The sequence below is a fragment of the Lyngbya aestuarii BL J genome (assembly GCF_000478195.2).
GTDB lineage: Bacteria > Cyanobacteriota > Cyanobacteriia > Cyanobacteriales > Microcoleaceae > Capilliphycus > Capilliphycus aestuarii.
Genome location: NZ_AUZM01000047.1, coordinates 1 through 48589, shown reverse-complemented (window position 1 = coordinate 48589; position 48589 = coordinate 1). Strand labels below are relative to the sequence as shown.

At 41.0% G+C, this 48589-nt stretch carries 42 protein-coding genes; 19 read left to right on the top strand and 23 right to left on the bottom strand.

Annotated features, from left to right (window positions below):
* On the top strand, positions 1–426 hold a 426-nt coding region (locus M595_RS18515; RefSeq protein WP_023067910.1), incomplete at its 5' end, for a photosynthetic reaction center family protein.
* Between the two features lie 96 nt (positions 427–522).
* Here the strand turns inward: M595_RS18515 and M595_RS18510 are convergent.
* The 3 genes from M595_RS18510 to M595_RS18500 all read right to left on the bottom strand — a co-directional run bounded on the left by M595_RS18510 (position 523) and on the right by M595_RS18500 (position 3953).
* Complete coding sequence (locus M595_RS18510; RefSeq protein ID WP_023067875.1) at positions 523–948, bottom strand: GNAT family N-acetyltransferase; 426 nt, start codon at positions 946–948, stop codon at positions 523–525.
* A gap of 18 nt (positions 949–966) precedes the next feature.
* Positions 967–2292: an APC family permease gene (locus M595_RS18505; protein ID WP_023067874.1), complete on the bottom strand. Its 1326-nt coding sequence runs from the start codon at positions 2290–2292 to the stop codon at positions 967–969.
* Between the two features lie 83 nt (positions 2293–2375).
* On the bottom strand, positions 2376–3953 hold the full coding sequence (locus tag M595_RS18500) for an NAD(P)H-quinone oxidoreductase subunit N (protein ID WP_023067895.1): 1578 nt from the start codon (positions 3951–3953) through the stop codon (positions 2376–2378).
* A gap of 259 nt (positions 3954–4212) precedes the next feature.
* On the opposite strand from M595_RS18500, the gene psb32 reads away from it, so the two are divergent.
* Together psb32 and obgE are read left to right on the top strand one after the other, a co-directional pair.
* Positions 4213–4932 (top strand): photosystem II repair protein Psb32, encoded by a 720-nt coding sequence (gene psb32, locus M595_RS18495; protein WP_023067873.1) that lies wholly within the window; start codon positions 4213–4215, stop codon positions 4930–4932.
* Positions 4933–5036: 104 nt separating this feature from the next.
* Positions 5037–6065, top strand: a complete 1029-nt coding sequence (gene obgE / locus M595_RS18490) for a GTPase ObgE (RefSeq protein WP_023067901.1) — start codon at positions 5037–5039, stop codon at positions 6063–6065.
* 75 nt (positions 6066–6140) lie between these two features.
* Here the strand turns inward: obgE and M595_RS18485 are convergent, their stop codons facing one another.
* The 5 genes from M595_RS18485 to M595_RS18465 are packed head-to-tail and all read right to left on the bottom strand — an operon-like array spanning position 6141 to position 11118.
* Positions 6141–6890 carry a Uma2 family endonuclease gene (locus tag M595_RS18485; protein WP_023067913.1) on the bottom strand — a complete coding sequence of 250 codons (750 nt, stop codon included), beginning with the start codon at positions 6888–6890 and terminating at the stop codon, positions 6141–6143.
* Positions 6891–6935: 45 nt separating this feature from the next.
* Positions 6936–8348, bottom strand: coding sequence for a lactate utilization protein B (locus M595_RS18480; protein ID WP_023067906.1), 1413 nt, complete (start codon positions 8346–8348; stop codon positions 6936–6938).
* The gene (locus M595_RS18475) at positions 8345–9088 is read right to left on the bottom strand and encodes a (Fe-S)-binding protein (protein WP_023067880.1); all 744 of its coding nucleotides are present in this window, start codon (positions 9086–9088) and stop codon (positions 8345–8347) included. Before M595_RS18475 ends, M595_RS18480 begins: the two co-directional genes overlap by 4 nt.
* A gap of 19 nt (positions 9089–9107) precedes the next feature.
* Positions 9108–9689: a LutC/YkgG family protein gene (locus tag M595_RS18470; RefSeq protein ID WP_023067911.1), complete on the bottom strand. Its 582-nt coding sequence runs from the start codon at positions 9687–9689 to the stop codon at positions 9108–9110.
* A gap of 49 nt (positions 9690–9738) precedes the next feature.
* The gene (locus tag M595_RS18465) at positions 9739–11118 is read right to left on the bottom strand and encodes an aldehyde dehydrogenase (RefSeq protein ID WP_023067898.1); all 1380 of its coding nucleotides are present in this window, start codon (positions 11116–11118) and stop codon (positions 9739–9741) included.
* A gap of 143 nt (positions 11119–11261) precedes the next feature.
* Between M595_RS18465 and M595_RS18460 the strand changes: the two genes are divergently transcribed.
* On the top strand, positions 11262–13313 hold the full coding sequence (locus M595_RS18460; protein ID WP_023067905.1) for an FAD-dependent oxidoreductase: 2052 nt from the start codon (positions 11262–11264) through the stop codon (positions 13311–13313).
* Between the two features lie 143 nt (positions 13314–13456).
* Here M595_RS18460 and M595_RS18455 read toward each other — a convergent pair whose 3' ends face one another.
* Positions 13457–13795 carry a thioredoxin family protein gene (locus M595_RS18455; protein WP_023067903.1) on the bottom strand — a complete coding sequence of 113 codons (339 nt, stop codon included), beginning with the start codon at positions 13793–13795 and terminating at the stop codon, positions 13457–13459.
* A 460-nt stretch (positions 13796–14255) separates the two neighbouring features.
* Here M595_RS18455 and M595_RS18450 point away from each other — a divergent pair, with 460 nt between their 5' ends.
* Positions 14256–14645: a recombinase family protein gene (locus tag M595_RS18450; RefSeq protein ID WP_040484331.1), complete on the top strand. Its 390-nt coding sequence runs from the start codon at positions 14256–14258 to the stop codon at positions 14643–14645.
* Positions 14646–14993: 348 nt separating this feature from the next.
* On the opposite strand, the gene M595_RS18445 is transcribed toward M595_RS18450, so the two are convergent.
* Positions 14994–15248 (bottom strand): NUDIX hydrolase N-terminal domain-containing protein, encoded by a 255-nt coding sequence (locus tag M595_RS18445; RefSeq protein WP_023067904.1) that lies wholly within the window; start codon positions 15246–15248, stop codon positions 14994–14996.
* On the bottom strand, positions 15241–15318 hold the full coding sequence (locus tag M595_RS33025) for an NUDIX hydrolase N-terminal domain-containing protein (protein WP_375339246.1): 78 nt from the start codon (positions 15316–15318) through the stop codon (positions 15241–15243). Before M595_RS33025 ends, M595_RS18445 begins: the two co-directional genes overlap by 8 nt.
* A gap of 122 nt (positions 15319–15440) precedes the next feature.
* On the opposite strand from M595_RS33025, the gene M595_RS18440 reads away from it, so the two are divergent.
* From M595_RS18440 to rbp, 4 genes are all read left to right on the top strand, one after another.
* Positions 15441–16625 (top strand): 1-deoxy-D-xylulose-5-phosphate reductoisomerase, encoded by a 1185-nt coding sequence (locus M595_RS18440; protein WP_023067885.1) that lies wholly within the window; start codon positions 15441–15443, stop codon positions 16623–16625.
* A gap of 128 nt (positions 16626–16753) precedes the next feature.
* Positions 16754–16963 carry an RNA-binding S4 domain-containing protein gene (locus M595_RS18435; RefSeq protein ID WP_023067890.1) on the top strand — a complete coding sequence of 70 codons (210 nt, stop codon included), beginning with the start codon at positions 16754–16756 and terminating at the stop codon, positions 16961–16963.
* 192 nt (positions 16964–17155) lie between these two features.
* Positions 17156–18736: a glycosyltransferase family 39 protein gene (locus M595_RS18430; RefSeq protein ID WP_040484330.1), complete on the top strand. Its 1581-nt coding sequence runs from the start codon at positions 17156–17158 to the stop codon at positions 18734–18736.
* A gap of 389 nt (positions 18737–19125) precedes the next feature.
* Positions 19126–19428 carry an RNA-binding regulator gene (rbp, locus tag M595_RS18425; protein WP_023067914.1) on the top strand — a complete coding sequence of 101 codons (303 nt, stop codon included), beginning with the start codon at positions 19126–19128 and terminating at the stop codon, positions 19426–19428.
* Positions 19429–19650: 222 nt separating this feature from the next.
* On the opposite strand, the gene M595_RS18420 is transcribed toward rbp, so the two are convergent.
* A complete protein-coding gene (locus tag M595_RS18420) occupies positions 19651–20472 on the bottom strand; it encodes a calcium-binding protein (RefSeq protein ID WP_023067889.1) in 822 nt (273 codons plus the stop codon).
* A 338-nt stretch (positions 20473–20810) separates the two neighbouring features.
* Between M595_RS18420 and M595_RS18415 the strand changes: the two genes are divergently transcribed.
* Positions 20811–24662 (top strand): hypothetical protein, encoded by a 3852-nt coding sequence (locus M595_RS18415; RefSeq protein WP_023067915.1) that lies wholly within the window; start codon positions 20811–20813, stop codon positions 24660–24662.
* Between the two features lie 15 nt (positions 24663–24677).
* Here M595_RS18415 and M595_RS18410 read toward each other — a convergent pair whose 3' ends face one another.
* On the bottom strand, positions 24678–25118 hold the full coding sequence (locus M595_RS18410; RefSeq protein WP_238987099.1) for a VOC family protein: 441 nt from the start codon (positions 25116–25118) through the stop codon (positions 24678–24680).
* 106 nt (positions 25119–25224) lie between these two features.
* Positions 25225–26409 carry a DNA-processing protein DprA gene (gene dprA, locus M595_RS18405; protein ID WP_023067902.1) on the bottom strand — a complete coding sequence of 395 codons (1185 nt, stop codon included), beginning with the start codon at positions 26407–26409 and terminating at the stop codon, positions 25225–25227.
* Between the two features lie 117 nt (positions 26410–26526).
* Between dprA and M595_RS18400 the strand changes: the two genes are divergently transcribed.
* Positions 26527–27639: a patatin-like phospholipase family protein gene (locus M595_RS18400; protein ID WP_023067897.1), complete on the top strand. Its 1113-nt coding sequence runs from the start codon at positions 26527–26529 to the stop codon at positions 27637–27639.
* 89 nt (positions 27640–27728) lie between these two features.
* Here M595_RS18400 and M595_RS18395 read toward each other — a convergent pair whose 3' ends face one another.
* The 4 genes from M595_RS18395 to sir form a co-directional block, all read right to left on the bottom strand.
* The gene (locus M595_RS18395; protein WP_023067909.1) at positions 27729–28592 is read right to left on the bottom strand and encodes an NAD(P)-dependent oxidoreductase; all 864 of its coding nucleotides are present in this window, start codon (positions 28590–28592) and stop codon (positions 27729–27731) included.
* A 62-nt stretch (positions 28593–28654) separates the two neighbouring features.
* On the bottom strand, positions 28655–29164 hold the full coding sequence (locus tag M595_RS31580) for a hypothetical protein (protein WP_023067878.1): 510 nt from the start codon (positions 29162–29164) through the stop codon (positions 28655–28657).
* 248 nt (positions 29165–29412) lie between these two features.
* Entirely contained in the window at positions 29413–30192 is a 780-nt protein-coding gene (locus tag M595_RS18385) for a 16S rRNA (uracil(1498)-N(3))-methyltransferase (RefSeq protein WP_023067886.1), read from the bottom strand.
* 73 nt (positions 30193–30265) lie between these two features.
* Positions 30266–32320, bottom strand: coding sequence for a sulfite reductase, ferredoxin dependent (gene sir, locus M595_RS18380; protein ID WP_023067876.1), 2055 nt, complete (start codon positions 32318–32320; stop codon positions 30266–30268).
* A gap of 230 nt (positions 32321–32550) precedes the next feature.
* On the opposite strand from sir, the gene M595_RS18375 reads away from it, so the two are divergent.
* Entirely contained in the window at positions 32551–32808 is a 258-nt protein-coding gene (locus M595_RS18375) for a CRR7 family NDH-1 assembly protein (RefSeq protein ID WP_023067893.1), read from the top strand.
* A 60-nt stretch (positions 32809–32868) separates the two neighbouring features.
* Here the strand turns inward: M595_RS18375 and M595_RS18370 are convergent, their stop codons facing one another.
* Positions 32869–33438 carry a DUF2854 domain-containing protein gene (locus M595_RS18370; protein ID WP_023067881.1) on the bottom strand — a complete coding sequence of 190 codons (570 nt, stop codon included), beginning with the start codon at positions 33436–33438 and terminating at the stop codon, positions 32869–32871.
* A gap of 179 nt (positions 33439–33617) precedes the next feature.
* On the opposite strand from M595_RS18370, the gene M595_RS18365 reads away from it, so the two are divergent.
* The 5 genes from M595_RS18365 to M595_RS18345 all read left to right on the top strand — a co-directional run bounded on the left by M595_RS18365 (position 33618) and on the right by M595_RS18345 (position 40311).
* The gene (locus tag M595_RS18365) at positions 33618–33878 is read left to right on the top strand and encodes a hypothetical protein (RefSeq protein WP_009787082.1); all 261 of its coding nucleotides are present in this window, start codon (positions 33618–33620) and stop codon (positions 33876–33878) included.
* A 148-nt stretch (positions 33879–34026) separates the two neighbouring features.
* On the top strand, positions 34027–34209 hold the full coding sequence (locus M595_RS18360; RefSeq protein ID WP_023067887.1) for a hypothetical protein: 183 nt from the start codon (positions 34027–34029) through the stop codon (positions 34207–34209).
* Positions 34210–34434: 225 nt separating this feature from the next.
* Positions 34435–34716 carry a DUF3288 family protein gene (locus M595_RS18355; RefSeq protein ID WP_023067891.1) on the top strand — a complete coding sequence of 94 codons (282 nt, stop codon included), beginning with the start codon at positions 34435–34437 and terminating at the stop codon, positions 34714–34716.
* 80 nt (positions 34717–34796) lie between these two features.
* Positions 34797–38549: a cobaltochelatase subunit CobN gene (cobN, locus tag M595_RS18350; protein WP_023067912.1), complete on the top strand. Its 3753-nt coding sequence runs from the start codon at positions 34797–34799 to the stop codon at positions 38547–38549.
* Between the two features lie 223 nt (positions 38550–38772).
* Positions 38773–40311 (top strand): SGNH/GDSL hydrolase family protein, encoded by a 1539-nt coding sequence (locus tag M595_RS18345; protein WP_023067884.1) that lies wholly within the window; start codon positions 38773–38775, stop codon positions 40309–40311.
* Between the two features lie 98 nt (positions 40312–40409).
* On the opposite strand, the gene M595_RS18340 is transcribed toward M595_RS18345, so the two are convergent.
* Positions 40410–41099 (bottom strand): alpha/beta hydrolase, encoded by a 690-nt coding sequence (locus M595_RS18340; RefSeq protein ID WP_040484326.1) that lies wholly within the window; start codon positions 41097–41099, stop codon positions 40410–40412.
* Positions 41100–42146: 1047 nt separating this feature from the next.
* On the opposite strand from M595_RS18340, the gene M595_RS18335 reads away from it, so the two are divergent.
* Positions 42147–42365 carry a DUF2811 domain-containing protein gene (locus M595_RS18335; RefSeq protein ID WP_023067917.1) on the top strand — a complete coding sequence of 73 codons (219 nt, stop codon included), beginning with the start codon at positions 42147–42149 and terminating at the stop codon, positions 42363–42365.
* Between the two features lie 94 nt (positions 42366–42459).
* Entirely contained in the window at positions 42460–43899 is a 1440-nt protein-coding gene (hemG, locus tag M595_RS18330; RefSeq protein ID WP_023067908.1) for a protoporphyrinogen oxidase, read from the top strand.
* A gap of 36 nt (positions 43900–43935) precedes the next feature.
* On the opposite strand, the gene M595_RS18325 is transcribed toward hemG, so the two are convergent.
* From M595_RS18325 to M595_RS18315, 3 genes are all read right to left on the bottom strand, one after another.
* Positions 43936–44637, bottom strand: a complete 702-nt coding sequence (locus M595_RS18325) for a response regulator transcription factor (protein ID WP_023067900.1) — start codon at positions 44635–44637, stop codon at positions 43936–43938.
* Positions 44638–44744: 107 nt separating this feature from the next.
* A complete protein-coding gene (locus M595_RS18320) occupies positions 44745–46913 on the bottom strand; it encodes a tetratricopeptide repeat protein (protein WP_023067882.1) in 2169 nt (722 codons plus the stop codon).
* A 365-nt stretch (positions 46914–47278) separates the two neighbouring features.
* A partial coding sequence (locus M595_RS18315; protein WP_023067907.1) for a CHAT domain-containing protein occupies positions 47279–48589 on the bottom strand: 1311 nt, incomplete at its 5' end.

Below are 48589 nucleotides of genomic sequence, written 5' to 3'. Positions count from 1 at the left end.
ATGCACGGTTCTTTGGTAACTTCTTCTTTGGTACGTGAAACTACCGAAACTGAATCTTTAAACTACGGTTACAAGTTCGGTCAAGAAGAAGAAACTTACAACATCGTTGCAGCACACGGCTACTTCGGTCGTTTGATCTTCCAATACGCTAGCTTCAACAACTCTCGCGCACTGCACTTCTTGTTAGGTGCATGGCCGGTAATCGGAATCTGGTTTACTGCTTTAGGTGTATCCACCATGGCATTCAACCTCAACGGTTTCAACTTCAACCAATCCGTAATTGATTCTAGCGGACGTGTGATCAATACTTGGGCTGACGTGATCAACCGCGCTAACCTGGGTATGGAAGTTATGCACGAGCGCAACGCTCACAACTTCCCCTTAGACTTAGCTTCTGTTGAGTCTGCTCCCGTTATCAAAGGCTAATTTCTAGCTTGAATAACCAAGAAACGCTCTCCAAAAGGGGGGCGTTTTTTGTTGCTTATTTTTGTTCGGCTAGATGATATGTTTCGGATGAATCCGTTAATATTTTAGTCTTAAACGTAATAACAGATAGCCTGTTTCTAGATGAAGATGTTCATCAATCAGGGTAAAACCATATTGTTCATAAAAAGCTCGTCCTACTTTATTTTCTTTAAAAACTTCTACAAAAAGTTGACTTCGTATTGTTCGCGCCCAATTGATTAAAGCCCCTCCAATACCCTGACGCTGAAATTGGGGTTCTACAAAAATCGCCCCAACTTCTTCATCTAATAGCGAAATAAATCCCACAACACGGTTATCCTGTTCAAAAACCCAGGTTTCGGCAGCAGGTAAATAAATATTCGGTATATTTTGACGTTCTGTTTCCAAAAATGCTTCATCCAAAAATGAATGAGCGATCTTTGAGGCGGAATACCAAACCTCTAACAAACGGTTGATATCCTGTTCTTGGTAAGGGCGAATCATGGGTTTAAATTTATTCAGTTAATCACTACTCGTTTGGGGTAAATCAACTCTTTCATTCAGTTTAAATGCAACAAAATGCCACCCTAACCCAACACCAATTAATCCTACACCAATCAACCAAACTTGCCATTCTATCCAGAAGGCTAAAAATAAGCCGGATAAAAATGCAAACCAACTCATCCAAACGGGATATAATCGTTGTTCATCACTCAGACGCAATGCGGCTAAACCGACAATTCCACAGCGCCAGAGAGAACCAAACGCACTTAATGACCAAGTGGTTTTTACATCCCCAGTCAAGACTAAAAGTCCGATCGCAATACTAATAAAAATAACCGCCCAATAGGGTGTGGTTCCGTCAGTATTTAACTGGGCAACTAATTTCGGCATATCGCCCCGTCTTCCCATCGCTAACAGCAACCGAGATAATCCCAAAATAACACTCAATAACACACTTAAAGTTGCGGTAATTGCCCCAATTGCTAATAGGGTTTTTGCACCGGGAATGCCTAAACTTTGGGCGACTACTTCTAAGGGTGCTGCTTGTTCGGAAGCAATTCCTAATGCTTTTGCTCCAATTGTTCCTAAACTAACAAGGGCAACACCGACATAAATAACAGTAGTAATTGCGAGAGTAATTAGAACCGCTTTGGGGATATTTTTACGAGGTTCTGTAATTTCTTCTCCTAACATCGTAATCCGGGCTGGGCCGTTATAAGCAACAAATAATAAAGCGACAGATTCGAGGAAGTTTTTTAATCCGGTTTTGAGATCAATTTCTGCAAAAGTGACGGTCAAAAAACCACGCTGAGATAATACAAATCCTCCGGCAATAATTAAAAAGAATAAAGAAAATAGAGTGACAGAAAGAATCACGGTGGTTGCAGCTTTAGAACGTCGCATTCCACCTAAGACAACAATAGTTAAACCCAAAACAGCAATTTCAGCAATAGGAACTAAAAAAGACTCTGAAATGCCAATTGTATTAATCAGATAACTGGAAAAACCCAAAGCCGCCGTCGCAGCAACAGCCGTTTTTCCGAGCAGATACATCCACCCTCCGGTAAAACCAAACCAACGGTTAAGATACTTGTAACCGTATTCATAAATTCCCCCACTCACGGGATGACTAGCGGCGAGTTGAGCGAGATTCAAACTATTTGCAACTTGTAAGATTCCTGCTACAACTAATGCCCCAATGACTGCATAACCAGACAAAGCGGCAGCTAAACCTAAACTAACAAAAATTCCGACACCAATGACTGATCCTAACCCCATAGTGGTGGCACCAAACCAACCTAATTCGCGTTTAAGTTGTTGGGGAGAATGATTGGATGCAGACATACTTTTTTTTCCTAGATTGGGCAACTTTCAAAAAATAGGGGCATGATTACACACCCCTTGAAGTCAATTTAGAAAAGCTAAAATCAGTTCTGTTGTACAGGAGATAAAGTAGATTTAGAGCTAACAGCAGCCATTTGTTTAGTTTGAACAATTGAGGCTTGTAGCATGGGAGTCCGACTCACAGAACTATTCGCTAAGTTAAACAAAGGACTTGATAAAATTCCGGCTAAGGATGTCGCCACCAATGTCATCACTAATCCCACTTGTAAGAGCCGCATTCCTGGTAAATCCCAGCGAATTTGAGGATAGTTTTTAACCGCGTCTGACATTTCTTGAGGTTCTTTGACCACCATCATTTTAACAACGCGAATGTAGTAGTAAATTGAGACTACACTGGTGACTAATCCTAACAAAACTAAGGCATATAATCCGGCTTGCCAACCTGCCCAAAACAGGTAAATTTTACCAAAAAATCCAGCTAGAGGTGGAATTCCTCCTAAGGAGAGTAAGCAAATACTTAAACCCAAAGTCAGTAGGGGATCTTTCTGATATAACCCACTGTATTCACTAATTTGATCTGTTCCGGTTCGCAGTGAGAACAGAATCACGCAGGTAAAACCGCCCAGGTTCATAAACAAATACACCAACAGATAAAATATCATGCTGGAGTAACCCGCTTCGGTTCCGGCGATTAACCCAATCATCACAAATCCGGCTTGGGCGATGGAGGAATAAGCCAACATCCGCTTCATGCTGGTTTGGGCGAGGGCGACAACATTTCCTAAGACTAAGCTGAGAATCGCGAGGGCTGTAAAGACTAACCGCCACTGATCGCTGACAATGGGGAAAGCATTCACTAATAACCGAATGGCGAGGGCAAACCCGGCTGCTTTGGAACCGACAGACAAGAAAGCGACAACCGGAGTGGGTGAACCTTCATAAACGTCGGGTGTCCATTGGTGGAAGGGAACAGCAGAAATTTTGAAGGAAATCCCCGCAATTACAAAAACAAGGGCAATCACCATCGCTAAGGATTCACCCGCCCCAGATGTAGCTAGGACTTTGGCGATCTCAGTCAGGTTCGTTTCTCCACCAGAGAGTCCATAGAGGAGGGATAATCCGTAGAGGAACACGGCTGAACTCGATGCCCCAATTAAGAGGTATTTCAACGCGGCTTCGTTGGAACGGGGATCGCGTTTGGTGTAGCCGGTCAGCAGGTATGATGAGATACTCAGCGTTTCTAGGGAGACAAAAATCATCACTAATTCCGTCGCCCCGGAGAGGAACATTCCCCCCAGACAGGCTGTGAGTAAAATACCGATAAATTCAGCCAAGGAGGTACCGGTTTGTTCGACATAGCGAACCGACATCAAAATAGTTACCAGAGCAGATAGGGCGATAATACCGCGAAAAACCACACTGAGGGCGTCGCTGTTGAAACTGCCTAAAAATCCGATGGTATCGGTACTATTCCACTGATAGTATAAGGCGAACATCGCCCCAAAAAGACCTGCGATCGCAATGTAGGGTGTCAGGCGAGAAGAAGCCGTTCGTCCAACGATCAGATCGGTAATTAAAACCGTTAGGAGGGTGATAATGACAATTCCCTCGGGCAGAATTGTTCCAGCGTTTAACTGGGCTGCAACACTCGAAAAATCCATAAGCTTCGATATTCGATATATACCCCATGACTGGTTTTTGATCGCCAGTCTGAGCGAAACACTTCCGACACTATAAACGTTCTGTCTGTCTTGATTCAAGAGGACAGGCTGATCACCAATCAGGATATCACTGGCATTCTAATCAAAACAGATAGCTCAAACTGTAGACTCTATTTTTGCAGATGGATGAAGCGGACAGCTTAAATTGTATAGTAGTAGGATGGGTTGAAAAGACGATCATACGGGTCAACTAAATCTAATGATACAGCTATTTAACAAAATCTTAAATTGGAAAAAACGCTTTGTTCCGTTGCTTTTACCGACTGTCCTTGCGGTTTTGATGGCTCAACTCTGGGCTACACCTGCGGCGGCGACTGGGGTTTATCAAATGCCGAACTTAACTTCTGGTGATCCAACCTGGATCGTCGATGATGGGGATGTTTTGAGTTTAAGCTCTGAACGTCAGATTAACCAAAAGTTATCGGAACTCGCCGAGCAAACGGGTTATGAAGTGCGTTTGGTGACGCTACGTCGCTTTGACTATGGGGAAACAGCCGATAGTTTTACTGAGGATTTGTTTAATAAGTGGTTTCCGACTCCGGAAGCGGCGACTAATGAAACGCTGTTAGTTTTGGATACTCTGACTAATAATAGTGCGATTGTAACTGGAGAGGGAGTTCAGTCGCTCCTTACCAATGAAATTGCCGAAAGTGTCGCCACCGAAACGTTACAAGTTCCGTTGCGGGATGGTAATAAGTATAATGAAGCTTTCCGAGCTGCCAGCGATCGTTTGGTTACGGTCTTGTCGGGAAATCCTGATCCTGGCCCACCCAGCGAAAAGGAACAGGTTCAAGTCGAAGGTACTTTTAAGACGGCCGAAGAAACTGATGACCAAACCGCTACAATTATTGTTGTAATTGTTTTGGTTGTGGCAACTGTTGCACCGATGGCAACTTACTTCTATTTCCAACGGTCTTAAGCTTTCGAGGATATAGGGGCAGGGATCGCACCAGGAGAATCTTTTTAATCTCAAGTTCCAAGTCAAATGTCCAATATCCCAAGTCCCGATTATCAGTCCTAGAGATGCAATTTATTGATCAAGTTGAAGTTTTAGTCGAAGCGGGTAAAGGTGGCGATGGGATCGTCGCCTTCCGTCGAGAAAAATATGTTCCAGCCGGAGGGCCTTCGGGTGGGAATGGTGGAAAAGGGGGTTCAGTGATTTTAGTCGCGGTTGAACACCTACAAACTTTACTCGATTTGAAGTACAATCACCGTTTTCGTGCTGAAGATGGCCGACGAGGTGGCCCTAAAAATATGACGGGCGCAACCGGAAACGATCGCATTATTGAAGTTCCTTGTGGGACTACGGTTTATGATGTAGAAACTGAAGAAATTTTAGTAGATTTGATTCACCCTCATCAAGAATTTTGTGTTGCGAAAGGGGGTAAAGGCGGTTTAGGAAATGCTCACTTTCTGAGTAACCAAAATCGCGCTCCTGATTATGCTTTACCGGGGTTAATGGGTGAACAACGACAGCTTAGATTGGAGTTGAAACTGTTAGCAGAAGTCGGCATTATGGGCTTACCGAATGCGGGGAAATCTACGTTAATTTCGTCATTATCTGCCGCTAAACCCAAAATTGCGGATTATCCCTTTACCACGCTGATTCCCAATTTAGGGGTTGTTCGTAAACCGACAGGAGATGGTACTGTTTTTGCAGATATTCCGGGTTTAATTGAAGGCGCTCATACGGGTTTAGGTTTGGGACATGAATTTTTACGCCACATTGAACGCACTCGGGTTTTATTGCATTTAATTGATATTACTGATCCGACTCCTGTTGAAAATTATCATACGATTCAGCAAGAATTAGAAGCTTATGGTCGGGGTTTAATGGATCATCCGCAAATTGTGGCGTTAAATAAAGTTGATGCGGTAGATACTGACAGCGAAGAAGTGCAAGAAATCATTACTCAAATTCAGCACGTTAGCCAATCAAAAGTCTTTCTCATTTCGGCGGTTGCTCAAATTGGACTCAATGATTTAATGCAGGAAGTTTGGCTCAAGCTTGATGAGTTATCTCTATCAGAAAATCCAACTTCTACTCGCTAAACTGTTAGGTGGAGATAGAGAATTTTGATTTTCTGTCTCCTCTCGCCCGAAATTAGACTATCTTTCTTGAAAACCCTATTCTTCGAGTTCAATTCCCTCAGCCTTGAGTCGTTCCATGAGTTGTTGGAGGTGAAGTTCGGCTTGTTCTGCACGTTGACGTTCAACTTCTGTACGTTGACGTTCTTGTTGGACTAACTCAGAACCCCATAACAATAAGCTTCCCGCCTCATCCCACCACCGCAACCAATAGCCTGTGCGTCTGTCGTGGGTTCCTTGCCAAACGCCCAAAAATAACTGCATTTCAGCGATCCAATATCGCCCATTTTCATCAGGTTTTTGTACCTTATATCGGCTAGAATCATCCAATTGATACAATTCTAAAACACCATTTTGGGGTGCAAAAATCGCATAGTTTGGAACTTGCAATACCTGTTCATAAAAAAACCATTTTCCAGGCGGATAAGTTGGTTTAATCGAATATTCACCCCCTTCTGTTTCAGAGATAAATTCCATCACAATCAGAGGAATATCCCCTTCCAAACGCGGCGTATAACTGCGTTCAACTTCTAAGCGTTCAACTCGAATTTCCGGAATAAATGCCCAGTCAGGGGCTTTAACAACAATTTTATCATTTACTGTGGCACAGATGCCATAATTAGTAGGAGTTAGGGAATTTTCAGGTAATTTTCCCGCCACACTTAACGCATCTGTTAATGCCATTGCCAATAGGGGCTGAGTAATATTATCCACCGGATCATCGGGTAAAATATAGTCTTCGGGTAACTTTTCCCAAGTTACTTTGAGACTCGTGGTTGTGACAGCCATAGCTTGAGATAACATTGCGGCTTAATGATTATATCATATCATAAATTACAAATTTTTTTGAGTTTTTTTTTGAGTGTTTTGAGGTTGACGGTTTTTGATATACCACTGTTTAAAGGTTTGTTCGGGAACCGTTGGTAACGCCCGATGTCGCACCCAAGGATTTAAGATTTTACTCGAAAATAACAAGGGGAAATATTTCATTACTTTCTGTAAAATTACATTCTCAGCAAAACGATAAAGCTGAGGATTTCCCAACACCATCCCCGCAGCTTTCATGCTTTCTCGACGAGGTAAAGAGAGTAACTTTTTTTCCGCCATCACCCGACGCCATTTATAAATTTGTTCGGGGAGATCAATTTTCACTGGACAAACATCACCACAGGAACCACAAAGGGTTGAAGCATAGGGTAAATTGCTGTATTTTTTAGCATCAAAAGTAGGGTCTAAAACCATTCCAATTGGCCCCGAATAAACCGCCCCATAACTTAACCCTCCACTGCGACGATACACCGGACAAGTGTTCAAACAAGCCCCGCAGCGAATACATTTTAAAGATGACCAAAAATCTGCCATTCCTAACCGTTCACTTCTGCCATTATCAACAATCACTAAATGGATTTCTCCACCCTTTTTAGGTTGGGTAAAATGGGAGGTATATTGAGTAATGGGAGAACCTAAAGCACTCCGAGACAGCAAACGAATAAAAACCGCTAAATGTTCAACTTTTGGGATTAATTTTTCAATCCCCATACTGGCAATATGTAGCCGGGGAACATTCGCCCCAATATCTGCGTTTCCTTCGTTCGTACAGACGACAAAACTACCCGTTTCTGCGATCGCAAAATTAACCCCAGTCATCCCCGCATCGGCTTTTAAAAAGCGAGGTCTAGTATTTTGTCGCATCATTTCATTGAGATAATGCGGATCATCATTATTGGGATCGGTTTCTATTTTTTCGGCAAATAATTTAGAAACATCTTGACGGTTTTTGTGAATAGCAGGCATAACAATATGACTCGGAGGTTCTTGATCGAGTTGTTGAATTCTTTCTCCAAAATCTGATTCTGTAATGGTAATTCCTTGATTTTCTAAAAATGGAACCATGCCACATTCTTCTTGCAGCATAGATTTACTTTTAACTAGAGTTTGAACCTGATGAGTGTTGAGAATATCGTAAACAATTTGATTATGTTCTACCCCATCTTTCGCCCAGTGAACCTGTATTCCATTTTGTTTTGCGTTGGCTTCAAACTGTTCTAAATAGTCAGCAAGATGAGTGAGAGTATATTCTTTAATTTGTGAGGCAATTTCGCGTAATTGTTCCCATTCAGGAATAGATGCTGCTGCTTGATCTCGTCGGAGTCGTGCATTCCAAAGAATTTGATCATATTGTTGGGCGCGTTGTGGATCTTGTAAAAATTGTTCGGCTGCGGCGGCTTGGTTAATGGGTTTAGTCATCGTGAAGTTCCGTTGAGAATTTGAGCAATATGAATTGTTTTTAGGTTCATTTTATAATAGTCGATGATACCTTTTTGGTGCAATAAACAACTCATGTCACCCGATACAATATATTCGGCACCATTGCGGAAATGATCGTTAACTTTATCATACCCCATTTGAGCAGAAACCGCTTCTTCAAAAACACAAAAGGTTCCGCCAAACCCACAACATTCGTCGGGACGATCTAAAGTTACAAATTCTATCCCTTTGACTTTTTCTAAGAGGGTTTGACTTTTAGAAAAAGAGGCGATCATTAATTCTGAGGGTCGAGATGTTCCCAGTTTACGAATGGCACTACAACTGTTATGTAAGCCAACTTTATGGGGAAATTCTGCCCCAGGAAAGTGATTAATTTTTAGGATATCATGCAAAAATTCGACTAATTCATAGATGTTTTGACGAACATTCTGTACCTCTGAAGTTTGAGGAATTGCATCTAAATTTGCCCTAACATGATCAACACAACTGGCGGAAGGACTGACAATATATTGATAGTCTTTAAAACAGTCTACAAATAGTTGTTCAGTTGCGGATGCTTGTTGTTGGGTGCCGTTAGTTCCCATGGGTTGGCCGCAACAGGTTTGATCAAGAGGATATTCGACTTCTACGCCGAGTTTTTCTAATAATTCTAGCGTTGCTATTCCCACTTCTGGGAAGAACGCATCGATATAACAGGGAATAAAAAGACCGACTTTCATGGTTTTAAATCAGTTAATTTTACAGCAAAAAAACGGTTAGACTCCGAACCCCTTGGGCGCCCCGAATAATTACCGCTTCTACATCTCCTGTTGCCGAGGGGCCAGCCATAAAGACACCGTAGGAGGTTTGAGTTAATTCTATTCGTTGATAGGCTTGGTGCATATCTCTAACAAGCTGTTTTGAGTCAAGTAAAATGATTAAATGTTGAGACAGAAAACCCAACGCATTCACAACTAAATCTTCGTGGGTTAGCCAAATTGCCCCATTTTCTGCAACTCCAAACTTTCCCCGAATAATGGCAACATCAACATCGGCTAATTCATGGGGAGGAGTATCAGAATGAATGGGTTTATTTCCGGATATTTCGGGAAGGGTTGAACAGATGATTTTTACATCGGGATAAAGTTCGGTTATTTTTGCTTTTATCTCCTCAATATTTGAGAGTTCAAAAGATTGTCCTCCCATGCGTTCGAGTTGGGTTTTGAAGTTTTTAATTAAGGGTTCTGAGTTGGTATTAAATACTGGAATTTTAGGAGGTGAAACTTCGGAAGTGGGTTGATTTTTACGAACTGAACTTAAAATAAAATCACGACTGTTCATAATATTTTACGGGTATTGTACAGATTAATTATATATTTTTTTCAAGATTTTAAAGTCCGGTTAAAATCTTTTTGATCAAATAAACTTTTCCCTTATATGGCGCGTAGCGCAACTGTAAATCTATCCAAAACGTATTTTTCAACACGCTTTTATAATGAGAAAAAGTATCAAAGCTTGCTTTTCCGTGATAACTTCCCATCCCGCTTTCTCCTACACCTCCAAAGGGTAGATAAGTTCCTGAAAATTGCATAACAGTATCATTCAAACAAACCCCACCGGAAGACGTATTTTGAAGAACTTGTTGCTGTTTGGCTTTATCTTTGGAAAAGAAATAGAGAGCTAAGGGTTTAGGACGAGCGTTAATTTGAGAGATTGCTTCTCCTAAATCATTATATTCTAAAACAGGTAAAATCGGCCCAAAAATTTCTTCTTGCATGACTGGATCATCCCAAGAGACTTGATCTAAAACTGTCGGTGCAATATATTGATCTTCAGGGTTTGTTTGTCCGCCTATAATCACTTTACCATTTTGCAAAAAATCGGCTAACCGATCAAACTGTCTTGGGCTAATAATTCGGCAATAGTCGGGGCTTTTTTCTGGGTTTTCTCCATAAAAAGCTTGAATATTTTCTTTGATTTTCTCTAATAGATCATTTTTTATTTCACGCTTCACCAACAAGTAATCTGGTGCAATACACGTTTGTCCGGCATTGATAAATTTCCCCCAAGCAATTCGTTTTGCGGTATAATCTAGCTGAACATCACTCTCGACAACACAAGGACTTTTTCCCCCTAATTCTAAAGTGACTGGAGTTAAATTTTTAGCCGCAGCTTCCATGACAATTTGACCAATTTTTGTTCCTCCGGTAAAGAAGATATGATCAAACTTTTGAGCGAGTAAAGCTTGACTGGTTTCGACTCCACCTTCTACCGCAGCAATATAAGCCGGATCGAAGGTTTCTCGAATCATATTAGCAACAACTTTAGAGGTATTAGCCGCAATTTCTGAGGGTTTAAGAATGGCACAATTTCCCGCAGCAATTGCCCCAACTAAAGGCGAAATCATCAATTGAAAGGGATAATTCCAAGGCCCAATAATCAGAACAATACCTAAAGGTTCGGGACAAATTTGGGCAGAGGCGGGAAATTGATCAAGAGAAGTCCGAACTTTTTTCGGTTTCGTCCAAGATTTGAGGTGTTTAATCGCATAATTAACCTCGGATACCGAAGCAATTTCAAAATAAGCTTCAAATTCGGGTCGGTTCAAATCAGCTTTGACCCCTGCAATAATGTCACCTTGATGGTCTATAATTACTTGTTTCAGACGTTGAAGTTGTTCCCGACGGAAGTTGACATTCTTTGTTTGACCTGTAGCAAAGAATTGTCGTTGCTGTTGGATCAACTTTTCAACTTGAAGTGACTCTGGCATGATATCTTGATCCTAAACGTTCATCAATAAATATTACACCTTTAGCGTCAGACTCTTTCCTAAGATGCCTTTTTTAGCCTACCCTATTGATATGGATGAATCACTTGATTCGTAACTGAGGTACAAATTGATCACAAATGAACATGAAGGAAATTCTCTATCTGGAAATCCCCACACCCAATACCCAAAGCGTTTGTACCTGGTTGCAGGAGGAGTTTAAACCCCGAACCGGAGAAAAACACATCACCCCAGATGGTTTTCGTCTCAAGTTTCCTTTCACTGACGCGACAAAGACTGAACCTAACGAACTTTCAGCTTTTCTTTGGTCACTTCAACGAACGACTTATCTAAAAGTTTTTCGAGTAGGAAATCCTCCGAAAACTGATCAACAGCAATTTATTCAACAGCTAGAAACTGAACTTAGACAACAATTTCCTCATCAATATCCTGAACCTCCAGAAATTGACCTCTCTCAACAATCGATTTTTGAAGCCTTAGCTGATAATTATCCTTTGACGGTCAAATACTTTCAAAAAATGCCCAATGGAGACTCTGATCTTCAGCGAGTGTATTGGTGGGAAAAACGGTGGCGGGAAGGCGTACTTAATCCTAAAAAACCCAAACAAATTATCTTTTCAGTACCCGATTCTTCCACTAATTCTACACCTCAATATGATTTGATTTATGTGGGTGGAGCGTTGGGGGTGATTCATGCGGCTGTGATGGCACGGTTAGGCTATCGAGTCTTATTAATGGAACGGTTGCCTTTTGGACGAATGAACCGTGAGTGGAATATTTCTCGCAGTGAAATTCAAAGTTTAATTGATTTAGGATTATTCTCAAAAGCTGAGGTTGAAAGTTTAATTGCCAGAGAATATAAAGATGGATTTCATAAGTTTTTTGATGCTAATAATCCCCCGGTTGCTAAAGCCCCAGTTCTGCATACTCCGACGGTCTTAAATGTTGCTTTGGATGCCGAAAAATTACTACGTTCTTGTGGGGAAAAATTACGACAGGCGGGCGGTGATATTTGGGATGAAACCGAATTTATTCGAGCTGATATTGCATCGAGTCAAGTTCTGCTTAAATCCCTTCATTTACCGACCCAATCAGAACGAATTGCGACAGGACGTTTACTGGTAGATGCGATGGGAACGGCTTCTCCTATTGCTTGGCAATTGAACGGAGGACGGGCTTTTGATAGTGTTTGTCCGACGGTTGGGGCGGTGATTGATGGAGGTTTTGAACCAGATGTCTGGGACTCTAAATATGGTGATGTTCTTAATAGTCATGGTGATATTTCTCGGGGACGTCAACTGATTTGGGAGTTATTTCCCGGTGCAGGAAATGAGTTAACTTTTTATCTTTTTCATTATCATCAAGTTAACCCCAAAAATCCAGGTTCGTTGTTAGAAATGTATGAAGATTTTTTTACGATTTTACCTGAATACCGTCGGTGTGATTTAGATCAATTAGTTTGGAAAAAACCAACTTTTGGTTATATTCCTGGACATTTTAGTGCGAGAAGTCGCGATCGCAAAGTCGCTTATGATCGGTTAATTGCGATTGGAGATGCTGCTTCACTTCAGTCTCCTTTAGTGTTTACTGGATTTGGTTCTTTAGTGCGGAATTTATCTCGTTTAACGGATTTACTGAATACCGCTTTAAAACATGACCTTTTGCAAGTCAAACACCTCAATCAAATTCGAGCTTATCAAAGCAATATTTCAGTCACATGGCTTTTTTCTAAAGGAATGATGGTGCCTACAGATCGACATTTACCGCCTCAAAAAATTAACTCTATTTTAAATACATTTTTTGGATTATTAGCCTCAGAACCAACAGCCGTTGCAGACACTTTTATTAAAGATCGAGCCGACTGGTGGACGTTTACTCGATTAGCTTTAAAAGCGGCTCGAACCAATCCTAAACTGTTAGTTTGGATTTTGGATTTCATTACTTTCAATGAAATTATACGTTGGATGTTTAATTATTTGAATTTCACAGTTTTAGCCTTAGTGAGTGGTTTATTAAGTTGGGTTCCTCGCTTTTCTCGATGGATTCAGCCTTGGTTAGAACCTCGTTATCCAGGAATATGGATGAGGTTACTGACGGTTAGTTATGCGTTAACTGATGGTTTAGGACAACCCCAAACACCTGGAAATAAACTGGTTCAGGTGAAGTCACCTGTTTGATTTGATGTTGATGTGATCAAATGCTGAAGTTCTATCTACGATTGAAATCTTGATTTGAAATATTTTATTTTTTATCTTTTTAATTGTAGAAGGGTTCAGCATCACTTTACTGATCTTCTGAAAATATTGATCAACGGATTGAACTATAAAAGTTCTTCAAGTTTATCTCGAATGACTTCATAGGGCAATAAACCCACTAAATTGTTAACTCGTTTTCCGTGTTTAAAATAAAAAATATTAGGAAGACAAGCAATTTCAAATTTTTGGGTAATTTGTTGATTTTTTTTAATATCTATTTTGACAACTTTCACACGCGAAAAATACTCATTCGCGAGTTTGTTAATAATCGGTCTAATCCGGTCACTTAAATCGCATCCAGATATGACAAAAACCACGACGACTAAAGGATATTCTTCAAGAATTTGATCAAAGTCTTCTTCCCGAATGAATATCGCTTTTTTATTAAAAGAGTTTGGTTTCAACTGTTAACTCCTGTGTGAACTAAAAGAGTGGTATAATCATTAGTTTATTTTTAGATTGAAAAAAAATCAAAGGAGTTTAAGGGGGATTAATCATCTGTAGTATTTTTTCTATTTTTAATTTAAACATCAATTTTTTTTGAAATAAGCTTATCGAGAAATACTAACTTTGTTGTTTTAGATCTCTTTTTTTGTTTTTAAGTATTATTTCTTTGAAATTTTGTTAATTTATATTACAAGTTGTTTTGTATTTTGATTGCATCTTTGAGAGTGATTAACAACCTTTTCAACGAACGGATAGACTTGCTTTTTACTGCTGGGATTCATATATTTAGAGAAATAATTGACATTTTAATTAAGATTCATATCGACAATTGTTGCACTTTTGATGTTGCAGTTGATGTTGCAATTGTTGTCTAATAGTATAAAATCAGAATAGTGGACTATGCTTGATCACAAAGTTATGACTGCCGAGAAATTAGATTCCCTCTCAAGCTGGCAACGACTTGAGGAAGGACGCAAAGCCAAAGCTGCTCAGGGGGGCTATGCAGGGTATGGTTCTCCTGCATTTGGCTTATGTTCTATTAATGGCGAACTGGTAGAAGATCCGCGTGAACAACAAGTCATTGAGTTAATTCGTCGTCATCATAAGTCCGGAAAATCACTACAACAAATCGCGAATTGGCTGAATGAAAAAGGCTATAAAACAAAACGGGGCCAGCAATGGAGGCGAATTTCAGTCAAGCGTGTTTTAGACCGACTTTATAATAAAACCTCGGGTTCTGAAAGTCGAAATATAAGCTCCAGTGAGATCTCGTCTGAGTTAAAATCTCCTCACTCTCAGGAAGATTGAGTCTTCAACCTAAAAGTCGCTGTGTTGCTTATACCATGAACTTCCTATACGCTATTCTGTTTCGTTTTTTGATAATAAACCTAAATCCGGGAAATGTAAAGAGCCAGTTTGCTATTTAGAGGGTTTTGTTGTAACATCCCTTTCTAGGCATTTTTTTCTAGGGTTGAAAACGTTCAAAATCTGTAAAAACTCTCATTGTGTTTTCATTCCCGTCAATCTCTGATTCTACTGAGTTCAGAAGATTCGCCCTGGAAAGCACATCAAAAGATAAAAAAACGTCATATTTGACGGTTAGTTGTATCTTGGAATTGAGAAAGAGGATTAGGTTTAATCACCCAAACTCACACTTTAAAAATATTTAATCCGATAGAAATTAATACTATCCGGTAATGTCCAACGATAATGATCTAAAACCTCACGAACCAGCAATATTTTAGACTCTTGAAACGCCACACCCCGGACATCAACTTTCGGCGTTGCATAACCGTATTCTTGAGAAAAGAGATCCCCAATTACCTCTTTTTTCGTGTTAGTATGATGAGCGAAGATATCAGCCGCAATCTCTTGAATTTGGCGATAACGTTCGGCATCATACTCACGCACGAACAAAATGTAATCCGGTTTGTGCGATCGCCTGTAATGCTTTTGCCCACTCGATCCATTGGGGTTCCATACACATCTCTCCCGTTGATATTCTTCTTTCGCCTACAACGGTTCGACTGAAAATTTCCCATTTTTACGACAAGGGGATCAAGCATCGTACTATGGTAATAATTGACAACTTATTAAAAAAATATGAAAGCCATCACTCTTTTAGGTTCAACAGGTTCTATCGGGACTCAAACCCTCGATATTGTCAACGATCATCCCGACAAATTTAGAATCGTTGGACTAGCGGCGCGTCGTAATGTTACCCTTCTCGCCGAACAAATTCGCACCTTTCGCCCTCAAATTGCGGCGATTTGTGATGAAACCAAATTACCTGAATTAAAAGCCGCGATCGCGAATCTCGATCCTCAACCCATTCTACTCGCCGGAGAGTCAGGAGTGGTTGAAGTTGCCCGCTACGGAGACTCAGAAACCGTCGTTACTGGAATTGTCGGTTGTGCGGGTTTGCTGCCGACTTTAGCGGCGATTAAAGCAGGAAAAGATATCGCCCTCGCCAATAAAGAAACTTTAATTGCAGGCGGCCCCGTTGTCAATCCTTTAATTCAAGAATATGGTGTAAAATTACTTCCGGCTGACTCCGAACATTCGGCAATTTTTCAATGTTTACAAGGGGTTCCAGAAAAGGGATTACGACGGATTATTTTAACCGCTTCTGGGGGGGCATTTCGCGATTGGCCGGTTGAGAAATTAGCGGAAGTAAAAGTAGCGGATGCGATTAAACATCCGAACTGGTCAATGGGTCGTAAAATCACTGTTGATTCGGCCACAATGATGAACAAAGGTTTAGAAGTGATTGAAGCTCATTTTCTATTTGGATTGGATTACGATAATATTGATATTGTCATTCATCCCCAGAGTATTATTCACTCATTAATTGAGTTGCAAGATACCTCTGTTTTAGCTCAATTGGGTTGGCCGGATATGCGTTTACCCCTACTTTATGCGATGTCTTGGCCGGAACGAATTTATACCGATTGGGAACAATTAGATTTAGTTAAAGCCGGAAATTTAACCTTCAAAGCACCCGATAATCATAAATATCCTTGTATGTCTCTCGCCTATGCTGCTGGACGTGCAGGGGGAACAATGCCAGCCGTATTAAATGCTGCAAATGAACAGGCTGTGGCGTTGTTTTTAGACGAAAAAATTGGGTTTTTAGACATTCCAAAAGTGATAGAATCTGTTTGCGATCGCCATCAAACTGATAATAGCCAAAATCCTTCCTTAGATGATATTATTGCCGTCGATCAATGGGCAAGACAAGAAGTATTAGCCGTTAAAACAAAACTCAATCAAACCGTTACTGTTTAAAGCATTAACTTAAAATGAAGTAGGGACGCAAGGCTTGCGTCCTGAACTCTCTAGGTACACAAATTTAAACAAAATTGGTATGATTAACGGAATAATAAAAACTTTTTTGAGCAAAATAGGAGATTACAATGACACCACCCGATGAACCAACAATTAAACTTGATCAGTTTCTTAAATTCGTGGGTTGCGCCCAAACAGGAGGACAAGCTAAACTGATTATTCAGTCCGGTTGGGTGTTAGTGAATGACGAAATAGAAACCCGTCGCGGACGTAAATTAGTACATGGTGATCGGGTTACATTTGAAGAACAAAACTATGTGGTTGAGTTTAAAGACTAATCTTGAAGACTTCCCAGAAATTACTCACAGCAAAAGATTGTATCATTAGTATTCATTATAGATATTTATTCAGGTTTCAGTTTGAGGAAAAAATAAAATCTAAAATAAACTTGATGAGATAATATGATTAATTTTGTCAAAACGACTGAGATTAACTGTAAAATTAGTCAGCAGTCCGAAAGGAAGCAAATCATGGATCAATCAAAGTCTACAACCCGATGGTTACAACAATTTGCGGCTTTCCTTCTAATTGTAGGAATTGCCTTTCGGTTTGTCAACTTAGGGTATAAAGTCTATTGGTATGATGAAGTTCATACCTCGGTGAGAAGTTCAGGATATCTCCTGGATGATTTAATCCCCCAAATTTATACAGGTCAATTAATTCGAGCCAGAGATTTAGTCGAGATTTATCAATATCCAACGGCTGAAAAAAGTTTAAAAGATGCGTTTACTAGCTTTAGAAAACATCCCGAACATTCTCCTTTTTACTATTTGTTAGCCCGCTTTTGGATGCAAATCTTTGGTCATTCCGTAGCGACCATTCGTTGTTTATCTGCCCTGATTAGTTTGCTCTGTTTTCCGGTGATGTATTGGCTCTGTCTCGAACTATTTCAGTCAGCGACGGTGGGTTGGGTTGGAATGGGAATTTTAGCCATTTCTCCCTTTCATGTTTTATATGCTCAGGAAGCTCGGGCTTATAGTTTATGGACGTTTACTATTTTATTTTCGAGTGCTGCATTATTAAGAGCCTTACGAGTTACACAAACAAATCAAGCGGTAAAATCTAAACGTTTAGCTTGGGGAATTTATGCTTTTAGTCTGACGCTCGGATTGTATTCTCATTTATTTTCTGTATTTGTTTATCTCGCTCATGGAATTTATGTATTTGGGCTGAAACAATGGCGAAAATTTGAGTATATTATTCCGGCTATCAGTGCAGTTTTATTGAGTGTTATTCTTTTTCTACCCTGGTTAATTATTATTTTTACAAATTTCCCCGATTTAATTGATAATACTAGCTCTCATCGGATTACTCGACCCGGTACAATGTTGTTTTGGGGCCTGAATTTAACTCGGCTAACTTTTGATTTTAATCAAGGCTATAGTTTACTGAATCCGATTTTATATCCAATTATTATGATTGCGGGATATTCAGTTGATTTTTTAGTTAAAAAGACTCCGATTAAAACTTGGTTTTTTATAATTACGTTGATGGGAGTCATGGGAACTGCTCTAATTTTACCCGATTTATTCTGGGGTGGACAACGTTCAACAATTGCTCGCTATGGAATTCCTTCTTATTTGGGTTTACAAATTTCATTGGCTTATCTTTTGACTACAAAAATTAGTGATAATTTCCTGAAGTCTCAACTCAAAAAACGCTGGAAATACATCTTTTTAGGAATCGGTTTCAGTGGAATTTTATCTTGCTTAGTGAGTTCTATTCATCCGGTTTGGTGGCATAAAAGTTATACCCGAAGTCGCTATGTTTCTCCGGTCGCTGAAATTATTAATTTATCCAAAAGTCCTTTGGTAATTAGTGATTCAGAACCCGGTAGAATTCTACCCTTGAGTCATCGACTCAAACCCAATGTTTATCTACAATTGGTTGTTCAGTCTAATATTCCTCTGCTTCCTGAGCAAGATTTTAGTGATCTTTTTTTATATCGTCCGTCTGAAGTTTTAATTGAAGGAATTGAACAAGTTTATCAAGCCAATTTAGAAAAAGTTTATAAGCAAGGATGGCTTTGGCGAGTTGAACTTCCCGAATGATAGAAGACGTCGTGAGGTCAGAAATCAAAATCTCCCCCTGCACCCCACCTCCTCCCCTCTCCATCTAAAATTACAGGGTAACAGTTTGAGAAATTTTCTCTCTATAAATAAATTTTGATCTTGGAGTTGACAGGAGAAGGGTGTCGCGTGTGTTCCCCGAGTTGAGAGTGCGGCTAATACTTATGCACAAGCGGATTTGGGGATATTTGTGATTTTAAATCGTTCCGTTAGATCTTAGCTTAAACTACTCGTGCTAGAATATTTCTAAGGAATAGGTATCGGTTGCAGTTTTTGCTTTCAGTACAAAGAATTTTGTTCTGTTCCATCTGGCAGAGCTAGCCTTCCGAAATATCTGTCTTGTATATCTGTCTGATTTGGGAAGTTAACGTATGTCGATTTATGTCGGTAATCTCTCCTATGAGGTTACGGAAGAGGATTTGAAGGCCGTATTTGCTGAATATGGAACTGTCCAACGGGTTAGTATTCCGACGGATCGGGAAACGGGCCGTCCCCGAGGATTTGCGTTTGTAGAAATGCAAGAAGAATCCAAAGAAGATGCTGCAATTGAAGCTCTCGATGGTGCAGAATGGATGGGACGGGATCTCAAGGTCAATAAGGCGCGACCTCGTGAAAAGAAAAGTTCATTTGGGGGCGGAGGTCGCAGAAACGATCGTTATTCTGACAATTACTAAATCTTTAGCGTAAATTCAAGTCTCTCTATCCGATGACGTCGTGATGTCGATAATGTTAACTCGGTATTGTTATACCCGCATTTATGGTTAGAGAGATTGTATCATCGAAAAAGCTTTATAGCTTGACTTTGAGGCGCACGTCTAGCAATATTTCCTAGAACGTGCCTCATACTTTTTGATCAGGAATAAATGTGTTAATTTTCAGTAGAGCGTTGATCGAGATTAAATCGTAAAAATATCTGTACCTACAGTTATATCTGCTGTTAAGCTTGAATTTTGCTCAATGAAAGCAATCGCAAATTCACGACCCGAACCGATGTCACCGCCACGAGTATCATAGAGAACAAACCCTGAAGAACTCCCCACCGAAGTTAAGTTACTCACTTCAATAAATTCAGAATTTATCCCAAAAATAACAATTTCATCCTCACCCGAAGTAAAGTCTTGAATGGTATCAACCAAGTTCGGATCATTCGTCTGAGTTTCTAACATCAAATCAATCACAAATTGATCTTGTCCTGCGCCACCTGTTAACAGATCAATGCCACCATCTCCATGAATAATATCATTTCCGCGATCGCCAAAAACTTGATCATCCCCCTCTCCACCGCGTACATAATCATCATTTTGACCCCCAAAAATAGAGTCATTTCCGAGTCCACCATCCAAAACAAAATCATCTCCTAAGTTTCCAAAGAGTTGATCATCACCCTCTCCTCCGAGAATATCATCATTATCCTGTCCTCCAAAAAGACTATCTTGACCGAAACTCCCGGTAATCAAATCATTACCTTTATTCCCAACAACAATTACTTCTACGTCTTGATTTCTAATTTCTAGGGTAGAACCATCAAAAATATCATTGCCGTCACGAAGTAAGATTTCAAGTTGACTCGCATCTGCATTTGAGGTGAGAAGGTTTCCTTGATCATCATTGAGTTGAATGGGAGGTATAATATTATCGTCCTCAAGCGCTCCGAGTACAACAAAACGAGTCGTATCGACAGAACCAAAAAAATTGACTTGGGTTAAAATACTCACCATTGTTGACTTTTTATCCTAATTTCTTTCAATAAGAGACTGATTTGATCCTAGACTTTGTTCCTTTGTTCTCTGAACCCTGCGGCTAATTCGAGTAGTGAAAACAATAATTTTAATGTACTTCATGTTTTTTAATATTGCCATTTGAAAAGCAGGTATGTTATCTTAGCCTCACTCCATACTCTCAACTTGAGACGATCCTGAACTCAAGATAAATAAATAGAGGGAGTAGAGAAGTTTGGGAATTTTTCGGTTGCGAGTCTATCCACTGAATTCAGAGAAAATACTTTCTTTTGTCCTAGATGTAATTAGCGGTTAGCTTTTGCTCCGCTCTTAAAGAGATGTCTTCCCCTATTATAAAGTTTATTGAGTTTCAAGTTCGGATTCGTAGCGATCATTCTGCCGTATTAGACGGTTTAGAAGCCTGGTTAAACTTAGGGTTATTGTCAGATGAACAAGTGCGTCACATCTGTGAAAATTCTTTCAGTGAACCGCTACCCCCTCAAACTTTAGATCAAATATCTCCATCACCAATCTCTGAAGAAAACTCTACTGTAGAAGCATCTGTTCCTGTCCGTAAACCTCAACCAAATCCTGATCTTAGCAGTTTACCTTCTCAGTTATTCCAATCTCTAAAAGCAGAATTTAGTGTGCGCTGGCTGCTCTTTTTGGGATTATTCATGGTGTTGGTTTCATCCGGAGTCTTGGTTGCTAGTCGATGGCAAGAATTACCGACTATCGGACAATATGGAGTCTTGTTAGCTTATACTTTGGGGTTTGGAATTGTCACGGTTTGGCCGGGTCTTCAGAGTCGCTTACCTCTAACGTCGGAAACTTTAAAATGGGTCACTTTACTCTTAATTCCACTAAACTTTTGGGCAATTGATGGGTTAGGTTTATTATATTCCAGTCTGGGGATTAGCATTGTTTCTATTTTTATTTTAACAGCTATTACGATTATTCTCAATCCTCGTTTATCTTCAAGAGAACCCCAGGAAATACTGTTACAACGCCTACTTATTTTAAATCAACTTGGACTCAGCTATTTACAACTCGGCTGGAAAATTCCTAATATTCCCTTAATTGCTCTTTATTTCGGGATTATCGGGACGGGAATAGTTAGTTTTTATCGTCGCCAAAATCATGAACAGATTCGTTTAAATAGTCGTGAAAATCTTCCCTTAATATTTTGCTTAATTCCTCTCGCCTTCCTCTGGTGGCGAATTATTTTTGTTGTTAATCTTGATCTCACTCAATTCGGGTTAGCGTTGGGGTTAACGGGAGGATTATTATCTCTCTATTCATCCGTTTGGTTACAGCGATTTGCTTATCTATTTTTAGCCATAGGTTGGCTCGTTTCAATAGAGACTAAACCGGAACAAGCCTTAGCAGTTAGTGGGATTGCATTGGTAATTTTTGGAATAAATTTAAGACAGTTTTGGCGACAACGAGATTTAGCTTTTATTTTTATTACTGGACTCCAAGCACAGTGGTTAATTTGGCGTTTAATTCCCGTCGAAAGTCAACAAAAAATCATTCAAACCGCTCTACAAATTACCCAATCTTCAGATGAACCCTGGATATTAATCGCTTGGGTTGGATTAATTTACTTGATTTTAATGCTCACACTAACAGACTGGATTCATCAGTCTCAGCATCCTAAACTTGCTCTATTTGGAGAACGATTAACATTAGAATTAGGAATCCTTTTAACAATTATTTCGCTGTTTGATCCGGTTGTGCGTTCATTATACTTATTAATATCTACACTCATTTTAGTTGTTTATACCATTCGTCGTCAACCTCTCAGAGTTTTTCTAGTTTATCTCACCCATCTTACAGGCTTATTTGCATTCGCAAGTTTTATAGACTTATATTTTCCTCAACTATCTTTATCTCAGTGGGGAGTTTTATCAATTCTATTCATGCTTGGAGAATGGATATTCTATACGATTTATACTCGCCAACACAGTCTTTTAATTGCTAACTCTATTGTGAATAGTGCTTGGTATATCGGATTAGGATTAGCAGCTTTAAGTTATCAATTTTTATATAGTCATTCTAGCTATAATTTGAATGATTTATGCTCAAACTTGGCTTGTCAAGGGTTAAGTCAATGGGGAATTATTTGGCTAATCACTCCAATTGCATTAACAACAATTGCTAGTTTAACACTCCCCCGCCGACAGTTAGCCAGCAAATTGAGTATTGTTGCATTAGTCATGATACAACTATTAGTCTTTAGAATCCCTGGAATTCGGTTAATCAGTTGGGGAGTCGCCACCGGATTAATGGTATTGAATACTTACTATTTACAAAATCAACTTTCAGCCACGATAACAGTTGGTTTTGGATTAACGTTTTATGGATTTTTAGTCTGGGAAATGGTTCCCAATTTAACCTTAACAGGTGGATTAGTTTTTATTGGTATTGCTTTAAATGTACTCTGGATTATTCAAGCCAGATTAAACCGTTTCTCAAGTTATATCGCGTCTTTGTATGTGACTGCGGTGGAAATCTGGACACCGATTTTATGTTGGTTTCAATTAATCAGCTTGACGTTTTATGCCATCGGAATTTATTGGCAACTTTTTAATCCTAGTGCTTTAGCGATATTAGCAACAATACTTTCAATTATTGCTGTTGTTATTCATCTTTTAAATCATCCCGAAACAGAAAATAGAGAACAGTATCCGCCCTTATTTATTTATATATTGGGTTGGGAAGTTGAACTTTTAATGGCTCATACTTTTGGTTTTACTGAAAATGCCTTATTTAACTTATCGATTGCTAATCTGATTTTAGGATTAATTGCACAAGTTTTAGGAGATTATTGGAAACACAGAATAAGAATTCATCACCTTCCTCATCCCTGGCAAGTTTTACCTCTATTTTATGGGATTTTTGGTGCCGTTTTACGTTCATCAGGAAGTTTTGATAACTGGACAGGAATCAGTTTATTTATCCTCGCATTTATTTTTCTAGGAGTCGGGCGGCGTAGCCCTGAGTTAAAACCTCTAACTTATATTGGTGTTTTTGGTGTTTCACTTGCCGCTTATCAACTATTAGTTTATAACTTATCATCTGCCCCTCTAGCAGAACAATTCATCGCCTTTGCAGGGTTAGGAACAACAATTGTTTATGTATATCGTTTATTCTCACCTCAGCTTATCCATTATCTCTATTTAAGTGAGACAGAAATCAAAATAATTGCTCATCTTCACTGGGCAATGAGTAGTTGCTTTTTGATTGCTTCTCTACCTCTGCCCTCTGAACTTAACTCTTTTATCAGCTTAGGAATAGGTGTCTTTTTAACTCGATATGCTATTTTTCAAGGACGTTATAATTCTAAGGCTAGAGAAGCTGATTTTTGGGTTTATATTGGATGTTTAGAAGCCGCAGCAATAGGTTACTTTATTAGTGATCTTTTAAATTTAGGAAGATTTTTAATTCCTTGGGGCGGTGCAATTGTTTCAATCATTGCTTATTTTCTGTATTTTATGCCTTGGCAAAATTGGGGATGGCCGATTAAACCCTGGCGGCGAGTCGCTATTTCTATCCCCATTTTAACGGTTGTTTTAACATCAGTTATTACCGAATCAACCCTAGAATTTTCATGGTATTTTTCAACCAGTATAGCAATTATTTTATATTTAATTTTAGCTCAATTTTCTCAACAAATTAAACTCACTTATTTTAGCGTAGGATTAATTAATTTTGCTTATTATCACTGGCTATTTTCCACAGAATATGATCTGAATGCGTTGGGAGATACAATTATACCGGGATTATCTATTTTATATATAGCCCAAATTGACCCCTATTTAAAACATCCTCAACAAAAAGTCCTACGTCATTGGATTAGAATCATAGGAATAGGAATGATTTGTTTTGCTGCATTGTTAACCAATAAAGAGACAGGAATTGTACCCGGTTTAGTGAGTCTAACGGCTATTTTTATCGGTTTAGGATTAAGAATTAGAGCATTTTTATATGTCGGAACTGCAATTTTTTTAATTAATGCAGTCAACCAACTCTTGATTTTAAACTCAATTTATTCCTTCTTAAAATGGATTGTCGGTTTTATTCTAGGTTTACTCTTAATTTGGATTGCAGCTAACTTTGAAACTCGACGAGAACAAATCGTAACAGCGTTACAAAATTGGATTAATGAATTAGAAGAATGGGAATAACTAAAGTCAGTTTATTTAAGAATTTGTCTTTTTAGCAAAGATTTGACTTTCGTCTTGAAATGATTTAAACTCTAATACATTACCACTCGGATCTTTAATAAATAACGTTGCTTGTTCACCCACTTGTCCCTGAAACCGAATTTGAGGCTGAATCAAAAAATCTACATTTTCTTTCTGTAAACGTTCAGCCAGTTTATGCCATTCATCCCATTCTAAAATCGCTCCAAAATGACGAATCGGAACATTTTCGCCATCAACGGGATTCGTTGAAACAACTTCATTTTCTGATGAATATAAATGAGCAGTAATTTGATGTCCGAAAAAGTCAAAATCTACCCAGATGTCGCAACTTCGTCCTTCTGTACACCCCAATAAACCTTGATAAAAAGAGCGAGTTTTCTCTAAATCAAAGACTGGAAAAGCCAGATGAAATCGAGGAAAAGAAGGGTTACTCATATTCATTTATTGTGCTGTAAAGTTTGAGATTAAGAGAGTTACTTTGATGTTAAGTTTACCATATTTTTGTTTAAAATTGGTTATGTGATCTTAACTTAATCTAGAATTAACATCGTTGATAACGCATTCCCGGTAACTGAGAAACTAACCCCAAAAGTTCTAATTGTAATAACGAACTAGAGACAATACCTATATCTAATCCCGCTTGCTGAACAATCACATCAAAAGCAGTCGGTTCAGAAGAAATCACCTGAAAAACTGTTGCTAGGTTGGGTTCTAAATTGGGTTCTAAAGTGGGTTCTAAAGTGGGTTCTAAAGTGGGTTCTAAAGTCCCAACAGAAGCAGACGAAGTTTTTGGGGGTGATTCAAGTAATGATAATTGTTGCGGTGTATCCAGTTCAGGAATTGCACCCAGTTGTTCTAATAATTCTTCTAAATTAACGGGAATCAAACCCGCACCACCATTAATTAACTTTAAACAACCCTGTGACTTTTCATCATCCAAACGACCCGGTAAAACATACACATCCCGACAAAAATCATTCGCCACATGGGCTGTAATTAACGCCCCAGATTTTTGTCCGGCTTCCATCACAAATACCGCCCGACTTAACCCCGCAATAATCCGATTTCGACTGGGAAAATGTCGGGGATTTGGCTTGGTTCCGGCTGGATGTTCACTCATCACTAAACCTTGTTTAATCACTCGTTCAGACAATTGACGGTTATCTTTTGGGTAAATAATATCAACTCCCGTCCCAAAAATCGCTAGGGTTCGTCCACCCGCATCCAAACAACTTGAATGAGCTTCGGTATCAATTCCGGCTGCCATTCCTGATATAATTGTAAAGCCACTTTTAGCTAAAATCGTGCTAATTTTCCGCGTCCAACGCCGTCCATATTCAGAAGGTTCACGAGTTCCCACAATCCCAACAGTCGGTTTTATTCCTTGATTTTCTTGAGTTTCTATGGTTCCTCGATAATATAAAACAGGCGGAGGTGTTGGAATTTCTAAGAGTAAACGGGGATAATTAACATCAGCCGGAGTCCAAAAATAAGGGTTTTTTTCAGAGTGTTTTTTAATAAATTCAACACAGTTAAACTTCGCTCGTTGTTGTGCCACTTTTTCAACTGTCTGTGGCCCAAAACCTTCAACTTTTCGTAATTCTTGGGTTGAAGCTTTCCAAGCCGTCGCGAGATTACCACAATGTTGGCGGAGGCGTTGCAAAGCAATTGGCCCGACCCCTGAAATTTGTGACCAACAAACCCAATAATCTCGTTCTTCTAACACATTTTTACCTCCAAACCCAACTTAAAATCGGTTCTCATTTGAGTGTAACTCAAAGAAGGGACTATTCAACGCCTCCTCTCGGAAGTTAGGTTAGTGTTGTAGTACAGCAGGATTGAAATGATGTCTCAACGTTATTCTATTCTTTCTCTTGATGGTGGTGGAATTCGGGGTTTAGTAACTGCTTTAATTTTACAAGATTTAGAAAACAAAATTCAACAACGGAATCCAAATAAACAGCTTAAAGATTGTTTTGACTTGATTGCTGGAACCTCTACCGGGAGTTTAATTGCTTGTGGTTTATCTTATGGCGTTTCTATCTCTAAAATTGTTGAATTTTATTCCCTATATTCTGGATTTCCACAAAAAATATTTCCGCCAACATTCCGATCTTATTTAACAGGATTTGTCAACCGTTTACATCTCGGTATTAGTCAACCTATGTATGATGGCAAAGGATTAGAAGCCGTTCTTCAGAATATATTTAAAACCACAACCTTTGATCAATTAAAAATTCAAACCCTAGTCACAAGCTATGATGTTTATAATGGTCAAGCCGTTGTCTTTAACAGTAAACAATCTGAATGTAAAACTCTCCCAATCTGGGAAGTTTGTCGGGCTTCTGCGGCGGCACCCATCGCTTTTCCTGCTCATATTATTGAAGATAAGACTTATCTAAGCTACTGGCACGCTAAGGGTTACAAATTAACAAATAATCCCGAAAATAATCATCTCTGTATTCCCTTAATTGATGGAGGAGTTGCCGCCAACAATCCAACATTATGTGCAGTTGCAGAAGCAATTAAAGCCAAAAAACATCCCTCTAATTTAGTTGTTGCTTCCCTGGGTTGTGGCACCCAAAAAACAAAATCAATTAGCGTCAAAAAATCACGAGGATGGGGAGCATTTGAGTGGATTAATCCTTTAAATGATATGCCGATCTTAGAAACGATTCAAGATGGTTCTTCTGATGTCATCGATCACATCTCTCGGCATCTGGTCAACTCCAAGAATTATTACCGCTTTCAGCCTTATTTTAAGCAAAAACATTCGACTTTTAAGGCGAATCAAAAAAACATAGATGCACTCAAACAAGAGACATTAAGATATATCCAATCCCCAGAAGTGCAGAAAAAGTTATACCATCTAGCCATTCAACTGACTGCAACTTCAGTTTCTCCTGTGGTTCAGTCCAAAAAGCAATTACAGGCTGTATCTTCTCACTTAAACTAATCTTGATTCACTCTGTTTGGTATTCTGAGTTAAACCCAAAATTGTAGGTTGAGTTCAGTCCCCGTACAACCCAACCCAACCTACACATTCTATTTTTTTTGAGGTTTAATTCCTTCAAACAACGCCGAATAATCATCATCAGCAACTCCCAAGGTCAGAGCGGCTTCTAACAATGATTTTACCCCTTCTAACGAACTGGTATTTAAGCCTAACTCTGCCGCAGCTTTCAGAAATAAATTCGTATCTTTCAATAAATGCTTGGTTGGAAAATTAGGATTTGCATAATTCCCGTCTTGCATTCGTTGTAACTTTTTATCAAACGTCGGAGCATACAAAGCACTTTCACGGAGAATTTGCATAAACTTCTCGACATCTGCGCCCTGATGTTGAACAAAACTCAAACTGAGTCCAAAAGCACTCGTTAAAGCAGCAATCAGTTGATTTAATCCTAATTTTGTCGCCGCAGCCGTCCCCACTGAGCCAATTAACACTGGTTCTCCCAAGTTTTTAAGCAAATCAGACCATTGTTGAAATTGCGCCTCTGTCGCCCCTACCATCACTTGTAGAGTCCCGCTTTTCACTTGGGGAATACTTCCGAGTACAGGTGCTTCTAAATACTCTCCTCCGGCTTCTGTTACCCTTTCTGCAATCGTTCGGCTTTCTTGAGGGGCTATCGTTCCCATCTGAATCACGGTTTTTCCAGATAACTCTTGTCGCGACTCGGGCGATAACAAAACCGTTTCAATCGCAGGCGCATCCGCCAACATCAAAATAATACATTCACTCGCTGCAATCAAAGACTGGGGAGAATCCGCCACTTGCACACCGTCCGCCTTAAGAGGGTCTAGCTTAGAAGCAGTACGGTTATAAGCCATTACCTCTAAATTGGCTTCTACTAGGCGCAGAGCCATGGGTTGTCCCATCAGTCCAGTTCCTATTAAGCCAACTTTCATGAATAGAAAATTCCTTTGATGTCCGACCTTTTTATCTTAGCGGTGATCGGACATCTAACGCTTTATTCTTGTGAAGTCGGCACTTTTTTGAGCAGTTCAGAACGAATACATCCGCCCATCCACGTCCATCCGGCGCGTTCTTCTTTGGGATTAAAATGAGCAACAACTTGATCGTGATTGCTTTCGTAAAATTTATCAATCTCAGCAACCGCCCATTTACCCCAAGGAGATCTAACCCAAATTTGATCACCGGGGTTAAACATTTCCCCGGCTGGGTTTGTCGCTTGAGGAACTTCTTCTAGATGCTTCGGCTTAGGTCGAGACGGACGATAGGGCTTATCCGAGGAGGAAGAAGAAGGTCGGGGACGACGGGAGGGTTTTTCTGGGAGTGATGGCTTTGATTCTGTTTTTGATTCGGTCTGTGATTCGGGTTTTGACTCTGTTTTTGATTCGGTCTGTGATTCTTTTTGAGAGTCAATGTTGGCGTCAGTTTTGGCTTCTGACTGCTTGATGTCGTCGGGTTTAGGTCTGTTCGGTCGAATAACGGCGAGAATTTTGTTGGAGTTAGTCATTAATTTACTGAGCTTCTTGCGGCCAAACAACTAATGAAATTTTAACTATTTATATTATAAGGCAGTATCCTAAGTCGATGGCAAGACTCAACTTATAATATTCGTTGTTACATCTTATACTTTCAGAGAAAAACTGGATTTCAAACTGAAATTAATCGGATTATATCTCGGTTTATTTGATACCCATTTGATGAAATTTTTTCGGATAATTTGAGTTTCTTTTACAGTGATTATTACAAGTTTTCCGGTTAAACTGACGAATGATTTTCAGGTTTCGTTGCTGTTTCCCAAATCGCACTCACATAAGATAAAGCAACAACAGGAGCCGTTACCGCCCGTAAAATGCGCTGTCCTAAGCTAACAGCCTGAAAACCAGAAGCGATCGCCATTTCCACCTCAGCACTCGTCCATCCGCCTTCTGGCCCGGTTGCTAGGGTGATCGAGTCGCAGGTAGATTGACTCCTACTCATACAATCATACAAATGGGGTAGATCACCTCGCGCCACACAAATATAGGGCTGAGAGGTTGTGGTTAATCTCAAATCAGGGGAATCGGCGATCGCATTCACAAAAGAAATCGGATCAACAAGAGTCGGGATAATTTGACGTTCAGATTGTTCTACCGCTTCTCGGATAATCCGACGCCAGCGTTCAACTTTTTGCAAACTGGGTTTTAACACCGTGCGTTGAGAGATCACCGGAACAATTTCTGAGACTCCCAACTCCGTACAATACCGCACCAGATCATCAAATCCCGTTTTTGGCAGACTTACCCACAACTTCACTTCAATGGGTAACTCATTTTGGACTGAAATCGCTTCTAAAATTTCTGCGTGGGGAGAAGGGGCCGGAAGCATAACCTGTAATTGAGCCAACCACCAATGACCCTGACCATCAATCACAATAAAGCGATCGCCCTGGCGCAAGCGTAACACCCGACCCAAATAATGCTGTTGTTCAGCCGTGAGATCAATGTGTCGATTAGAAATTTGCGCCATTGCGATCGCGAGTCTTTGAAGTTGAACCATTAATTAAACGGTCAAAAATTTAAGCCACAGTTGTACACCTCTTGGGTTGAGCAACAATTTAAACAGGTGAGATTTAAACTTGTTGTTGAGATTTCATGCGAGTCAGATATTCATCAATCGCTTGAGTGGCAATCTCGACGACAGGTTTACCCTGACGCTTCGATTCTTCTTTTAATTCCAAATAAGTTTGATGACGAACACTCACCCGATGTCGAATTTTATTGGGATCACCCCCATCATCCGAAGACGGTTGAGTGGAAATAGCTGCGTCTTGGTTGTCATTGGCTGCAACAGAGGAGACTTCTGAAAAAGTCTCACGATCTGAAGTAACAGCTAGCTCTTGAGTCTGAATATTCATCGAGGGATTCAATGAGTAGTTGGTTACAAACTGACGGAGCGAGTCAAAACCCACACGATGGCAAAAATCCCCAAAACGCTCTGCGGGTTTGCGATCCTGTTTGAAATAAACAAAAATCGGTTCTAAGAACGTTTCCAACTCACCAACCGCCAAGCGATCAACGAATGGTTCAGCCAGTCGTGTTTGATCCCGAGAGCCACCTAACCAAACTTGGTAAGCATTAGGCGAACTTCCGACAAACCCTAACTCCGCCATGTAGGGTCTAGCACATCCATTGGGACATCCTGTCATCCGCACGACAAAATGCTCCTGTTCTAGGCCTACCTTGTCCAACAATACCCGAATCCGTTCCAGGATACTAGGGATAATTCGTTCTGATTCTGTAATGGCCAATCCACAGGTGGGTAAAGCAGGACAGGCCATCGCATACCGGACTAACGGATCGATTTGAGTTTCCTTGAGAATCCCATGTTGATCGAGAATTTGTTGAATTTGAGCTTGGTTTTGGGGCGAAATTTCGTAGAGGATGATATTGTGATTCCCAGTCAGCAAGATCGGCAGTTGAAACTGCGGTACGATTTCTTTTAACGCTGCTTTCAGGCGGAAGTTTCCCTCGTCTTTAACGCGACCATTTTCGACGGAAATTCCCAGAAAGAGTTTACCATCGCCCTGTTCGTGCCACCCTAAGTAGTCTTGATATTTCCAAGGGGGTAGAGGTTTGTAAGGTTGTAAGGTTTTGCCAAAATATTCTTCGACTTTGACTTTAAATTTTTCGACTCCCCAATCATGGATCAGATATTTCATCCGAGCATGACGACGGCTTTGGCGATCGCCGTAATCTCGTTGAGTCGCGACAATTGCTTTGACTAAATCATAGATATCTGCCTTGTCAACAAATCCGAGCTCGTCACCAATTCTCGCAAAGGTTTCTTCTTTGTTGTGGGTGCGTCCCAAACCGCCCCCGGCGATCACGTTAAACCCTTCGAGTTCTCCGGCTTCGTTGGTGATCACAACTAAGCTGACATCTTGGGTATACAGATCCACCGAATTATCTCCGGGAACTGTCACCGCACATTTAAACTTGCGCGGCATATAATGCTCACCATAGATCGGTTCTTCTGACTCGCTGACAATGGTACCATTGCCATTGCGTTGACGAGCCGCTTTCACTTCGGGGTTTTCTTCTGCACTAATGACTTTTTCACCATCGAGCCAAATTTCATAGTAGGCGCCGGTTTGTGGGGTGAGTAAGTCGGCGATATTATTAGCGTAGAGACGAGCGTATTCGTACTCCCGGCGATTTCGATAAGGAGCCGGAGGAGCCATAACGTTGCGGTTGAGATCTCCACAAGCTCCTAAAGTTGATCCCATACTCTGGATAATTGAAGACAAAACCGTTTTCAGGTTCTTTTTCAAAATCCCATGCAGTTGAAAGCCTTGGCGGGTTGTTACCCGTAAGGTATTATTACCGTATTCTGAGGCGAGAGCATCTAGAGTCAGGTAAAGCTCGGGCGGCACAAACCCACCCGGATTGCGGGTTCGCAACATCATCTGATAGTCTTTTTCCTGACCTTTGGCGCGATTATCCCGATTGTCTTGTTGATAGGAACCGTGAAATTTTAAGATTTGAATGGCATCGCCACTAAAGAAGTTTTCGTCGTTGAACAGTTCGCTAGCTAGAGGTTCTCGCAGATAGTTACTGCGTTCTTTAATGCCTTCGAGCTTAGAGAGTTTGCGATCCTGTGTCGGTGAATTTACAGAGGTAGTCATAGAAATACGTCGTACCAGTTTTAACCAAAATTCGTGAGGGGGTTGAACCTGATCTGTGATTTAGTTAAAGACAGCTCAACCCAGGTGAGTCAGAGAAACTCCGGTAATCCGAACGGGATTGTCAGGAATCAATTTAATCCTATCACGTTATACTTGGACATTTTCTCCCATTGTCAGGGGGGCAAGCCTAAGTCACAATCAAATATTAAGAGTTAACAAGCATTACAACTATGCCCGATTCGATCATGTACTCCGAAGACCATTATGTGGTTTTAGAGCCAAACCAACCCGAGCAGTTCCTCACAACGGCTGAACTTATACAAAAACTCGAATCAATTTTGTCAGACAGACAGGATGACTTACCCCGAGAACTGCAAAAGTTTTCGACTCTCTCCCAACAAGTCGAATATCTGCTGAATACTTGTTGTGACTTTGATCTAGGCCCCGGAAAATACCTTCAGTGGTATGCGGTGAGATTGGAGAAATAAGCAACTTGACAATCTTAGTGTCAAAAGCCAGAAGGCAAAAGTAAACACTGGTGACTGTGATTAGGCTTGGGGTACAGTAATCAAAGCCAACTCAATTTCTTCTTCTTCTTCTTCTTCTTCTTCCTGGGATTGAGTGATCTCTACCCGAATATTGGGGCCAAAAAATTTGGTCAGTTTTTCCTGTTTTTCTTGCCAAGCTTCTAAGGACACAAACGGGGAGTTAAACTCCAAAACTAAACCATAAGCCCCGTCTACTTCTACTTCTCGCAAGCCTTGGAGTTGAGGATGTTCGTCATCGTTGGCTCCCAGTCCTAAGCGTTCAATAGCATCGATTAAATGAGCCGTCTGTCCATAGCGATAACGGGTAATATCCTTACGAACTTGATTTTGGGTTTCAGTTGCTTGTTGTTCTCGCAAAGCCAAGACTTCCGAGGAGGTGGGTTGAGAATACCGAACAGGTTCCAACTCAGCCGCTTTTAATGCGAGTCCTCCCAATAAAATCGGAATGCCATAAAAAAAGCCTGCTAAATTTAGGGTTGCGTAATCTTTAAAATAGGCAACAAATCCGACAGCAGTGAGTAGTCCTCCGAAGATCAAACCCACTTGAGCTAAAGATGTTTGACGTAACATATATGTTAAGGTAGTCCGCGTAGATTCACTATTGATGATATACCCATCATGCCGTTTGATTGAGGAGATCTCAACTTCATCTCAGCGGTGATTTATAGGAAATCTCACACCAGCTCAATGAGTTTAACCCTCGTTAGCTGTTCCCTCTCCCTCTCTGCCCTCGTTACCCAACTCTCAACATGACTAGAGATAATGAGCTATCCACTGCCCACGTTGAGCGTAAGCTCCTAGAGGAGATTGACTCTCTTAGAAAGGAAGATGAACGGTTGTACAATATTCTCGCCATTGATATCTGGGCATTGGCTAAGACAATGGATGAGCTACAACCCGGCTTTTGGGGCGCGTTTATGAAAAATCGCGAGAAAGCACTGAAACGATATTTAGCGGAAATGACCAAAAATAAACCGACAGACAGCAAACGTCCCCCTTTTCTGCGTTAATGACTGCGGGTTTAATGACGTTTTACGCATCCTCAATTCAAATCTAGGAGCATTTATGTCGTCAGGGGTAATCTTGGCGATCTCCTTTGCAGTTTCCAGTGCTTGCCGCTATATATTATAGATTATGAGGTCACAAAGGAAATAAAAAATGGACTCTAATACAATTCGAGAGCGAGTTGCTCTGATTGAGGGTAAGCGAGAGTCTCTAGTCAAACTACTAGAGAAACCGGATTTAGGAACACTGAGAATTGATGTTAATCAAGCGATTGAAGAAATTGATGAGTTGATCGAAGAATTCAAACGCACGTTTCCAGATGCCGATCAGAATTAACTCTAGAATTAGCAATCTGTAAATCTGTAATCGTGTTTATCCCGTTCAAATCGACTTGATCAAGTTCTGGCTGATATTCTCTGAATTCCAGAAGACTAGAAGGCGAGTATTGAACCTCAGATTACTTATTTATAGAATCCTTTTCCCGTAGAGAAACCAATTCTCAAACTCTACGGGAAACTTGAATTTAGATCTACTATTTCTCGATTTTAATCTCAATTGATCATGAGTAATCAAGACCAAACCCATCCCCAATATAAAAGCGATCGTGCGACAGTTGAGAGTTTAATTCAAGGTCAACAAACGGAATACAATCTCGCTGAATTGGCTCGTTTAAAAATTCGTTATCGAGGGTTTCCCGGTGCTAGAGATATTCAAAAAGATTTAGAAAAAATAATGCAAAACTGGCAATTAACTGAGGAAAATCTCTTTGAAAAAACTCGTGAAATACACGCCAAAGGGAAAGTCTACACAGGGGGAAAAGAAGAACAGGAAGATTGGCTTTAATTCAATTTCCAGTTCTGTTCTGACTGATGACAGCCTTCTTTAAAGCGCAACTACAAACTCTTGATAGGATAATATTATAAATGCACCGAATTTCCGCAACACCGGGCGGTTGGACTCCTGATACAGAAGGAGTAATTTTCATCGAACAAACGCCTGCACCTATTATTTTTTTAACCGCAGCAGATACTGATATTCAAACCCTAGCCACCGCAGTTGATCAACTTCCAAGTAATTTCCCCGCCCTACGAGTAGCAAACCTTCTACAACTCCAACAACAGTTAACTATCGATACTTATTCCGAGGATATTTTAACTCAAGCAAAAGTTATTATCATTCGACTCTTAGGCGGACGTTCTTATTGGAATTATGGCTTAGAAGTTGTTGAAGAAACAGTAGAAAAAACGGGTGCAAAATTAATCATTCTACCCGGAGATGATCGCCCCGATCCTGATTTAATGAGTCATTCAACCGTTTCTCTCAAAATCGTTAATCAACTTTGGCATTATTTCACCGAAGGCGGAATTGAAAACTATACAAACGCTTTACTCTTTATTGCTAAAACTTGTTTAAATCAACCCAATAATTATCAGCCTCCCGTTTCCGTTCCGCGTGTCGGAATTTATCAAACTCAAACCCTAAAAAAAATAGAGAATCCTGACGTCGGTTTACTCTTTTATCGCGCCCATTATCTCTCTGGAAATGTTCGCCCCATTGATGCCCTTTGTCAAGCTTTAACCGAACGTAATTTAAACCCAATCCCTGTATTTGTCTCCTCTTTGCGCGACCCAGATGTACAAGCAGAAGTCATTACCGAACTGCAAAAAAACAGCAATAATAGCATTGAAATTCTTCTCAACACAACCAGCTTTTCTATCGCTTCTATCTCCGAAGATTCTACCGTCAATTCTCCCTTGTTTAGCTTAGATATTCCCATTTTACAAGTCATTTTCAGCAGTCAAACCGTTCAACAATGGGAAGCCGATTTTCAAGGACTTTCGCCCCGAGATGTGGCGATGAACGTCGCGTTACCCGAAGTCGATGGACGTATTATTACTCGCGCCGTTTCTTTTAAAGCTGTAGAAACTTGGAATTCGCAGTTAGAAACCGATGTTATTGGGTATATTCCAGTTAATAATCGTATACAATTTGTAGCCGATCTCGCCGCAAATTGGGTAAAATTACGCCAAAAAAAAGCTACAGAAAAACGGATTGCGATCATTCTCGCCAACTACCCCACCGCAGATGGACGATTAGCAAATGGAGTAGGGCTTGACACACCCGCCAGTTGTGTGCATATCTTCACAGCATTGCAACAAGCAGGGTACGATATTCAAAACTTCCCTCAAACCGGAGAAGAACTGATTCAACGCTTAACTTCTGGTATTACCAATGATCCCGAAGGACGAGAACTCAGAACCCTTCAACAGTCATTAAATTGGGATGATTTTCAACAGTATTTTGATCAACTTCCAAGTTCCATACAAACCGCAATTTGTCAACGCTGGAAAGCTGATTTCTCTGAAACTTCTCATCCTGAACTATTCCCAATTGCAGGAATTAAACTCAATAATATTTTTGTCGGAATTCAACCCAGTCGCGGCTATGATCGTGATCCCAGTTTAAACTATCATGCCCCAGATTTAGAACCCACTCCCGACTATTTGGCCTTCTATTATTGGCTACGATATCAATTTCAAGCAGATGCCATTATTCATGTCGGAAAACACGGTAACTTAGAATGGTTGCCGGGAAAAAGTGTGGGATTATCTGAAACTTGTTACCCTGAAATTGCTTTTGGTGCTATGCCTCATTTATACCCTTTTATTGTTAACGATCCGGGGGAAGGTTCCCAGGCTAAACGTCGTTCGCAAGCGGTAATTTTAGATCATCTTACGCCCCCTCTAACTCGCGCCGAACTCTACGGATCATTACAGCAGTTAGAAGGCCTAGTTGACGAATATTATGAAGCACAAAGCTTAGATCCGTCTCGGCTACCGATGATTAAAAATAGACTGCAAGATTTGATTAAAACTGAGAAGTTAAACCAAGATTTGGGTTTGGTTGAACATCAACTCGATCCACAAAGTTTAAACACAATTGATGGTTATTTGTGTGAACTCAAAGAAGCACAAATTCGGGATGGTTTACATATTTTTGGGCAATGTCCAATCGGGCGACAGTTAAGAGATTTAATCCTTTCAATTGCCCGAAATCCAAGCTCTCAGCGTTTGGGAATTACTCGGGCGATCGCGGAAGATTGGCAGTTAGAATTTGACCCGCTTACAACGGATTTATCCGAAGTTTTGAGTCCGAGTTTAACGTTAGATAATAAAGTGTGTCGAACCGTTGGCGACGCTGTTGAAGTGTTAGAAAACTATGCCGCGAGTTTAGTTGAAAAAATTATTGCAGGTGAAACGGTCAACGCTGGAAAATTTACAGAAAAAGAGTTACAATGGATAGAGAATAAACTCTTACCAAACCTGCAAAAAACCAATCAAGAAATCACTCACTTATTAAAAGGCTTAGAAGGGCGATATATTCCCAGTGGTTCATCCGGGGCGCCGACAAGAGGAAGACCCGATGTTTTACCCACTGGACGCAATTTTTACTCCGTTGATATTCGGGCTATTCCCACAGAAACAGCCTGGAGAGTCGGTCAACTAGCCGCAGACGCTTTAATTGAACGTTATACTCAAGAAAATGGGGAATATCCACAAACATTAGGACTCTCTGTTTGGGGAACTTCTACGATGAGAACAGGAGGAGATGATCTTGCTGAGGCGTTGGCGTTATTAGGGGTTCAACCGGTGTGGGATGGCCCTTCTCGTCGAGTGGTTGATTTTGAGATTTTACCGCTTTCTATTTTAGGGCGTCCGCGTGTTGATGTGACATTAAGAATTTCCGGTTTTTTCCGAGATGCGTTTCCCAATTTAATTGATTTATTTGATCAAGCAGTTGTGGCGGTGTCTCAACTCGATGAACCTCCAGAATTGAATCCGTTAGCGGCGCAGGGGAAGCAAGAAACAGAAGTTTTAATGACAACAGGATTAACCAAAGAACAGGCGGAAATTCGATCTCGTTATCGGGTTTTTGGTTCCAAACCGGGCGCTTATGGGGCGGGTTTACAAGGGTTGATTGCCTCTCAAAATTGGACAGATGAACAGGATTTAGCGAGGGCTTATATTAACTGGAGTAGTTACGCTTATACGAGTCAGAATGGGGAGAGTCAAAGTAAGTTAGGGGGAATTTCGGCACCGGAAGCCTTTAAAAATCGTCTCCAACAAATGCAGATTGTTTTGCATAATCAAGACAACCGAGAACATGATATATTAGACTCCGATGATTATTATCAATTTCAAGGGGGATTAACCGCATCTGTTCGGGCTATTACCGGGAAAAATCCACACACTTATTTTGGGGATAATGCTCAACCGGAACGTCCAAAAGTGCGACAATTAAAAGAGGAAATTGCTAAAGTTTATCGATCTCGGGTAATTAATCCCAAATGGATAGCAGGAGTGATGCGACATGGGTATAAAGGGGCGTTTGAAATGGCAGCAACGGTAGATTATTTGTTTGCTTATGATGCGACAGCAAACTGTGTGGAAGATTTTATGTATGAAGGCGTAGCAAAGGCTTATTTGTTGGATGAAACGGTGCAGAAATTTATTCAAGAAAAAAATCCTTGGGCGTTGCGAGATATGGCTGAACGTTTGTTAGAAGCCAATCAACGGGGGTTGTGGGAAGCGTCAAGTCAGAAAATATTAGAGGATTTAAGAACGATAGTGCATGAGGCTGAAGGTGCGGTTGAAGCCGTTAACTCCGGGGGATGAGTTATCGTGTATCCGAAATTAAAAATCAATACTATCTACATATCTAAAGTCATCTATCAGATTAATTCTGGTTATCATATCAGGATTGATAGATTAAAATAATTTGATCAAAATTTATTCTCCAGATCTGATCAATTGAAACAACAGACTCTATAATAAAGCATTAGACGCTTAGAGTCTTCACTTTCCGATAAAAAGATGGAATATCCCTTTGGAGGCTTCCATGAATCTATTTCGTCGTTTGAAACAATCAAGTTTTTTAGGTTGGATTGTCGCCGCATTCCTGTTTGTGGTAACAGTGTTTAATTTTCAACAGAAACAAGTTAACAGCACTCCTTCTGTATCGCTGTTTGCAGAAGAAAATACTCAAAATTTAGCTATTGTCAATCCTCAAAATCCTTCAAATTCTGCTGAAAATTCCCAAACTGAAACGATCGCTAAATCAAACGCTTGTACACAACAAAGTCCGTTTGATGAGTCCGTTAGATTTGCACTCAGAGGCTCGAATTTAGCCCAAACCGCAAAAACAAAGCAACAATGGGATGAAGTCGCCCGTAACTGGGTACAAGCGGTGGCGTGGATGCAGGCGGTTCCTCCCAATAGTCCTAAACGGGCTTTTGCGGAGAAAAAAGTGATTGAATATATGCGAAATTTAACCTATTCGCAACAACAAGCCGCAAAAACTCAAATGACGAGTCAGTTTCCGAGTTTTGATAGCGAACTTCTTGATCAACAACTCCAACTTTATCTGTCTTATCTCAGCACTGTTGGGAAACCTGATATTTTAATTGTTGGGAGTTCTCGGGCTTTACAAGGGATTGATCCGAGAGAAATGAAACAAGCTTTAGCCGCCAAAGGGTATCAAGGCTTGAAAATTTTTAACTTTGGAGTAAATGGCGCAACCGCTCAAGTTATAGACTATATTTTAACAGATTTATTAACACCGAGTCAACTCCCCAAAATGATTGTTTGGGCGGATGGAGTTAGAGCATTAAATAGTGGTCGAATTGACCGCACCTATCAATCCATTATCGCCTCAGAAGGACACCAACGTTTGGCTTCAGGTGTTCGTCCTCAATTGACTTCAACTCAATCAGATGACACACAAACTTGTTATCAATTGCCGCAATCTTGCAGTGCTAAACCGAAGTGGGTTCTCCCTCAAGCTGATCTTGATCAACCGATTGTTGACGAAAATTTTGCATTTTTAAATGCTAATTTAGAATCGTTTTCTCCGGTTCAATTTAATCCGTCAACATCCTCAGAGATTACGAATCTTCTTGATCGTCCCTCAAAACAGACTTCTGCTACATTAATCTCACTGAATACCACAATAGATGCCAATGGTTTTTTGTCCGCTCCCAATCGTTATAATCCCTATACTTACTATCAGCAACGTCCCTATGTTTCAGGTCGCTATGATGGAGATTATCGTGCCTTCAATTTAGCAGGAGAACAGGCGAGGGCATTGAGTTCAGTGATCGCATTTGTAAAGACTCAAAATATTCCACTGGTTTTTGTTAATTTACCGCTTACCGATGACTATTTAGATTCATATCGCTGGTGGGCTGAACAGGAATTTCAAAACAATATGCAGCGACTTGCTCAAGAGTATGGATTTATTTTTATTGACCTATCTGAAGCTGCTTTAACCCGGTATGAATACTTTGTTGATCCGAGTCATTTAAACCGTTATGGAGCGCAAGTCGTCGCCCAAAAATTAGCCGGACAATCTGCTATTCCCTGGCCGCGATCGCAGTAGAAGATTGATCATTGATAATTCATGACTGTAAATGCCACCGCCCGTCAACAGCGATGGCATTCTTGTGAATGAGAATTAGCCCCTCAGAATGAATCTGATTACCATAATCCTCGAACTGGAGGTGGAGGAGCAATCGGACGCGGTGCGGGTGGGGGAACCGGAGGTGCAGGAGGACGTGGAGCTTGCAACGGTGCAGGCCCCGGTAGACTGATCTCTTGCAATGAACATCCCGCTTTGCTATAACGAGATGCTGTCCTCAGCAATGATTCTAAATCAGTTGCTAAACCCTGAATTTTTTCAACTGTCTCTGGAATATTGCCGACATCAACGTATAATCCAGGAACAGGATACTTCTTGATGAAGTCCAGAAAAGAGATTTTGCCATCATCACTAACGGCATTAATAAGTGCCGCGTGTATGGCGTGGGAGTTTTCTACACGGCGATGGGTTCGCAAAGTCAAAGCAATATCTTCGACAATCTCCATGCCAGTCGGACTACAGATCAAACAGGAAAAAGGAACCAGATCGAAGCCCACTTCGAGAGTCATAAGACCCCGTAGCGTGTCTTCATCGATCCCGGAACGACCGACAATTTGGCCGATCGTTTTGGTTTTTTCGCCCGTCTCCGCAAATTCTTCGAGATCTCGAACTCGAATTGGGGCTTGGAACGGGCCGTAGGTTAAAACGACTCGATCCGCAGCTATGGCACTCGGGCCACTCATCACCACACTCGCGATTGCGCCTAGAACTAATCCCGGACGGAACCGTTTGAAACTTGGTCTTTTCATTGTCAACCGATTCGTTGGAATTGATTGTTATTTGCGTTAAACCATGAACTGCCTAGACCCAATCAAAGATTGGGTGATCGGCTTCCGGTTTCAACCGCTAAGGCCTCTAGCAACAATGTTCCTATTGACTTGACTTAGCGTCCACAGGTTTGGCTCAGTTTCCTGGCTACTCCCTGCTACAAGCCCGAAGACTTGACCCGGCAACTACCCAGGCTCTCAAGGCAGATCATTTGATTTCTGATTTTACAGACAGACTCGCCTTCGGTTTTACCCATCGTGACGAGATCTGATTTTCAGCTTAAATGGAGTTGCTCGGTTTCACAAGATCTCACCTAAAAATTTAGGGTTTTGGATCGATTAGTCGGGAGTAAAGTGTGTAGTTTGTAACATTCCTAGAAAATCTGAGGAATATTTCATCCTTTTTTTCACGCTAAACCTTCTGAAAAACTTCTGAGCAACTCTCCCCTACTTAGGGGCCTTGATGGGGTTGAGATCAACGCTTGTTTGTCATCAGTTACCCCTGGTCGATCACCTAGAATGCGTGAATCCCGAAATCTTTGTTTCCCGTACTGCTCTGTGCGACTGAATCGCTTTCTCAAAAGTTCCCCAAAGTTCAAATTAATTTTTGTCGAGGTGAAACTTCAAAATTCTTATCTTTTAGTAGAATTTTCCCCATAGATTCCACAGATGTTCCACAAACTGAGACGGTGTTTTCCACAGATGAGATACACTTTTCCACAAGCAATCACGATATTAAGGGATCTGACTGCCCGATTGGGGATTTTGCGATCGCCGACACAAAGCCACTCAGATTTTGGTTTTGATTTAAAGTTTTGTAACACAAACTAGACTAAAAGCCTGATTATTCCGTAACCAATATGGGAGAAGTCCCGAGGTTGTAACAGTTCTCAACATTGACAACCCTACCCCCTCCTAGCACACAATATCGACTACCGATTTCTAGATTTTAGAGGAAAGGCTGTAGGGCAGTCCCACCCCAAAATCTCAAAAAATAGGTATTGTGTATATCACCTTAAGAGTAGCGATATGAACACCAGTGTAAGTATCCTGGCGGAAATTCCTGAAATCTTGCACGAATCCCTCCAGGGCTATCTCGATAGTCATCCTGACTGGGATCAAGATCGGGTGTTTGCTGCGGCTTTGTCACTATTTTTGTTACAAAATGGTAGTGATCAAACCCCAGAAGCCTCCCAAAACCATCGTCAAGCCGCCCGTATCTACCTAGAAACTTTATTTCAATCTTGAGGGAGATCCCCCCCTGTAAGACAATGGTGATTGGCGAGATGTAATATACATCTATCCTTACGCCCCATGCCCTGATTGCAAATTTCAATGTTTTATGACTCACGTACTCGATAGTTTGATCGTCGGTGCTGGCATTAGCGGCCTGAGTTTAGCTCATTCTCTCCTTCGGAACCCAAACCCTCAATTGTCTCTCAACATTCTGGTGAGCGAGCATCAAGGACGGGTAGGAGGAAACATAACCACAGTATCTCAAGGAGAGTTTCTCTGGGAAGAAGGCCCCAATAGTTTCTCTCCGACCCCTGAGTTACTGAAGTTAGCCGTAGAAGTTGGCCTCAAGTCTGAGTTCGTCTTTGCCGATCGCAAGTTACCTCGGTATGTTTACTGGAATAGTCAACTTATGCCAGTGCCGATGAGTCCTCCGGCTTTGTTGAGTACAAAACTCTTAAGTCCTGGAGGTAAACTCCGAGCATTAACGGGGGCATTAGGATTTGTACGGCCGGCGATGGGACAAGCGTTAAGTCAACAAAATGGGGAAGAAACGATCTCGCAGTTTTTTGAGCGTCATTTGGGTTCAGAAGTTCTCAAACGACTGGTTGAACCCTTTGTTTCCGGGGTCTATGCAGGCGATCCACAGCAACTCGAAATTAGCTCGGCTTTTGCCCGAGTCGCACGTATGGCTTACAGTGGCGGTGGGTTAGTTGCCGGAGCGGTTTTATCACGTGGTCAGAACAAATCTTCGCGATCGCCTGCCGATCCGTCTATTCCCCAAACTAAACGGGGAGAGTTGGGGTCTTTTCGTCAGGGAATTGGAGCCTTACCCAATGCGATCGCGCAGCAGTTAGGCGATCAACTCAAATTAAACTGGCAACTCACTCGTCTTGAACGGACTGAAAACCAAACTTATCGGGCTGAATTTTCGACCCCAGATGGCGTTCAACAGGTCGAAACTCGAACGGTAGTGTTGACAACTCCGGCTTATGTCACAGCAGAAATTCTGAAACCGTTGCAACTCCAAGTCAGTCAAACGTTAACCGAAATTCCTTATCCTCCGGTGGCTTGCGTCGTTTTAGCCTATCCCGTTTCAGCTTTCAAGCAGAAATTAACCGGATTTGGGAATTTAGTTCCCCGAGGACAAGGAATTCGGACGTTAGGCACGATTTGGACCTCAAGTTTATTTCCCGGTCGCGCCCCCCAAGGCTGGCAAGTTCTCACCAGTTATATTGGCGGAGCGACTGATCCAGAAATTGGAGAGTTAGAAGATGATCAAATTGTTGAGGCGGTTCATCAAGATTTGCGTCGCATTTTACTCAAAGAAGATATCTCTCCCAAAGTGCTAGCCGTGCATCTGTGGAAACGTGCTATCCCTCAATACAATCTCGGACACCAACAACGGTTACAACAGGTTAATGAAGGTCTAGAGGCAATGCCAGGGTTATATCTGTGTAGCAACTATATCGACGGTGTAGCGTTAGGAGATTGTGTGCGTCGTTCTATAGGACAAGCTAACGAAATTCTCAGTTTTTTGGATCAATAGAGATAGGGTTGAGAGAGGGTGAAATCCCCTCAATACCTATCTTTCTTTGTCTCGCCGATCAAACATATAACCCACGCCGCGAATGGTTTTGATGAGTACAGGTTTATTCACATCGGGTTCCACCTTTTTGCGAATCTGGCCGATATGAACATCAACGACTCGCTGTTCTCCTTCGTAATCATAGTCCCAAACCTCTTGTAAGAGTTCAGACCGTCGCCACGCTCGACCCGGTTTACTGGCCAAACAATACAGCAAATCAAACTCTAAGGCACTTAACGGGATTAACTTATCTTCAATGTAGACTTCACGACGAGACGGATCAATTAGCAAATCGCCATAAACTAAACTACGAGGTTCGCTGTCGGCGACACTACGTTGACGCTTCAAAATCGCCCGTACACGCGCACCGAGTTCGGCTAAACCAAAAGGCTTAGTAATATAATCATCAGCGCCCTTATCAAAGCCTTTAATCTTATCGGCTTCACCCGTCAAGCTGGTTAGCAATAAAATAAACACACTGGTACGACTTTGCATTTCCTGACACAGAATAAAACCTGTTGTATCAGGAAGATTAACATCCAATACCACCAAATCCGGACTAAATTGATCAAAACATTCCAGCGCCGTCTCACCATCTTTTGCCGATTCAACTTCGTAGTCTTGTTGACTTAGATAGCGAGCAATTAAATTTCGGATTGCTGGGTCGTCATCAACCACAAGAATCTTTGCAGAAGCCATAACCACTTCGGTTGAGCTGAAGATAGAGCAAGAGTAAATCAATCATCTCAATGTTAATGTAAAACTCGGGTTTACACCTAGAGATTTATCGATTTAGTTGCATTGTGTTACAGAGAGCGTAATATTTCTGAGAGTAAACTCGCGGGAACCTGAGAAAGCGCTCGATTTTGTCCCGGTAAACCGGATTCATTGTAAATCGCCCGAATGGTTCGGATGACATGACCTAGAGCAATTTTCTCACGTCCGGGCTTGACGGCTTTGGCAGAGGCGACTGGCAGAGGTTGCTGACACCCGGCTTGCAAATGATGCCGTAAAGCTGTTTCTAGATGAGTGACTCGCTCGGTTTGACCCAAAGCCAGATACTGATCTTTCCCGAGTTGATAGTGAGCAAGTCCCAAGTTATTGTGAGTGGCTAAGGGGTCGAAATTAAGCTGAGTGGGACTCAACTGTTCTACCAAAGTTAACGCCACTTCATAAGATGTAATCGCCTTTTGTAGAAATCTAGCACGAACTTCTGAGTCTTGATGTCGAGAAGCTAAATGCCAATATGCAATTCCCAGGTTATTGCGAGTTGCAGCACAAGCAGCCACATCAGTATTTGGGGTGCGATAGTTCAACGAACTTTCATAGGCTTCAATCGCATCATGCAACCACTGATCTTCGGGTTCGTGCTGGGCTAAATTCCAGTAGGCTGTACCGATATTAGCCTGAATCATCGCCAACTCTCGCGGATACTTGTTGGGAGAGTAATAACGCCCTGCTTGAGTATAAGCGGAAATTGCCGCTTTTAGATGTTGACTTGGCTGAGTATGTTGAGCCAAATTCCAGTAGACTGTACCCAAATTATTCTGAGTAGCAGCATAACTCAAAGCTCTCTGTTGAGCTATTGTCTGATTTTGCCACTCTAACTCAGACTCTTTGGAAATGACAACTTGAAAATAATAAATAGCCTCACAATAAGCATTAACAGACTGTTGTAAATTCTCAACTGGCTCTCGAATTCTAGCTAAATCAGCGTAAGCAGCACCTAAATTTTTTTGCAGTCTAGCAATGGTTGATGCTTGTTTCTCCGGATTGGCGTACATTAACGCTTTTTGATAGAAAATGATACTCTGTTCTAGATGGGAGAGTGCTTCGGCGATCGCAGAGGTTAACTTTTCCTGATGGAAACGCATCCAATACAGCGTTCCGAGATCATTGAGCCAATCAACAATTTCTGAAGTGTTTAAAAACGGATGAGTCGTATCTTCTAACTGTTGCCATCCCGTTTCATAAACTTCGATCACAAGCTGCATCTGTTCGATACAGGTTAATCCCACTTGCATCTGTTGACGAACCCGTGCGATTAAAATCCGGTAAGCCCGCGTGAGTTGTTTAGCAGAAGTTGTCGTTTGCTGAATTTGCTTGACTTTGTGTAGAGTTTGAGTCAAATCTAGCGGCTTCTTTGCGGTTTTAGGTCGCTTTGTTTTGGGTGGATGTGTGATCTCCTGTTTAGAGTTTTGCGGAGCCACTGAAGGCAATTTAACATCTGCTGAGGCAACATTTTCAGAGGATTTGCTATCTTCTTGATCTTGAGTTTGAGAACTCTCATCGATATCGACAAATCCGGTTTCTTCGGGCTGACGCCCAGATAAAAGCTTAATTTGTGGAGAAACTGAATTTTTGCCTAAATCTTGCGTCTCTTGAGTCATTGCAGTTACCGGAGTCGGTTCTCCAGCAAACTCAAACACCCCAGTTCGCCAACGCCAAAATTCTGGGGCTGACTGTTCAATACAACGCAACCAAGGCGAAGGAATCCACAATAATAAGCTAAACTCTAACTCAGGAAGATGGCTTTCTAGGCTACGGAGATGATGCAAAAAAGACCATTGAATCGCAGCAGGTTGTCGTGTTAATTGTTCAACGCCTAAAACCTGAAAACCAACACTAGAACCCGACACGCTAGACTGTTCAGAACCATTTTCTGCGAACCACTGCTCAATTTGAGTGATTAGATTCGGTTCCTCTAAATCTACCGTTAAAGTTACCCAGTTTGTAAAAGAGGATGAACGAACCTTGTTCTTTTTTGGAGTGGAAGTTGAACCCTTTTTAGGGGTTTGTCGTTTAGAAAACTCTGCTTGTAAGCGAGTTATCATCGTTTGACGCAACTGCAAATCATCACAGACGGCAATTAAAATTTGACGTCGTAGATTTAATAGCAATGCTCGTTTCAAACGCAGAAAAACTTGCTGATTCACTCCTGACCCGTTAGAAGACGCAATTGTGAGCGCAGTCATGCGACATTAAAATAATAAAGTGAAATCACATCAGTTTTGATAAGCCATTCAAACAAATCCTGTATCTTGTTTACACACCAATCATGTGCTAATCAAGAATAAGAGAACATTCATACTCTTTATTTCCTAGCCAAATTTTCTCGGTCAGGATGAGTCAATTATGACACCGAATTGACATCCGCAGGAAAAATACCTTTCTTTCGAGATATCCGGATAACAGTTGATTGATGGGGAGATCGGGAGGTCGGAAGATGGGGAGATGGGGAGGTGGGGAGTTAGGGAGATGGGGAGGTGGGGAGGTAGTATTATTTTTTAAATTTCATCTAAAAGAAGAGAGGGAAGTAGTTGACAAATTAAATAATATTTCAATTTTCCATCGGCGTCCAATCTCCAACGGGAACAAACGCCGCCCAAAAATAAGGATGTTGATATTGTTGAGAATTTAACATCTCTAACTGGGTTTGACGCCACGCCTCTGAACGCCCTTGATTTTGCAACAACCGTTGATAATATTTAATCATCAATTCCTTCGTTCCTTCATCACTAACTGTCCATAAACTCATCAATAAACTTTCCGCCCCCGCTAACGCAAACGCCCGCCTCAACCCATAAACCCCCTCACCATTTTCTATTTCTCCCAACCCCGTTTCGCAGGCGGATAACACCACCAATTTAGTCCCTCGTAGCTTTAAATTTGCCACTTCCAACGCCGTTAAAACGCCATCATCCAAACCGCTTTCACGGGGATTAAAACCCGCCAACGCCAAACCGGAACGCAGCAAAGGATTTTCTTGAATGGGGGTATTTTGTTGAGAATTTTCAGAAATTAAACCGAAAGAATTATCCGGTTCAACTCGGGGAAGATTTTTTAAGAAAAAGCCGTGAGTTGCAATATGTAAAATATTCGGCGCTTGCAACTGTTTTACCACATTTTCTGTCGCTTGAGATTGGGTAAATAACGTCACATCAGACAATAAAGGTGCAATTACCCTTGCTTCTTCAGCCGTTCCCGGTAACGCCCCAAAACTCATGTCAACCCCTCTCGAAAGTTGATTAATTCCGCGAGTATTTGCAACAGCAACCGTTGTCGGTTCACCAGGTTGATCATAGTCCGGGTTAGCAACAATAACAGGCGCTTGTTTGTGAGAATATTCGAGTTGTAAACGAATTAAATCCCGTCCGGTTGTGAGATAAGTAATTTGATAAGTTTCTAACAAATAGCGATTATTTTCATCAACCAACGCCGCAAAGGGAATCAAATTTAACTGAGCATCTGGTGAGATGATAATATGATTAATATTCCCCAACTTTTCCCGAATGGGTTGCATGAGAAGTTCATCAAGTTGGCGTCCAGTTTGTTTAATGTCATCTGTATTTCCGATAAAAGCATCTTTTTTGTCTTTCAGGGCTAAATTGAAGCGAAAGAAAGCCGCTTTGTGAATGGGTTCAACTTCTCCTAAATCAACCCATTGCGGTTCGCCAGAAGATTTGAGGATATAAGCTGCATAATGAGGTTTTTCCCATCTATTTGTACTAGCTTTCGCATCAAACGGTTTGTATAAAATAAATTCAACTAACGCCGCATCTTCAGGAATCAACTGTTGTACCGCTTCCACAGTAACGGGTTCTGAAATCGTTCTAAAATCTGCACTGCGGCGAGAAAGTTCGGCTTCGAG

Excerpts from the sequence above, each read along its gene's own strand:
- M595_RS18510 (WP_023067875.1), bottom strand. The coding sequence starts at position 948 with ATGATTCGCCCTTACCAAGAACAGGATATCAACCGTTTGTTAGAGGTT.
- M595_RS18505 (WP_023067874.1), bottom strand. The coding sequence starts at position 2,292 with ATGTCTGCATCCAATCATTCTCCCCAACAACTTAAACGCGAATTAGGT.
- M595_RS18500 (WP_023067895.1), bottom strand. The coding sequence starts at position 3,953 with ATGGATTTTTCGAGTGTTGCAGCCCAGTTAAACGCTGGAACAATTCTG.
- psb32 (WP_023067873.1), top strand. The coding sequence starts at position 4,213 with ATGATACAGCTATTTAACAAAATCTTAAATTGGAAAAAACGCTTTGTT.
- obgE (WP_023067901.1), top strand. The coding sequence starts at position 5,037 with ATGCAATTTATTGATCAAGTTGAAGTTTTAGTCGAAGCGGGTAAAGGT.
- M595_RS18485 (WP_023067913.1), bottom strand. The coding sequence starts at position 6,890 with ATGGCTGTCACAACCACGAGTCTCAAAGTAACTTGGGAAAAGTTACCC.
- M595_RS18480 (WP_023067906.1), bottom strand. The coding sequence starts at position 8,348 with ATGACTAAACCCATTAACCAAGCCGCCGCAGCCGAACAATTTTTACAA.
- M595_RS18475 (WP_023067880.1), bottom strand. The coding sequence starts at position 9,088 with ATGAAAGTCGGTCTTTTTATTCCCTGTTATATCGATGCGTTCTTCCCA.
- M595_RS18470 (WP_023067911.1), bottom strand. The coding sequence starts at position 9,689 with ATGAACAGTCGTGATTTTATTTTAAGTTCAGTTCGTAAAAATCAACCC.
- M595_RS18465 (WP_023067898.1), bottom strand. The coding sequence starts at position 11,118 with ATGCCAGAGTCACTTCAAGTTGAAAAGTTGATCCAACAGCAACGACAA.
- M595_RS18460 (WP_023067905.1), top strand. The coding sequence starts at position 11,262 with ATGAAGGAAATTCTCTATCTGGAAATCCCCACACCCAATACCCAAAGC.
- M595_RS18450 (WP_040484331.1), top strand. The coding sequence starts at position 14,256 with ATGACTGCCGAGAAATTAGATTCCCTCTCAAGCTGGCAACGACTTGAG.
- M595_RS33025 (WP_375339246.1), bottom strand. The coding sequence starts at position 15,318 with ATGGAACCCCAATGGATCGAGTGGGCAAAAGCATTACAGGCGATCGCA.
- M595_RS18440 (WP_023067885.1), top strand. The coding sequence starts at position 15,441 with ATGAAAGCCATCACTCTTTTAGGTTCAACAGGTTCTATCGGGACTCAA.
- M595_RS18435 (WP_023067890.1), top strand. The coding sequence starts at position 16,754 with ATGACACCACCCGATGAACCAACAATTAAACTTGATCAGTTTCTTAAA.
- M595_RS18430 (WP_040484330.1), top strand. The coding sequence starts at position 17,156 with ATGGATCAATCAAAGTCTACAACCCGATGGTTACAACAATTTGCGGCT.
- rbp (WP_023067914.1), top strand. The coding sequence starts at position 19,126 with ATGTCGATTTATGTCGGTAATCTCTCCTATGAGGTTACGGAAGAGGAT.
- M595_RS18420 (WP_023067889.1), bottom strand. The coding sequence starts at position 20,472 with ATGGTGAGTATTTTAACCCAAGTCAATTTTTTTGGTTCTGTCGATACG.
- M595_RS18415 (WP_023067915.1), top strand. The coding sequence starts at position 20,811 with ATGTCTTCCCCTATTATAAAGTTTATTGAGTTTCAAGTTCGGATTCGT.
- M595_RS18410 (WP_238987099.1), bottom strand. The coding sequence starts at position 25,118 with ATGAGTAACCCTTCTTTTCCTCGATTTCATCTGGCTTTTCCAGTCTTT.
- M595_RS18400 (WP_023067897.1), top strand. The coding sequence starts at position 26,527 with ATGATGTCTCAACGTTATTCTATTCTTTCTCTTGATGGTGGTGGAATT.
- M595_RS18395 (WP_023067909.1), bottom strand. The coding sequence starts at position 28,592 with ATGAAAGTTGGCTTAATAGGAACTGGACTGATGGGACAACCCATGGCT.
- M595_RS31580 (WP_023067878.1), bottom strand. The coding sequence starts at position 29,164 with ATGACTAACTCCAACAAAATTCTCGCCGTTATTCGACCGAACAGACCT.
- M595_RS18385 (WP_023067886.1), bottom strand. The coding sequence starts at position 30,192 with ATGGTTCAACTTCAAAGACTCGCGATCGCAATGGCGCAAATTTCTAAT.
- sir (WP_023067876.1), bottom strand. The coding sequence starts at position 32,320 with ATGACTACCTCTGTAAATTCACCGACACAGGATCGCAAACTCTCTAAG.
- M595_RS18375 (WP_023067893.1), top strand. The coding sequence starts at position 32,551 with ATGCCCGATTCGATCATGTACTCCGAAGACCATTATGTGGTTTTAGAG.
- M595_RS18370 (WP_023067881.1), bottom strand. The coding sequence starts at position 33,438 with ATGTTACGTCAAACATCTTTAGCTCAAGTGGGTTTGATCTTCGGAGGA.
- M595_RS18365 (WP_009787082.1), top strand. The coding sequence starts at position 33,618 with ATGACTAGAGATAATGAGCTATCCACTGCCCACGTTGAGCGTAAGCTC.
- M595_RS18360 (WP_023067887.1), top strand. The coding sequence starts at position 34,027 with ATGGACTCTAATACAATTCGAGAGCGAGTTGCTCTGATTGAGGGTAAG.
- M595_RS18355 (WP_023067891.1), top strand. The coding sequence starts at position 34,435 with ATGAGTAATCAAGACCAAACCCATCCCCAATATAAAAGCGATCGTGCG.
- cobN (WP_023067912.1), top strand. The coding sequence starts at position 34,797 with ATGCACCGAATTTCCGCAACACCGGGCGGTTGGACTCCTGATACAGAA.
- M595_RS18345 (WP_023067884.1), top strand. The coding sequence starts at position 38,773 with ATGAATCTATTTCGTCGTTTGAAACAATCAAGTTTTTTAGGTTGGATT.
- M595_RS18340 (WP_040484326.1), bottom strand. The coding sequence starts at position 41,099 with ATGAAAAGACCAAGTTTCAAACGGTTCCGTCCGGGATTAGTTCTAGGC.
- M595_RS18335 (WP_023067917.1), top strand. The coding sequence starts at position 42,147 with ATGAACACCAGTGTAAGTATCCTGGCGGAAATTCCTGAAATCTTGCAC.
- hemG (WP_023067908.1), top strand. The coding sequence starts at position 42,460 with ATGACTCACGTACTCGATAGTTTGATCGTCGGTGCTGGCATTAGCGGC.
- M595_RS18325 (WP_023067900.1), bottom strand. The coding sequence starts at position 44,637 with ATGGCTTCTGCAAAGATTCTTGTGGTTGATGACGACCCAGCAATCCGA.
- M595_RS18320 (WP_023067882.1), bottom strand. The coding sequence starts at position 46,913 with ATGACTGCGCTCACAATTGCGTCTTCTAACGGGTCAGGAGTGAATCAG.